Source organism: Stenotrophomonas sp. WED208, from assembly GCF_040984485.1.
Classification (GTDB): Bacteria; Pseudomonadota; Gammaproteobacteria; order Xanthomonadales; family Xanthomonadaceae; genus Stenotrophomonas; species Stenotrophomonas riyadhensis.
In genome coordinates this window covers 115,344-171,662 of record NZ_JAZARB010000001.1, presented here as the reverse complement: position 1 = coordinate 171,662, position 56,319 = coordinate 115,344, and the positions used below count along the sequence as shown (strand labels likewise).

At 68.2% G+C, this 56,319-nt stretch carries 51 protein-coding genes and 1 tRNA gene (2 of these 52 running past the window's edge); 16 read left to right on the top strand and 36 right to left on the bottom strand.

The features are described 5' to 3' along the window. On the bottom strand, window positions 1-178 hold the 5' portion of the coding sequence (locus tag VPH47_RS00695; protein WP_368849897.1) for a ferredoxin--NADP reductase. Its footprint begins 572 nt before the window's first position; the window shows 178 of its 750 coding nt (coding positions 1-178); the start codon lies at window positions 176-178; its stop codon lies beyond the left edge, outside the window. A gap of 84 nt (window positions 179-262) precedes the next feature. Here VPH47_RS00695 and VPH47_RS00690 point away from each other — a divergent pair, with 84 nt between their 5' ends. The 5 genes from VPH47_RS00690 to VPH47_RS00670 all read left to right on the top strand — a co-directional run bounded on the left by VPH47_RS00690 (window position 263) and on the right by VPH47_RS00670 (window position 5,247). Next, window positions 263-1,231, top strand: a complete 969-nt coding sequence (locus VPH47_RS00690; RefSeq protein WP_049400895.1) for an ABC transporter ATP-binding protein — start codon at window positions 263-265, stop codon at window positions 1,229-1,231. After that, a complete protein-coding gene (locus VPH47_RS00685) occupies window positions 1,228-2,019 on the top strand; it encodes an ABC transporter permease (RefSeq protein WP_088027914.1) in 792 nt (263 codons plus the stop codon). Before VPH47_RS00690 ends, VPH47_RS00685 begins: the two co-directional genes overlap by 4 nt. Window positions 2,020-2,359: 340 nt before the next feature. Further along, window positions 2,360-3,127: a hypothetical protein gene (locus VPH47_RS00680; RefSeq protein ID WP_368849896.1), complete on the top strand. Its 768-nt coding sequence runs from the start codon at window positions 2,360-2,362 to the stop codon at window positions 3,125-3,127. A 300-nt stretch (window positions 3,128-3,427) separates the two neighbouring features. Next, window positions 3,428-4,366, top strand: coding sequence for a 2-dehydropantoate 2-reductase (gene panE / locus VPH47_RS00675; protein WP_368849895.1), 939 nt, complete (start codon window positions 3,428-3,430; stop codon window positions 4,364-4,366). Next, window positions 4,363-5,247 carry an epimerase gene (locus tag VPH47_RS00670; RefSeq protein ID WP_368849894.1) on the top strand — a complete coding sequence of 295 codons (885 nt, stop codon included), beginning with the start codon at window positions 4,363-4,365 and terminating at the stop codon, window positions 5,245-5,247. Before panE ends, VPH47_RS00670 begins: the two co-directional genes overlap by 4 nt. Window positions 5,248-5,323: 76 nt before the next feature. Here VPH47_RS00670 and VPH47_RS00665 read toward each other — a convergent pair whose 3' ends face one another. Continuing rightward, entirely contained in the window at window positions 5,324-6,121 is a 798-nt protein-coding gene (locus VPH47_RS00665; RefSeq protein WP_368849893.1) for a TatD family hydrolase, read from the bottom strand. Between the two features lie 67 nt (window positions 6,122-6,188). Between VPH47_RS00665 and hrpB the strand changes: the two genes are divergently transcribed. Both hrpB and VPH47_RS00655 read left to right on the top strand, forming a co-directional pair. After that, window positions 6,189-8,693 (top strand): ATP-dependent helicase HrpB, encoded by a 2,505-nt coding sequence (gene hrpB / locus VPH47_RS00660; RefSeq protein ID WP_368849892.1) that lies wholly within the window; start codon window positions 6,189-6,191, stop codon window positions 8,691-8,693. Window positions 8,694-8,906: 213 nt separating this feature from the next. Further along, window positions 8,907-9,281 carry a hypothetical protein gene (locus VPH47_RS00655; protein ID WP_110714091.1) on the top strand — a complete coding sequence of 125 codons (375 nt, stop codon included), beginning with the start codon at window positions 8,907-8,909 and terminating at the stop codon, window positions 9,279-9,281. Window positions 9,282-9,374: 93 nt separating this feature from the next. Here VPH47_RS00655 and VPH47_RS00650 read toward each other — a convergent pair whose 3' ends face one another. Continuing rightward, window positions 9,375-9,914, bottom strand: a complete 540-nt coding sequence (locus tag VPH47_RS00650; RefSeq protein WP_049447048.1) for a pseudouridine synthase — start codon at window positions 9,912-9,914, stop codon at window positions 9,375-9,377. Between the two features lie 122 nt (window positions 9,915-10,036). Continuing rightward, entirely contained in the window at window positions 10,037-10,894 is an 858-nt protein-coding gene (locus VPH47_RS00645; protein ID WP_153854796.1) for a class I SAM-dependent methyltransferase, read from the bottom strand. A 169-nt stretch (window positions 10,895-11,063) separates the two neighbouring features. Between VPH47_RS00645 and VPH47_RS00640 the strand changes: the two genes are divergently transcribed. The 4 genes from VPH47_RS00640 (at window position 11,064) to VPH47_RS00625 (ending at window position 15,495) form a co-directional block, all read left to right on the top strand. Beyond that, window positions 11,064-12,020, top strand: a complete 957-nt coding sequence (locus VPH47_RS00640) for an aldo/keto reductase (RefSeq protein ID WP_032129150.1) — start codon at window positions 11,064-11,066, stop codon at window positions 12,018-12,020. A 645-nt stretch (window positions 12,021-12,665) separates the two neighbouring features. Next, window positions 12,666-12,736, top strand: a tRNA-Gln gene (locus VPH47_RS00635). A 357-nt stretch (window positions 12,737-13,093) separates the two neighbouring features. Continuing rightward, complete coding sequence (locus tag VPH47_RS00630; RefSeq protein ID WP_368849891.1) at window positions 13,094-14,218, top strand: slipin family protein; 1,125 nt, start codon at window positions 13,094-13,096, stop codon at window positions 14,216-14,218. Window positions 14,219-14,274: 56 nt separating this feature from the next. After that, window positions 14,275-15,495, top strand: coding sequence for an RtcB family protein (locus tag VPH47_RS00625; protein WP_126928136.1), 1,221 nt, complete (start codon window positions 14,275-14,277; stop codon window positions 15,493-15,495). A gap of 37 nt (window positions 15,496-15,532) precedes the next feature. On the opposite strand, the gene VPH47_RS00620 is transcribed toward VPH47_RS00625, so the two are convergent. The 4 genes from VPH47_RS00620 to VPH47_RS00605 form a co-directional block, all read right to left on the bottom strand. After that, the gene (locus VPH47_RS00620) at window positions 15,533-16,153 is read right to left on the bottom strand and encodes a ParB-like protein (RefSeq protein ID WP_368849890.1); all 621 of its coding nucleotides are present in this window, start codon (window positions 16,151-16,153) and stop codon (window positions 15,533-15,535) included. After that, window positions 16,150-17,820, bottom strand: a complete 1,671-nt coding sequence (locus tag VPH47_RS00615) for a SulP family inorganic anion transporter (RefSeq protein WP_368849889.1) — start codon at window positions 17,818-17,820, stop codon at window positions 16,150-16,152. The genes VPH47_RS00620 and VPH47_RS00615 overlap by 4 nt, the downstream gene beginning before the upstream one ends. A 144-nt stretch (window positions 17,821-17,964) precedes the next feature. Next, complete coding sequence (locus VPH47_RS00610) at window positions 17,965-18,870, bottom strand: NAD(P)/FAD-dependent oxidoreductase (RefSeq protein WP_368849888.1); 906 nt, start codon at window positions 18,868-18,870, stop codon at window positions 17,965-17,967. After that, the gene (locus VPH47_RS00605) at window positions 18,860-19,315 is read right to left on the bottom strand and encodes an Rrf2 family transcriptional regulator (protein WP_153854798.1); all 456 of its coding nucleotides are present in this window, start codon (window positions 19,313-19,315) and stop codon (window positions 18,860-18,862) included. The genes VPH47_RS00610 and VPH47_RS00605 overlap by 11 nt, the downstream gene beginning before the upstream one ends. A 183-nt stretch (window positions 19,316-19,498) precedes the next feature. Between VPH47_RS00605 and VPH47_RS00600 the strand changes: the two genes are divergently transcribed. Next, window positions 19,499-21,619, top strand: coding sequence for a methyl-accepting chemotaxis protein (locus VPH47_RS00600; protein ID WP_368849887.1), 2,121 nt, complete (start codon window positions 19,499-19,501; stop codon window positions 21,617-21,619). A 73-nt stretch (window positions 21,620-21,692) separates the two neighbouring features. Here the strand turns inward: VPH47_RS00600 and VPH47_RS00595 are convergent, their stop codons facing one another. Continuing rightward, window positions 21,693-22,595 (bottom strand): LysR substrate-binding domain-containing protein, encoded by a 903-nt coding sequence (locus VPH47_RS00595; protein WP_368849886.1) that lies wholly within the window; start codon window positions 22,593-22,595, stop codon window positions 21,693-21,695. 107 nt (window positions 22,596-22,702) lie between these two features. Here VPH47_RS00595 and VPH47_RS00590 point away from each other — a divergent pair, with 107 nt between their 5' ends. Together VPH47_RS00590 and dkgB are read left to right on the top strand one after the other, a co-directional pair. Beyond that, the gene (locus VPH47_RS00590; protein ID WP_164162706.1) at window positions 22,703-23,917 is read left to right on the top strand and encodes an MFS transporter; all 1,215 of its coding nucleotides are present in this window, start codon (window positions 22,703-22,705) and stop codon (window positions 23,915-23,917) included. An 87-nt stretch (window positions 23,918-24,004) separates the two neighbouring features. Continuing rightward, complete coding sequence (dkgB, locus tag VPH47_RS00585; protein WP_368849885.1) at window positions 24,005-24,814, top strand: 2,5-didehydrogluconate reductase DkgB; 810 nt, start codon at window positions 24,005-24,007, stop codon at window positions 24,812-24,814. Window positions 24,815-24,971: 157 nt separating this feature from the next. Here dkgB and VPH47_RS00580 read toward each other — a convergent pair whose 3' ends face one another. Further along, window positions 24,972-25,679, bottom strand: a complete 708-nt coding sequence (locus VPH47_RS00580) for an alpha/beta fold hydrolase (RefSeq protein WP_368849884.1) — start codon at window positions 25,677-25,679, stop codon at window positions 24,972-24,974. Between the two features lie 139 nt (window positions 25,680-25,818). On the opposite strand from VPH47_RS00580, the gene VPH47_RS00575 reads away from it, so the two are divergent. Next, on the top strand, window positions 25,819-26,199 hold the full coding sequence (locus VPH47_RS00575) for a YbjQ family protein (protein ID WP_110714103.1): 381 nt from the start codon (window positions 25,819-25,821) through the stop codon (window positions 26,197-26,199). Between the two features lie 38 nt (window positions 26,200-26,237). Here the strand turns inward: VPH47_RS00575 and VPH47_RS00570 are convergent, their stop codons facing one another. Beyond that, a complete protein-coding gene (locus VPH47_RS00570) occupies window positions 26,238-28,964 on the bottom strand; it encodes a bifunctional acetate--CoA ligase family protein/GNAT family N-acetyltransferase (RefSeq protein ID WP_368849883.1) in 2,727 nt (908 codons plus the stop codon). A 147-nt stretch (window positions 28,965-29,111) separates the two neighbouring features. After that, window positions 29,112-30,482: a magnesium transporter gene (gene mgtE / locus VPH47_RS00565; protein ID WP_014038917.1), complete on the bottom strand. Its 1,371-nt coding sequence runs from the start codon at window positions 30,480-30,482 to the stop codon at window positions 29,112-29,114. 341 nt (window positions 30,483-30,823) lie between these two features. Here mgtE and VPH47_RS00560 point away from each other — a divergent pair, with 341 nt between their 5' ends. Then, window positions 30,824-32,611: a monovalent cation:proton antiporter-2 (CPA2) family protein gene (locus tag VPH47_RS00560; protein ID WP_197611826.1), complete on the top strand. Its 1,788-nt coding sequence runs from the start codon at window positions 30,824-30,826 to the stop codon at window positions 32,609-32,611. Between the two features lie 177 nt (window positions 32,612-32,788). Here the strand turns inward: VPH47_RS00560 and VPH47_RS00555 are convergent, their stop codons facing one another. The 24 genes from VPH47_RS00555 to VPH47_RS00440 all read right to left on the bottom strand — a co-directional run. After that, a complete protein-coding gene (locus VPH47_RS00555) occupies window positions 32,789-36,127 on the bottom strand; it encodes an ankyrin repeat domain-containing protein (RefSeq protein WP_153854807.1) in 3,339 nt (1,112 codons plus the stop codon). Then, a complete protein-coding gene (locus tag VPH47_RS00550) occupies window positions 36,120-36,380 on the bottom strand; it encodes a YcgL domain-containing protein (protein WP_049431711.1) in 261 nt (86 codons plus the stop codon). The genes VPH47_RS00555 and VPH47_RS00550 overlap by 8 nt, the downstream gene beginning before the upstream one ends. Window positions 36,381-36,540: 160 nt before the next feature. Then, entirely contained in the window at window positions 36,541-36,981 is a 441-nt protein-coding gene (locus VPH47_RS00545) for a hypothetical protein (RefSeq protein WP_014038922.1), read from the bottom strand. A 61-nt stretch (window positions 36,982-37,042) separates the two neighbouring features. After that, window positions 37,043-38,281, bottom strand: coding sequence for a beta-ketoacyl-ACP synthase (locus VPH47_RS00540; RefSeq protein ID WP_368849882.1), 1,239 nt, complete (start codon window positions 38,279-38,281; stop codon window positions 37,043-37,045). Next, complete coding sequence (locus VPH47_RS00535; protein WP_110714108.1) at window positions 38,281-39,012, bottom strand: 3-ketoacyl-ACP reductase FabG2; 732 nt, start codon at window positions 39,010-39,012, stop codon at window positions 38,281-38,283. The genes VPH47_RS00540 and VPH47_RS00535 overlap by 1 nt, the downstream gene beginning before the upstream one ends. Then, window positions 39,009-39,464: a hotdog family protein gene (locus tag VPH47_RS00530; RefSeq protein WP_164162173.1), complete on the bottom strand. Its 456-nt coding sequence runs from the start codon at window positions 39,462-39,464 to the stop codon at window positions 39,009-39,011. The genes VPH47_RS00535 and VPH47_RS00530 overlap by 4 nt, the downstream gene beginning before the upstream one ends. Further along, complete coding sequence (locus VPH47_RS00525) at window positions 39,461-40,645, bottom strand: beta-ketoacyl-ACP synthase (protein ID WP_368849881.1); 1,185 nt, start codon at window positions 40,643-40,645, stop codon at window positions 39,461-39,463. The genes VPH47_RS00530 and VPH47_RS00525 overlap by 4 nt, the downstream gene beginning before the upstream one ends. Continuing rightward, a complete protein-coding gene (locus VPH47_RS00520; protein ID WP_110714111.1) occupies window positions 40,642-41,199 on the bottom strand; it encodes a DUF3261 domain-containing protein in 558 nt (185 codons plus the stop codon). The genes VPH47_RS00525 and VPH47_RS00520 overlap by 4 nt, the downstream gene beginning before the upstream one ends. Next, a complete protein-coding gene (locus VPH47_RS00515; RefSeq protein ID WP_368849880.1) occupies window positions 41,187-42,437 on the bottom strand; it encodes an NAD(P)/FAD-dependent oxidoreductase in 1,251 nt (416 codons plus the stop codon). The genes VPH47_RS00520 and VPH47_RS00515 overlap by 13 nt, the downstream gene beginning before the upstream one ends. Window positions 42,438-42,490: 53 nt before the next feature. After that, window positions 42,491-44,866 (bottom strand): MMPL family transporter, encoded by a 2,376-nt coding sequence (locus VPH47_RS00510; RefSeq protein ID WP_368849879.1) that lies wholly within the window; start codon window positions 44,864-44,866, stop codon window positions 42,491-42,493. Then, complete coding sequence (locus VPH47_RS00505) at window positions 44,838-45,467, bottom strand: outer membrane lipoprotein carrier protein LolA (RefSeq protein WP_197611829.1); 630 nt, start codon at window positions 45,465-45,467, stop codon at window positions 44,838-44,840. Before VPH47_RS00505 ends, VPH47_RS00510 begins: the two co-directional genes overlap by 29 nt. After that, entirely contained in the window at window positions 45,464-45,895 is a 432-nt protein-coding gene (locus VPH47_RS00500) for a thioesterase family protein (RefSeq protein ID WP_110714115.1), read from the bottom strand. The genes VPH47_RS00505 and VPH47_RS00500 overlap by 4 nt, the downstream gene beginning before the upstream one ends. Further along, window positions 45,882-47,432 (bottom strand): histidine ammonia-lyase, encoded by a 1,551-nt coding sequence (gene hutH, locus VPH47_RS00495; protein WP_368849878.1) that lies wholly within the window; start codon window positions 47,430-47,432, stop codon window positions 45,882-45,884. Before hutH ends, VPH47_RS00500 begins: the two co-directional genes overlap by 14 nt. Continuing rightward, window positions 47,422-48,363: an acyltransferase gene (locus VPH47_RS00490; protein ID WP_368849877.1), complete on the bottom strand. Its 942-nt coding sequence runs from the start codon at window positions 48,361-48,363 to the stop codon at window positions 47,422-47,424. Before VPH47_RS00490 ends, hutH begins: the two co-directional genes overlap by 11 nt. A 1-nt stretch (window position 48,364) precedes the next feature. Then, window positions 48,365-49,135, bottom strand: coding sequence for a glycosyltransferase family 2 protein (locus VPH47_RS00485; RefSeq protein ID WP_368849876.1), 771 nt, complete (start codon window positions 49,133-49,135; stop codon window positions 48,365-48,367). After that, window positions 49,125-50,810: an AMP-binding protein gene (locus VPH47_RS00480; protein WP_368849875.1), complete on the bottom strand. Its 1,686-nt coding sequence runs from the start codon at window positions 50,808-50,810 to the stop codon at window positions 49,125-49,127. The genes VPH47_RS00485 and VPH47_RS00480 overlap by 11 nt, the downstream gene beginning before the upstream one ends. After that, entirely contained in the window at window positions 50,803-51,354 is a 552-nt protein-coding gene (locus VPH47_RS00475; protein ID WP_132811025.1) for a hypothetical protein, read from the bottom strand. Before VPH47_RS00475 ends, VPH47_RS00480 begins: the two co-directional genes overlap by 8 nt. A 22-nt stretch (window positions 51,355-51,376) precedes the next feature. Beyond that, on the bottom strand, window positions 51,377-51,634 hold the full coding sequence (locus tag VPH47_RS00470; RefSeq protein WP_005411609.1) for an acyl carrier protein: 258 nt from the start codon (window positions 51,632-51,634) through the stop codon (window positions 51,377-51,379). Window positions 51,635-51,651: 17 nt separating this feature from the next. Next, window positions 51,652-51,909 (bottom strand): phosphopantetheine-binding protein, encoded by a 258-nt coding sequence (locus VPH47_RS00465; RefSeq protein WP_005411610.1) that lies wholly within the window; start codon window positions 51,907-51,909, stop codon window positions 51,652-51,654. Continuing rightward, the gene (locus VPH47_RS00460; protein ID WP_132811026.1) at window positions 51,896-52,693 is read right to left on the bottom strand and encodes a 1-acyl-sn-glycerol-3-phosphate acyltransferase; all 798 of its coding nucleotides are present in this window, start codon (window positions 52,691-52,693) and stop codon (window positions 51,896-51,898) included. Before VPH47_RS00460 ends, VPH47_RS00465 begins: the two co-directional genes overlap by 14 nt. After that, the gene (locus tag VPH47_RS00455) at window positions 52,686-53,429 is read right to left on the bottom strand and encodes a beta-ketoacyl synthase chain length factor (RefSeq protein WP_110714121.1); all 744 of its coding nucleotides are present in this window, start codon (window positions 53,427-53,429) and stop codon (window positions 52,686-52,688) included. The genes VPH47_RS00460 and VPH47_RS00455 overlap by 8 nt, the downstream gene beginning before the upstream one ends. A 217-nt stretch (window positions 53,430-53,646) precedes the next feature. Further along, window positions 53,647-54,660: a cytochrome d ubiquinol oxidase subunit II gene (gene cydB / locus VPH47_RS00450; protein WP_005414876.1), complete on the bottom strand. Its 1,014-nt coding sequence runs from the start codon at window positions 54,658-54,660 to the stop codon at window positions 53,647-53,649. A gap of 1 nt (window position 54,661) precedes the next feature. Further along, window positions 54,662-56,059, bottom strand: a complete 1,398-nt coding sequence (locus VPH47_RS00445) for a cytochrome ubiquinol oxidase subunit I (protein ID WP_368849874.1) — start codon at window positions 56,057-56,059, stop codon at window positions 54,662-54,664. Between the two features lie 247 nt (window positions 56,060-56,306). After that, window positions 56,307-56,319, bottom strand: partial view of a hypothetical protein gene (locus tag VPH47_RS00440; RefSeq protein WP_368849873.1) — the 3' end only. It continues 203 nt past the right edge of the window; the window shows 13 of its 216 coding nt (coding positions 204-216); its start codon lies beyond the right edge, outside the window; it ends in the stop codon at window positions 56,307-56,309.

The following is a 56,319-nucleotide window of genomic DNA, read 5'->3' as shown; positions in this document are numbered from 1 at the left end:
TCGCCAGCGAGTAGCTGCGCTTGGTTTCGGTGCCGTCGGCGTAGCTGAAATGGACCTGGATGAACTGACCGGGCTGGAAATCCAGCGGCTGCCCATCGTCACGCACGAACTGGTAGTGGCCGACGGTCGGGGCCAGCATGCGGCAGCCGACCAGCTTGAGGGGGAATTGAACAGGCACGACTTTTCGGGACAGTGTGTAGCCGGGGCAAGCCCTCGGGGTCTTCTATAATAGCCCCTCCCCGCCCCTCTCCAGCGCCAGCCCATGGGCGCGAAGGCTTCGAGCTTGGCATCCCAGAACGATACGGCGCCCGCCCTGCGCGTGCGCGACCTACGCAAGACCTATGACAACGGCACCCAGGCCCTCAAGGGGGTTTCCCTGGAAGTGGCCCCGGGCGACTTCTTCGCCCTGCTCGGCCCCAACGGTGCCGGCAAGTCCACCCTGATCGGCATCATCAGCTCCCTGGTCAACCTCAGCGAGGGCCAGGTGGAAGTGTTCGGCAGCGACCTGGTGCGCAACCGCAGCGCCACCATGCGCCTGATCGGGCTGGTGCCGCAGGAGATCAACTTCAACCTGTTCGAAAAGCCCTTCGACATCCTGGTGAACTACGCCGGTTTCTATGGCGTGCCGCGCGAGGAAGCCGAGCAGCGTGCCGAAGAGGAACTGAAGCGGGCGCACCTGTGGGAAAAGGCACAGGTGATGAGCCGTACGCTGTCCGGCGGCATGAAGCGCCGGCTGATGATCGCCCGCGCGATGATGACCCGCCCGCGCCTGCTGATCCTGGACGAGCCGACCGCCGGCGTGGACATCGAGATCCGCCGCGACATGTGGCGCGTGCTGAAGGAGATCAACGCCGCCGGCACCACGATCATCCTCACCACGCACTACCTGGAAGAAGCCGAGTACCTGTGCCGCCACCTGGCGATCATCAACCATGGCCAGATCGTCGAGCAGGGGCCGATGCGCACCCTGCTGGCCAAGCTGGACGTGGAAGGCTTCCTGCTGGACATCGACGGTGACCTGCCGGCGCAGCTGCCGGTGATCGAGGGCGCGACGCTGACCGCACCGGACCCGCACACGCTGGACATCGACATGCCGCGCGCAATGGACCTCAACCGCGTGTTTGCCACGCTCAACGAGTCCGGTATCCGCGTGCGATCGATGCGTACCAAGAGCAACCGCCTGGAGGAGCTGTTCGTGCGCCTCACCGGCAACCTGGAGAAGCCTGCATGAGCACCACCGAGCTGACCGACGGCCAGCGCAACCGCATCGCACTGATGACCATCGTGCGCCGCGAAGTCGCCCGCATCATGCGCATCTGGGGCCAGACCCTGGTGCCGCCGGCGATCACCATGACCCTGTACTTCCTGATCTTCGGCAACCTGATCGGGTCGCGCGTGGGGGACATGGGCGGCTACACCTACATGCAGTTCATCGTGCCGGGCCTGGTGATGATGAGCGTGATCCAGAACAGCTACGGCAACATCAGTTCCTCATTCTTCGGAGCCAAGTTCGGCCGTCACGTGGAAGAGCTGCTGGTCAGCCCGATGCCGAACTGGGTGATCCTGTGGGGCTACGTGGCCGGTGCGGTGCTGCGCGGCCTGATGGTGGGCGTGATCGTGCTGATCATCGCGATGTTCTTCACCCCGGTGCGCATTCCGCACCCGCTGGTGATGCTGACCACGGTGATCCTGGGTGCGACGATCTTCTCGCTGGCCGGTTTCATCAACGCGGTGTATGCGAAGAAGTTCGATGACGTGGCGATCGTGCCGACCTTCATCCTGACCCCGCTGACCTACCTGGGTGGCGTGTTCTATTCGGTGAAGCTGCTGCCGGGCTGGGCGGAAGCGGCCACGCACGCGAACCCGATCTTCTACATGGTCAATGCATTCCGCTATGGCCTGCTGGGCAGCAGTGACGTGCCGCTGCCGGTGGCCTACGGGTTGATGCTCGGCTTCGTGGTGGCGCTGACGGCGCTGGCGCTGTGGCTGCTGCGTCGCGGCGTGGGCATGCGCAGCTGAGGGGTGCCTGCAGGGCCTGCGGCCCTGCACCTGCAGTGGTAGTGCCGGCCGCTGGCCGGCAACAGCAACAGCCAAGGCGGAAGCATCACGAGTTGGGCGGGGCGGTGTGAGGGTGCAGGACACGCCGTAAACCCGTCCGTGGGGGCTCGATGGCGCCATCCATGGCGCCAACGGTCCTGCACCCCCACACCGCCCCACCCCTGACAGTTTCCGGTCGCTGTTGGTAGGTGTCGACCTTGGTCGACACGATGGATACATGCCATGCGTGGATGAAGCGTTCCCTGTAGAGCCAAGCCGATGCTTGGCTATTTTCGTTTCGGAATACGGCTAGGCTGTGGCGATGAAGATCACTTCCATTCCGTTGGACAAGGCCGTGTCGGATGGTCCGATCGATGCGTTCAGCCACGTCCTGCTGAGCGATTCGCCTACGCTGGATGAGGTGCTGGGTTGCCTGGCCTCGCTGCAGACGGCTGATCCCCGCCTTCGTTATCTCTGCACGCTCGACGATGTCGGCCAGTGCCGCTACACCAGCATGCACGCGTCCGACGACGAGCGCATCGCGCTGTACGAGGACGAAGACCCGGCGACGCCGGAAGATGCGTTGGCGGCACGCGAGCGGTTGCTGGCGCACGTCGTCGCGCAGCTCGAGCATTCCACGCATCGGCTGCAGTGGACAGCGCTGGCGGGTACGTTGATGTGCAGCGACGAGGACATCGAGGCGCTGGTCGCTGCCAATGCGAAGCCGGATCTCATCATCGATGACGTGGTCTGCGTGCAGCAGGTACCCGTAGCCAGTGACGACCTGCTGATTGCCGCCCTGCCCAACGGTTACTTCAGCGCGGACTGGGACCTCTTCCAGAACCACGCCCTGATCCGGCATCTGCAGGAGCGCTACGACTACCGCCTGTTCGGACTCGGCGCATCGTGGCTCGGTTTCCAGCGCGACCGCGCACCGTCGTCTGCAGAGGCGGGCGCGTTGGTCGCGGACCTGCAGCGCGTCTACGCGGCCGGAACGCACGACACGTGGTCACAACTGGCTGAAACGCTGGCCAACCGCACCACACTGCTATTGGGCTACACCGAAGACTTCAGCGAACAACTACCCTGAGCACCGCTCTACACGAGCGAGCGCAGCGAGCGACCCGCTTCCGCTCTTGATCTGTCTTCCGTGGTAGCCGCACCCGGAACATGTCCGTGGCCGGGCGGGTAGGTTGCGCAGGGGCGTGAGCCGCATGGATGCGGCGACCGAGCTTACATGGATGTACTTGCAGCGTCCCCTGCGCGGCCTACCCGCCCGGCCAACCCCAGTGAACAGTGCATTCCGCGAACCACCACGAGGGGCTCCGCCGTTGGCCGCAATCTCCGGCACAATCGCAGGTCTGATTCCCCAGAAAACGGTGAACGTGCAATGCGCATCCTGATCCTCGGCGCCGGCGGTACCGGCGGTTACTTCGGTGGTCGCCTGGCCCAGGCCGGCGTAGACGTGACCTTCCTCGTGCGCCCCGCACGCGCCGCCCAGCTGGACCGCGATGGTCTGGTCATCCGCAGCCCGCTCGGCGATGCCAGCTTCCCGGTGCAGCACGTCACCGCCGATGCGCTACCCGCATTGGCCGCGCAGAAGCCGTTCGACCTGGTCATCCTCAGCTGCAAGGCCTACGACCTCGACAGCTCGATCGACGCCATCGCTCCGGCCGTGGGCGCGAACACCACCGTGCTGCCGGTCCTCAACGGCCTGCATCACTACAACGCGCTGGACCTGCGCTTCGGCCGCGACGCTGTGCTCGGTGGTCTGTGCTTCATCAGTGCCACCAAGGCCCCCGACGGCGCCGTGCTGCACCTGGGCAAGCCGGCCAAGCTCACCTTCGGCGAGCGCGACGGCGGTGCCATCTCAGAACGCATGCGTGCCTTCGCCGCCGCCTGCGCGCAGGCCAACCTCGATCACCTGGCCAGCGAGCACATCGGCCAGGAACAGTGGATCAAGTACACCTTCCTGACCGCGCTGGCCGCCTCGACCTGCCTGCTGCGCGCGGATATCGGCACCATCGTCGCCACCGATGATGGCGAGGCGCTCGTGCGTGGCCTGTACGACGAGTGCCTGGCCGTGGCCGAGGCTGCCGGTGAACCGATTCCTGATGCCGCGCAGGACACCGCACGCGGCACCCTGACCCAGGCCGGCTCGGCACTGAAGGCTTCGATGCTGCGCGATCTGGAAGCCGGCCAGCAGGTGGAGGCAGAACAGATCGTCGGCGACATGCTGGCGCGCGCGCGCAAGGCCGACCAGGAAGGCCTACTGCTGCAGGTCGCCTACAGCAGCCTGCAGGCCTACCAGGCACTGCGCGGCGCGTGAGCCAGACGTTGCAGGCCAGCGAGCTGCCCTCGCGGGTGCTGATCCTCGGCATGGGCTGGAGCGGGTGCGTGCTGGCTACGCATCTGCGGGCGTTGGGCGTGCACGTGGCCGGCACGGTGCGCGACCCGGCGTCGTCACCGCACGATGGCCTGCCGTGCCATCAGCTGCGAGCTGACACGCCACCGTCTCCCGCCCTGCTCGATGAGATCGCGCAGGCCGAGGCCGTGCTGTGCAGCGTGCCGCCCGATGCCGAGGGTGACCCGGCACTGCGTCTGCTGCTACCGGCGCTGCAGGAGAGTCCGGCACTTCGCTGGGTGGGCTATCTGTCATCCACGTCGGTGTATGACGACCGCGCTGGCGGCTGGGTCGACGAGCGCAGCGCAGCCGATGCCACAGAAGCAGCCGGCGCGCAGCGCCTGCGGGCCGAAGCGCAGTGGCGTGCGCTTGCGGAAGAACGTGGCGTCGCCTCGGCGGTATTCCGTCTGCCCGGCCTGTACGGGCCGGGACGCAATTCGCTGCTGCAGTTGTCACAGGGCCGCGCACGCCACGTAGTGCGTCCTGGGCTGGTATTCAACCGACTGCACGTGGATGACCTGGCAACGGTCGTTATCGCGTCGATGCAGCGGCCGTGTGTGGATGGGCTGTATCTGCCGGCCGACGACGAGCCGGCACCGCCGCAGCAGGTACTGGCCTTCGCCGCGCAGCTGGGCGGGTTTGCGATGCCACCTGCCGTGGCATGGGACGACCCGGTGCTGAGCCCAACGCTGCGGCGCTTCTACGAGAGCAACAAGCGCATCGACAGTCGTGGCACGCGTGAAGCGCTTGGGTGGCAGCCGCGCTTCCCAAGCTACCGTGAGGGCCTGCGCGACCTGCTCCGGTAGTGCCGGCCGCTGGCCGGCAATCGCGCGATGTTAGCGGCGTTCATGCTGCTGCCGGCCAGCGGCCGGCACTACCTGATCAACCCGCGTCGGGCAGGCGGAAGAACGTACGCGTCGCGGCAGTCGCATTGGCCGCAGTCACTGCCACGTCCTCACCACGGTCACGCGCCAGTTCTTCCACGATGTGCGAGAGGAACATCGGTTCGTTGCGGCGGTCCTTCGGCATCGGCTTCAGCGTGCGCGGCAGCAGGTACGGCGCGTCGGTCTCGATCATCAGGCGGTTGGCCGGAATGTTCTTCACCAGCTCGCGCAGGTGCGCGCCACGGCGTTCGTCGCATAGCCAGCCGGTGATGCCGATGTACCAGTCCTGGTCCAGGTAATCAAACAGCTCGTCACGCTCGCCGGTGAAGCAATGCACCACCGCCGGGCCGATACGGCCTTCGAAGTTATTCATCTGTGCCATGAAATCGGCATGCGCGTCGCGCTGGTGCAGGAACAGTGGCTTGCCGTTGTCTGCGGCCAGCTGCAGCTGGCGCTCGAACGCGCGGTGCTGGGCCGGGCGCGGCGAGAAGTCACGGAAGTAGTCCAGTCCGCACTCGCCCACTGCCACCACTTCCGGGTGGGCATGCAGCACGCGCATCTCGGCGTCGCATTCCTCGGTGTATTCCACCGCGTGGTGCGGGTGCACGCCGGCGGTCGCATACAGGAAGCCCGGGTGCTGCTGCGCCAGCTGCACGGCCAGCGGCGAGTGCTCGCGGCTGGCGCCGGTAATGACCATCTGCACCACGCCGGCCTGCCGTGCGCGGTCCAGCACGGCGTCGCGGTCACGGTCGAAGGAGTCGTGGGTCAGGTTGGCGCCGATATCGATCAGGTGCATGGTCATCGCGGGGGAAAAGTGCCCGCGCATTGTACCTGCGCCCGCCGTGGCCCCTTATCCTTTGCACATGAACGCCCCGCTCTTCCCTATCTCCCCGCTGCTGCCACAGATCCAGCAGCACCTGGCCGCGCAGCCGCGACTGGTGCTGGAGGCACCGCCCGGCGCCGGCAAGACCACCCAGGTGCCGCTGACGCTGCTCGATGCACCGTGGCTGCAGGGGCGGAAGATCATCCTGCTGGAACCGCGCCGGGTCGCCGCGCGCAGCGCCGCGCTGTTCATGGCGCGGCAGCTGGGCGAAGAGGTCGGTGGCACGGTCGGCTACCGCATCCGCTTCGAGAACAAGGTATCCGCGCGCACCCGCATCGAGGTGGTCACCGAGGGCATCCTGACCCGGATGCTGCAGGACGACCCGATGCTGGAAACCGTCGGCGCGATCCTGTTCGACGAATTCCACGAACGCCACCTCAGTGGCGATCTGGGCCTGGCGCTGGCGTTGGACGTGCAGGCACAGCTGCGCGATGACCTGCGCCTGGTGGTGATGTCGGCGACGCTGGATGGTGAGCGCCTGGCCCGCTTCCTCGATGCACCGCGCCTGAGCAGCGAAGGCCGCAGCTACCCGGTGGCGATCAGCCATTTCCCGGCGCGCCGCGATGAGGCGCTGGAACTGCAGGTGCGCCGCGCGGTGCAGCAGGCATTGGCCGAGCACCCGGGTGACCTGCTGGTGTTCCTGCCCGGCCAACGCGAGATCGCGCGGGTGCAGGCCGGGCTGCAGGAATCGCTGGATGCCGGCGTCGAAGTGCTGGCCCTGCACGGTGAACTTCCGGTGGAGCAGCAGGCGCGGGTCCTGCAGGCGGCCAGTGATGGTCGTCGGCGTGTGGTGCTGGCCACCAACGTGGCCGAGTCCTCGGTGACGCTGCCGGGCGTGCGCGTGGTGATCGACAGCGGCCAGGCACGCGAGCCGCGCTACGACCCCAACAGCGGCTTCACCCGGCTGGACGTGGTGGCCATCGCGCAGGCATCGGCCGACCAGCGCGCGGGCCGCGCCGGCCGTGTCGCCGAGGGCGTGGCGTGGCGGCTGTGGCCGCAGTCGCAGCGGCTGGAGCCGCAGCGCCGCGCCGAAATCGATCAGGTCGAGCTGGCCGGACTGGCGCTGGAACTGGCCGCCTGGGGCAGCAGCGACCTGCGCTTCCTCGATCCGCCACCGGCCGGCCCGATGGGTGCAGCGCGCGAACTGCTGCAGCGGCTCGGCGCGCTGTCCAGCAGCGGTGCGATCACCGCACTTGGCCGCCGTGTGCTGGCGCTGGGCACGCATCCGCGGATGGCGGCGATGCTGCTGGCCGCGCCCGATGCCCGCGCACAGGCGCTGGCCGCCGATCTGGCCGCCCTGCTGGAGGCGCGCGATCCGTTGCGCCAGGGCGGTGATGCGCTGGCCGCGCGTTGGCGTGCGCTGGCGGCATTCCGCAATGGCCGCGCACCGGGCGACGCCAACCGCAGCGGCCTGGCCGCGATCGATGCCGCCGCCAAGCAGTGGCGTCGCCGCCTGCGCTGCGAGGCCGCACCACCGGCCAGCATCGAAGCGCACGAGCTGGGTGACCTGCTCGCACATGCCTTCCCCGACCGCATCGGTGTCCAGCATCCCAGCGATCCGCTGCGCTACCTGCTGGCCAACGGTCGCAGCGCACGCCTGCACGAGCTGAGCGACCTGCGTGGCGAGCCGTGGCTGTTAGCCAGTGAACTGCGCTTCGAGGCACGCGACGCGCTGCTGCTGCGTGCCGCACCGGTGGACGAGGGCCAGCTGCGCAAGGCGTGGCCGGAGCGCTTCGTGACCGAGGACGTAGTGCGCTGGGACAGCGAGCGTCGCGCCCTGGTGGCACTGCGCGAGACCCGTTTCGACCGCATCGTGCTGGACAGCCGCTCGGCCGGCCGGGTCGATCCGCAGCACGCCGCACAGGCGCTGACCGACGCGGTGGCCGAACTCGGCCTGCAGGCGCTGCCGTGGACCGAAGGCCTGCGCCAATGGCAGGCACGCGTGGAGTCGCTGCGGCGCTGGATGCCCGAACTCGGCCTGCCCGACTGCAGCGACGACGCCCTGCTGGCCACGCGTGCGCAATGGCTGCAGCCCGCGTTCGCCGGCAAGAGCCGCCTGGATGCGCTGGACGAGTCCAGCTTCGGCGAAGCGCTGAAGTCGCCTCTGGAGTGGTCACAGCGTCAGCTGGTCGGGCGTCATGCACCGACCCGCATCTCCGTGCCCTCCGGGCTGGAGCGGCCGATCACCTACGCGCTGGACAGCGAGAGCGGCGAACCGCTGCCGCCGGTGCTGGCGGTGAAGCTGCAGGAACTGTTCGGCCTGGCTGACACCCCGCGCATCGCCGACGGCCGCGTGCCGCTGACCCTGCACCTGCTCTCGCCCGGTGGCCGCCCGCTGCAGGTCACCCAGGACCTGCGCAACTTCTGGGAAAACACCTACGCGGAAGTGAAAAAGGAAATGAAGGGCCGCTACCCGCGGCATCCATGGCCGGATGACCCGTGGACGGCGACGGCCACCCATCGGGCCAAGCCGCGTGGCACCTGAGGGCGGGGGTCGGATCCCTTTGCAACGCAAAGGGCCCTGACCCCGGGCGTGGCGGTTGGGGTCAGAGCCCTTTCCCAAGGGAAAGGGATCCGACCCCACCCTGCCTGATCCTGAATGGCTGCGGTAAAGTCACACCACGTGCCACCCCGGCTGACATACCGTTTACGGGCAACACGCGACACTGGACTTCGACCCGAGGCAAAGGACCCCCGCATGAGCAAGCTGACCGTAATCACCGACCGCGCTCTGGAGCGCGCCCTGGAGCTGGCCCACACCGCCGGCGATGGCCTGAAGAGCGCCGGTGGCAGCCTGCGCAATGCGGACTGGATCAAGACCGGCGCCGCCATCGGCGCAGTGAAGACCGGCGGCAAGGCCGCGACCAAGTTCGTGCGCCGCAATCCGGCAGTGGCCGTCGCCGCTGCCGCGGTGGGTGTCGGCCTGCTCGGCTATGCGCTGTACCGCAAGCAGCAGAAGAAGAAGGCCACCAATGGCCACGTGGTGAATGGGCAGGCACAGCGCATCAACGCACGTGACCGCCGCAACGACACCGTGGTGGACGAGCACAGCGATATCGGCAGCGACGCCTGAGCCCGCCGGGGTCGGATCCCTTCCGCAGGAATGGCTCTGACCCCGTCCGCCACATGAGGGCCGGACACCGGAAGGTATCCGGCCCTTTCTGTTTCAGCCGATCTGCCGCCACTGCCCCGGCTGCAGGTCGTCCAGCCGGTACGGCCCCATCGACACCCGCACCAGCCGCAGCGTCGGCAGGTTCACTGCCGCGGTCATCCGCCGCACCTGGCGGTTGCGGCCTTCCCGGATCGTGATCGCCAACCAGCTGTCGGGCACGGTCTTGCGGAAGCGCACCGGCGGATCGCGTGTCCACAGCGACGGCGCCGGATCGAGGCGCTCGATCTTCGCCGGCAGGGTCGGCCCGTCATTGAGCACCACGCCGTCGCGCAGCTGCTGCAGCTGTTCGTCGCTGGGCATGCCTTCCACCTGCACCCAGTAGGTCTTGTCGGCCTTGTGCTTCGGGTCGGTCAGCTTGTGCGCCAGCGTGCCGTTATCCGTCAGCAGCAGCAGGCCCTCGCTGTCATGGTCCAGGCGACCGGCGGCATACACGCGCGGCGGCAGGCCGAACCCGGCCAGGGTCGGCCGCGGCGGCACGCTGCGGTCGGTGAACTGGCAGAGCACGTTGAAGGGCTTGTTGAAGGCGATCAGCATTGCGGGCACGGCAGGCGGCGGGTGGGATAGTGTCCCACGCCGCGCGACGCGCCACTCGGCTGTAGAGCCGAGCATGGGCTCGGCTCTACAGAGTCAACATGCACCAGCCCGGCGCTATCGCCTTACGGCTTGATGAAGCGCAGGGTCATGCGGTCGCTTTCGCCGATCCCCTGGTACTTCGCATCATCGGCCTTGTCGTGCTGGTTGGTCGGCGGCAGCGTCCACACGCCGTTCGGGTGGTCCTTGGTGTCGCGCGGGTTGGCGTTGACCTCGCTGCGCGCGTCCAGCTTGAAGCCGGCGGCCTCGGCCATCGCAATCACCTGCTGCTGGCCGACGTAGCCGGTGTCATCGTCGTCGGCCACGTCGGCCTTGGCGCGGTGCTCGACCACGCCCAGCACGCCGCCCGGCTTGAGCACGTTGAAGAAGCCCTGGAACATGCCCTGTGCCTGGCCGGCCTTGCGCCAGTTGTGCACGTTGCGGAAGGTCAGCACCACGTCGGCTGAACTGGCCGGGCCGAACACCGGCTTGGCCGGATCGTAGGCCACCACGGCGGTCTTGCCGAACTGTGCCGGCGCACCGGCGTACTTCTTTTCCAGGCTGTCGCGGCTGCGCTGCTGGTAGTCACGGCCGCGCCCTTCGGCAACCGCCATTGGATCGACCACGGCAGCAATGTAATGGCCCTTGTCATGCAGCAGCGGCGCCAGGATTTCCGAGTACCAGCCGTTGCCGGGGGTGATCTCGATGACGGTCTTTTCCGGCGTCACCTTGAAGAACGACAGCGTCTGCGCCGGATGACGGAAGCCATCGCGCTTGACGTTGTTGGCATCACGGGTCGACGCCTTCACCGCCGCATCGATGGCCGGTGAGACCTGGATCTTCGCCGGTGCCACCGTGGCCGGTGCGGCGAACGCGGGAACAGCGGCAAGCAGGGCCGAAGCAAGCAGCAGGCGGCAACCACGCAGGGACGAAGCAGGCATCATCGAAGCGACTCCAGCGGAAGATGCGGCGAGACTAGCAGCCGCGGCGTCCCAGGTGTTCACAAAACGTTAGCTGCGTGCGTATCGCGGAACACTGTTTTGTGGTCACCGCCGCAGCACGGTCACACAACGCGTTTTATTCTGGAGCACTTCCCCCAAGGAGTCCGTGCCCATGACGGCAACCCGCGAACTGGGCCGTTCCGGCCTGCATGTACGTCCGCTCGCCTTCGGTGGCAACGTGTTCGGCTGGAGCGCCGATGAGAAGGCCAGCTTCGCCCTGCTCGATGCCTTCGTCGACGCCGGCTTCAACCTGGTCGACACCGCCGATGTGTATTCGGCCTGGGTGCCGGGCAATGCCGGTGGCGAATCGGAAACGCTGATCGGCAAGTGGTTCGCCCGCAGCGGCAAGCGCGACAAGGTGGTGCTGGCAACCAAGGTGGCCAAGTGGGCCGAGCGCCCCGGCCTGACCCCGGACAACATCAATGCCGCGGTGGAAGATTCGCTGCGCCGCCTGCAGACCGATGTCATCGATCTGTACCAGGCCCATGAAGACGATGAATCCACGCCGCTGGAAGCGACGCTGGCCGCGTTCGGGCGCCTGATCGAAGCCGGCAAGGTGCGTGCGATCGGTGCGTCCAACTACAGCGCCACGCGCCTGGCCGATGCGCTGAAGGTATCCACCGACTACAAGCTGCCGCGTTACGAAACCCTGCAGCCCGAGTACAACCTGTACGACCGCGCCGGCTACGAGAAGGAGCTGGAACCGCTGGTGCAGCGCGAACAGATCGGCGTGATCGGCTACTACGCCCTGGCCAGCGGCTTCCTCAGCGGCAAGTACCGCACGCCGGCCGATGCGGCCAAGAGCCCGGCACGTGGCGAGAACGTGGTGAAGCGCTATCTGAATCCGCGTGGCCTGCGCATCCTGCAGGCGCTGGATGACGTGGCCAGCAAGCACAGCGCCAGTGCCGCGCAGATCGCACTGGCGTGGCAGATCGCACGGCCGTCGATCACCGCGCCGATCGTCAGCGCCACCAGCGTCGAGCAGCTGCACGATCTGCTCGCGGCGGCGAACGTGTCGCTGAGCGTGCAGGATGTCGCGCAACTCGACGCCGCCAGTACGGAAGCCTGAGTTGTAGTGCCGGCCGCTGGCCGGCATTGCGCGGTAAAGAAGAAAATAATTGAACAAAATGGTTGCGCACGAGTAAATCGTGGTTTATCGTGCGCACCTCGTTTCAACAACCACTGGAAACTTCCCTTGAACGCGCATTCCGTCGCCATCGCCAAACTGCTGCCATGCCTGCGCATGGACGTGCTGGCGCGCGCGTTCGGCAAGGAAGTCCAGCTGACAACGGCCTGATACCCGCCCTGCGGAGATCGGCCACCCCGATCTCCGAGGCTTGACGACGCCCTCGGAACGCAAGTCCCGGGGGCGTTTTCGTTTGCGTCGGCACAAGGACCCGCGATGCCAGAACTGCACACCGCGCGGCAACCCGCCGCTCACTGACCCAGGTTTTTCCCGCCCCGCCGAAGGATTTACTTCGAGCGAGTGTTGACACCTGGACATTATCTGCATCGCACCCAAACATTATCGCTCGCGATAATGTCGGCGGCCTGCACCCTCGATTCTCCAACGGTCCCGTTTCCACCACGGGCTGGTGCGCGCGGCGTTGCCGTGGCGTATGCCGGAGGTCGCGGACATGCCATCGCCTGGATCGCCTGCTGGAGGCAGGCACCGGTTCGCCGGTACGCGGTTCGATTCCGCGCGGTTCACCACTGGATAGCTCAGTCGGGTAGAGCAACGGATCCTGATTCCGTCTGTCGTGGGTTCGACTCCCACTCCAACCACATGACCTCTCACGTCATGACTTGAAGCAACACCCGGGGCGCAAGCCCCAGCGGCCATCGTCGCCGTCCACGGACATCGCCTTCGGGCAGGAACGTGGAAGGCAACGGACCGCACGCCGGGCCCCGGCCCGCCGCCACTGCCAGCCACGTTCCGCACCGGTGCTGCCTGCCGGGAACGACGACGGCAGCAGAGCCGGTGCACCGAAGGCTCCGCGCGCGGACCGTCCGCCGATGGCCGCCCTCTTCCGCCGCCTGCACGTGGTGTGCAGCTGGCTGTGCCACGACCTGATCGACCCGGGTCATGGCGATTCATTCCCATCGGGTCGAACCACCAGAGCCATACAAGGAGAGACTCCCATGTTCTGGACCATCAAGGTCGTGATCGGCGACGGCGAGCGCGGCCTGGTGTATCGCAACCGTCGCTTCCAGCAGATCCTGCTGCCGGGCGTGCACCGCCTGTCGCCGTTCGGCGGCCGACCGCACGTGGACATCCACACCGCATCCAAGGGCGCGGCCTACACCGGAAGCGACCAGGACAGCCTGATCGAGGCACTGGGCGCGACGCTGGACACGCACTTCGTGCTGGCCAACGTCGGTGCCACCGAGGTCGGCCTGTTGCTGCGCAACGGCCGCATCGATGAAGTCCTGCCGCCGAGCAGCCGCCGTCTGTACTGGCGGGGTTCGGTCGACACCCAGGTGCGCGTGATGGCGCTGGGTGACGAGCCGCGCATTCCGGCGGACGTGCAGCAGCGCCTGGGCCAGTTGGGCGTGCTGCCGCGTGTGGCGGTGATCAGCACCGTGCCGAGCGAGTCGGTCGGCCTGCTGTTCATCGATGGCACGCTGCGGCAGACGCTGGACGCCGGCCTGCACGCGTTCTGGAACTTCAACGGCAACGTATCGGTGGAGCGTGTGGAGCTGCGCGCGCGTTCGCTGGACGTGTCCGGCCAGGAACTGCTCAGCCGCGACAAGGTGACCCTGCGGGTGAACCTGGCCGCGACCGTGCAGGTGGTCGATCCGGTGCGTGCACACCGCACGCTCAGCAATGCCGATGAGTTCGTCTACCGGCAGCTGCAGTTCGGCCTGCGCCAGGCGATCGCCGCGCGCAGCCTGGACGAGCTGCTGGGCGACAAGGCCGCACTGGACGGCGAGATCGCCGCCCATGTGCAGGCGGTGATCGAGGGCCACGGCGTGCGGCTGCTCGGCGTGGGCATCAAGGACGTGATCCTGCCGGGTGAGATGAAGGAGATCCTCAACGGTGTGGTGCTGGCCGAGAAGCAGGCCCAGGCCAGCGTGATCCGCCGTCGCGAGGAGGCCAACGCCACGCGTTCGCAGCTCAACACCGCAAAGCTGATCGAGGACAACCCGGTGCTGATGCGCTTGAAGGAGCTGGAGGCGCTGGAGAAGGTCACCGAGAAGATCGACAAGCTCACCGTGTTCGGCGGCCTGGAGGGCGTGCTGAAGCAGTTGGTGACGATCAGGTAGCGGGTAGCGGCGGCGCAGGGACGCGCCGCCGGCCCATCAAGGACAAACACAAAGACATGGACACTCAACAGAACTATCAATGGCTGCACGCCGAGGGCACCACGCCGATCAAGGGCTGGGTCAACGGTGTGCCGCTGGAAGCGCAGGCGCATGAGCAGCTGCGCAACATCGCCGCGATCCCGTTCGTCGGGCCGTGGGTGGCCGTGATGCCGGACGTGCACCTGGGCAAGGGTGCGACCGTGGGCTCGGTGATTCCGACCCGCGGTGCGATCATCCCGGCCGCGGTCGGTGTCGATATCGGCTGCGGCATGGCCGCCGTGCGCACCACGCTGCGTGCCAACGACCTGCCCGATGACCTGCGGCAGCTGCGCAACAGCATCGAGCGCAGCATCCCGGTCGGCAACGGACGCGGCGGCGAGCACCACCGCATGCCCGACAGCATCCACACGCGGCTGGTGCAGTCCGGGCTGGCCGCCGGTCTGGAGAAAATCAAGGACAAGCACCGCAGGATCCGCACCGACAAGCTCGACCGCCAGTTGGGTACGCTGGGCGGCGGCAACCACTTCATCGAACTGTGCCTGGACGAGACGGACACGGTGTGGGTGATGCTGCACAGCGGATCACGCGGCACCGGCAACCTGATCGGCACCTACTTCATCGAGAAGGCGCGCGAGGAACTGGCCCGGCGCGTGCTCGGCTTCCATCTGCCGGACAAGGACCTGGCGTTCTTCATGGAGGGCGAGCCGCTGTTCGATGACTACGTCGAGGCGGTGTCGTGGGCGCAGGACTATGCCCGGCAGAACCGCGAGGCAATGATGTCGCGGGTGCTGGCCGAGATGCGCCACCGGCTGCCGAAGTTCCAGCTGGCAGCGATGGCGGTGAACTGCCACCACAACTACGTGCAGAAGGAGACGCACCACGGCCAGGAACTGCTGGTGACGCGCAAGGGCGCGGTCAGCGCGCGCGAGGGCGAGCTGGGCATCATTCCCGGCAGCATGGGCACGCGCAGCTACATCGTGCGTGGCAAGGGCAACGCGGACAGCTTCCACAGCTGCAGCCACGGTGCCGGCCGGGTGATGAGCCGTGGCACCGCGCGCCAGCAGATCACGCTGGCCCAGCATCGCGAAGCAACCGCGCACGTGGAATGCCGCAAGGACAGCGGCGTGCTGGACGAGTCACCGGCCGCGTACAAGTCGATCGACGACGTGATGGCGGCGCAGCTCGACCTGGTGGACGTGGTGCACACCCTGCGCCAGGTGCTGTGCGTGAAGGGATGATGGAACGGTGCCGGCCACGGCCGGCACCCACCGCGCCTCAATCGTGCTCGACCCCACACCAACCCGGCAGATAGCGCGCGTCGCTGTGCCGTGCATGTTCGGTGGCGGTGGTTACCGCCTGTTGGAAATCGCGGCGGATCAGCTTGCGGGTCATGTGCTGGCGGAAATGATCGGCCCACAGGAACTCGGCGAACGGCTGCACTGATTTGGCGTAGCCACCACGGCGGCGGACCTCGCCGGCCAGCGAACGATGCGGGTCATCGGCCAGGTCCAGCAGCGACTTCGGCATCGCCGACGCTGGCTGGCGTACGCCCTCGGCATCGAACGGATGCGCCCAGCAATAGCGCTCCATCACGGTCCAGAACAGCTTTCGCGGCAGGTGCGAGAGATCGGCCTGGACCACGGTCAGCACGTGTTCGATGCCCTCCTCGTGCAGGGCCAGCGCCAGATGGTGGTGGTCGATCAGGTACAGCCGGTTCGACGGCCCCACCACCACCGGCACCATGTGTCGCCCGAGGTAGCGCTCCTCCCCCTCCTTCGGCAGGTGCTTCCATTGCGCGCGCTTGCGCTGCACTTCCAGCAGGCCCACGCTCATCTGCGTCGGACGCAGTTCGAGGATGGCGACCGGCGAAAGCCGCGGTTCGGGAATGCGGGTCATGGCGTACCTCGTGTGCGGTAGTGGTCAACGGCCTGTTGCACGCTGTGGGTGGTTCCGTCCGGCCCCAGCAAGGCGGCGATGCCGAAGCGCTCCAGCGCCTGCATCGCACGTACCGAGCCCAGCCGGGCGATGACGAACGCGATGTCTTTCTGCTGGCAGAGACCGATCACCTCACGCAGGGTCTGCGCCGCGCTGTAGTCGATCTCGACGATGGCACTGCCCTCCAGCACGATCAGGCCCGGCGCCGGCATCGTCTCCATGCTGGCCAACAGCTGCCGCTTGAAACTGTCGGCGTTGGCGAACAACAGCGGCGCCTGGAACGCCAGCACGGTCACACCGGGCTCGGTCTCGCCACGGCTGCCCGGCCACCAGACGGTGCTGCCCGGCAGGCGTGTCAGCGTCAGCATTGGACTGTGCGCGATCATCCACACACCATGCAGCAGGGCCAGGCCCACGCCGATCGCGATGCCCGACTGGATCGGCAGGCAAACCACCGCCAGGAAGGTCAGCACCGCCAGCAGCGCTTCACCGCGCGCACGGCGAGCGATGTCGATCAGCACGCGCAGGCGGAACAGGCGGACCGCGACGAACAGCAGCACGCCCGCGAGCGCCGCGTCCGGAATGGCGCCAAGCACGTCACCGCCACAGAACGCCAATAGCATCACCAGCGCCGCCGCGATCAACGCCGCCAGCTGCGACGTTGCCCCGGCCTCCACCGCCACCGCGGTGCGCGGCGGGCTGGCATTGACCGGGAACGCACCAAACGCGGCCGAGAGCAGATTGCCTGCACCGACACCGAGGAAATCCTTGTTGACGTCAGGCTCTTCCTCGCCAGGGAACGCACGATCGACGGCGGCCACCTGCATGATGATGACCAGGGTCAACAGCAACGCCAGTGGCACCAGGGTGGTGAAGGTCGCCAGCGCCGGCAGCTGCCAGGCCGGTGGATACGGTGACACCGCGCCGAGCGTCGCCACACCCAGCCGTTCGGCACCGAACCAGGCAACCAGCAGCGTGGCGATGGCCACGGCGATCAGCGCGCCGGGAATGCGCGGATTGATCCGATCGCACAACGCCATCGCCAACAGCACGCCGAAGCTGATCAGGGTCGGCAGCAGTTGTGCCTGCGGCAGCGCCCCCAGCAGTTCATACAGCCGCTCAGGCAGCTCGCTCGACGACAGGCTGACGCCCAACGCCACCGGCAACTGCGAGGCGGCGATATGCACGGCGATGCCACCGAGGAAGCCCGTCACCACCGGCACCGACAGCAGGGCGGCAACCACGCCGATCCGCAGCAGTGCCGCGAGTGCCAGGAACACGCCGACCAGCAGCGCCAGCACCACGGCACTTCCGGCCAGCGCACCAGCCTGCTGCGCGGCCAGGCCGGCCAGGGTGAGTGCGAAGATCGGCGTGATCGTCGAATCGGCGCCAACCGTCAGCCGGCGGTTGCGGCCCAGCAGCACGAAGCCCAGCGTGGCGCCGACGAAGGCGTAGAAGCCCATCTGCGGCTCGAAGCCACCCAGCCGTGCCGTCGCCATCTGTTCGGGCAGGGTGATTGCCGCCAGGGTCACGCCGGCGATGGCATCGCGCGTGGCCTGCGCCGGCCGCCAGCCACGCAGGCCCTGCAAAGGGGCCAGCAGCGATCTGAGGCGGTTTGTTTCATCCATGCCAGGTCCGGGCTGCGTGGCTGCGTTGCGTCCACTATCGGCGTGGGGAAGTGGAAATGGCGTCAGGGGTCAGATCCCTTTCGCAGAAAGGGATCTGACCCCAAAGGCGCCGACCAAGGTCGGCATCTACCGGAACATGCCCGTTCAGCGCGCCACGCTGTCCTCGGCCACCAGCGCATGATGCACGCCGATCCCCGCGCGCACCCCTTCGGCGGTGGCCAGGGTGATATTGCCGACCGTGGTTGCATCGCCTGCGGCGTACACGTTCGGCACCGAGGTCTGCTTCATCGCATCGACCTCGATCAGCACGCCCAGCGGGCTCTCGGCCAGAACGCAGCCCAGCTGCTGCACCAGCGGCGTGGCCATCGCCTGGGTGGCCGGTACGAACAGCGCACGCTGGGCGATGCGGCGGCCATCGGCCAGCTCCACTTCCAGCCAGGTCGGCTGGTCGCCCTGCACACCCAGCACGGGTGACGTCTCGATGTGCACGCCACGCTGCTGCATGGCGGCGCGTTCCTCATCGGTGATCTCCAGACCCATGCTGAAGAACGTGACATTGCCCCAGTCGGCGAACAGCGGCGCCTTGCTGGCGGACATCGGATGGCCACCGAGCAGGCCGATGGCGCCGCCACCGACTTCATAGCCGTGGCAGTAGGGGCAGTGCAGCACGGTGCTGCCCCAACGCTCGGCCAGTCCGGGCAGCGCCGGCAGCTGGTCGACGATACCGCTGGCCAGCAGCAGCTTGCGCGCGGCCAGCACCTGGCCATCGGCGGTATGCACTTCCACGCCTTCGGCGGTGGTACGGGCGTGCTCTGCTTCGGCGTTCACCCAGCGTACCGTGGGATAGCCCAGCAACTGCTGGCGTGCAGTCTTCAGCAGCTCGGCACCACTGATGCCGTCCAGTCCCAGCACACCGTGCGAATGGCTGGCGAAACGGTTGCGCGGCAAACCTGCGTCGATGACGGTGACCGGGCGGCGGGCACGGGCCAGGATCAGGCCGGCGGCGATGCCGGCATAGCTGCCGCCGACGATGAGCACATCAGGATTCATGGTGACCTTCCAGGGAACGGTGATGGGCGAGATGGCGGGCGAAGTCGGCGCCGAGCTGGTCCAGCGTGGTTGCCTGCAGCCGCGCCTCGAGCAGCCGCTGTGCTTCACGTGCGCCTTCGAGCAGGGCGCTGTTGACCAGTTGCTGGATCGGGCAGCCACCGCCGGAATCGCGGGCACCGACCTGGACCAGCGGCGGTGCGCCCACCGCCAGGTAGATGTCATGCAGGGTGATCGCTGCGGCATCGCGGGCCAGCAGGCTGCCGCCGCCATGACCGCGCGTGCTGCGCACCAGGCCGGCCTTGTGCAGTTGCGCCAGCAGGCGGCGGATCACCACCGGATGGGTCGGCAGGCATGACGCCAGCTGTTCGGAGGTGCGCGGCTGGGCATGCCCGACCAGATGCGCCATCACGTGCAGGGCGTCGGAAAGCGGGTTCGCGGATTTCATGTAACAACAATAGTTACATTTAATTCTCCTGTCGAGGGTCTGCTTTCGTTCCATATGGACACATCTGTCCTATGAAATAGTTTCTTCACATCGCTAAACGAAACGCGAATGTGATGCGCGTCGCACTTCAGCGCGTGCGCAGCGGGTCGATACCGCAGTGCCCCTTCCCGAGAGTTCTTCCCCATGAATGCGTCTGTCCGTGCTCCGCGCCTGCAGTCCAAGCTGCTCGGCGCGGTTTCTGTTGGTCTGGCCGTGGTCCTGCTGTGCGCTCTGGCCGGCCTGGCCTCCGCCTGGTTGAAGTTGTCCACCGAGGTTCCACCCGAAGTCGCGCACAGCCGCGATGCCGAACGCCTGCAGCGCGAGTTCCGCGGCCAGGTGCAGGAATGGAAGAACGTGCTGCTGCGCGGCCACGACGACGCGTTGCGCCAACGCCACCTGGACGCCTTCGACAGCGAGGGCCGTCTGGTCGAACAGCTGGCCAAGGGCCTGGTGACGAGCCCGGACGCGCACACGCGTGAACTGGCGCAGGCGTTCATCGGCCTGCACGCGCAGTTGCAGCAGGACTACCACGCGGCGCTGCAGGCCTTCGCCGAGGCCGGCTACGATCCCGCCGCCGGCGACAATCTCGTGCGCGGCAAGGATCGCCCGGTGGCGGCGGCACTGGATGCACTGAGCACGCATGCCACGCAGGTGGCCGAGGCGGCGCTGGCGGCCCGTTCGCACCAGGCGCGGCAGACACTGCTGCTGTGCGCGGCGTTGACCGTGCTGGCTGCCGTGCTGCTGTTGATCGGGCTGGGCTGGTGGCTGCGGCGTGCCGTGGTGCAGCCGGTGCTGGCGGTGGAAGCCGCTGCGCGTGCAGTGGCTGCCGGTGATCTGCAGCACGTTGTGCAGGTGCGCAGCCGCGACGAGATCGGTCGCCTCGCGCAGGCCATGCAGGCGGTGCAGTCGACGCTGCGTGGCGTGCTGGAGGCGCAGGCGGCGATGGCACAGGCGCATGACGCCGGCACCATCAGCCACCGCATGGACGCCCGTGCCTTCCCCGGCGCATTCGGCACGATGGTGGCCGACAGCAACGCGCTGGTCGATGCGCATATCCAGGTCAAGATGCGCGCGATCGCGATCATGGGGCGCTACGCCATCGGCGACCTCAGCCAGGACATGGAGCGGCTGCCGGGCGAGAAGGCCGTGATCACCGAAGCACTGGATACCGCCAAGGCCAATCTGGGCACCATCAATGGCGAGATCCGCCGCCTGGCCGAAGCGGCCGCCGCCGGTGACTTCAGCCAGCGTGGCGACAGCGCACGTTTCGAGCATGATTTCCGCGCGATGGTCGATGGCCTGAACCGCCTGATGCAGGCCACTGAACTGAACCTGGGCGAGGTCTCCAGCATGCTGCGTGCGATCGCCGATGGCCGCCTTGGCGCACGCATGCACGGTGATTTCCAGGGTGTGTTCGCACGCATCGCCGGCGATGCCAACACCACTGCCGCGCAGTTGGCCACCATCGTCACCGACATCAAGCACGCCTCCGGCAACATCCACACGGCTGCGGCGGAGATCGCCGCCGGCAACAATGATCTGTCGCGCCGCACCGAACAGCAGGCCGCCAACCTGGAAGAAACCGCTGCATCGATGGAGGAACTGACCTCCACCGTGCGCCAGAATGCCGAGCACGCCCGCCAGGCCAACCAGCTGGCGATCGGCGCGCACAACGTCGCCTCGCACGGCGGCAACGTGGTCGGCCAGGTGGTGGCAACGATGGGCGCGATCGAAACCTCGTCGCGGCAGATCGCCGAGATCATCAGCGTGATCGATGGCATCGCGTTCCAGACCAACATCCTGGCGCTGAATGCCGCGGTGGAAGCGGCGCGCGCCGGTGAACAGGGCCGCGGCTTCGCGGTGGTCGCCAGCGAAGTGCGCACACTGGCACAGCGTTCGGCCGCTGCGGCGAAGGAGATCAAGTCGCTGATCGAGACCTCGGTGGAACAGGTCGGCCACGGCGCACAGCGGGTGCGCGAGGCCGGTGACACCATGGCCGAGATCGTGGCGTCGGTGCAGCGGGTGACCGACATCATGGCCGAGATTTCGGCGGCCTCGCAGGAGCAGAGCGCAGGTATCGAGCAGGTCAGCCAGACGGTGATCCAGATGGATGGCACCACCCAGCAGAACGCCGCGCTGGTGGAGGAAGCCAGTGCCGCCGCACGCAGCCTGGAACAACAGGCGAACCGGTTGATCGACGCGGTGGATGTGTTCGATCTGTCGACCACGGCGGCAGCGAAGGGCGGGCTGGCGCGCGCGGCCTGAGTGATCCGGTTGCCGGCCAGCGGCCGGCACTACCCGTGTGATGAGCTGTAGTGCCGGCCGCTGGCCGGCAACCTCAGCGCACGTAATCGCTCTGTGCCATCGCGTCGGCCAGGTAGTCGACGAACGAGCTGATCCGCGCCGACACCGCAGTGTTGCGGTAATACACCGCGTGGATCGGCTGGTGTACATCCAGCGTCTGCGCCGCCAGCACTGGCACCAACGTGCCGGCAGTGCGGTCGCGATCGGTGACGAAGTCGGACAGGCAGGTGATGCCGACGCCTTCCACCGCCAGGCGGCGCAGCGTCTCGCCACTGGACACGGCGATGTCCGGGCGCACCAGCAGCAACCCCTCCGACTCACCGGGCAGCGGCCAGCGGTTCAGCGATTCCGGCTCGTTGAAGCTGAGCAGCGTGTGCTGGCCCAGCGCGGCGACGCTGGCCGGTTCACCGTGCCTGGCCAGGTAGGCCGGGCTCGCCACCAACCGCAGTTGGCAACGCCCCAGCGGCCGCGCGTGCAGGGTGGAGTCGGCCAGCGGCCCGATCCGGATCGCCAGATCGGTGCGTCGCTCCAGCAGGTCGATGTAGCGGTCGGAACTGTTCAACTCCAGCTGCACGTCCGGGTAGCGCGCGCGATAACCGGCCACCAGCGGCGCGATCACGTGCAGCACGAACGGCATCGCCGCATCCACCCGCAGGCGCCCGGCCGGGCGCCCGCGGCGCGCCGCCATCTGTTCCTCGGCCGATTCCACCGCATCGACGATCGCGCGCGCATGGCGCAGGAACGCCTCGCCCTCGGCAGTCAGGTGCAGGCGGCGGGTGGTGCGGGTCAGCAGGGTGATCCCCAGCTTGTCCTCCAGCCGCCCCAGCGCGCGGCTCACACCCGAGGGCGTCTGCCCCAGCTGCTCGGCGGCAGCACTGATCGAACCGCTGTCGATCACCGCCAGGAAGGCCTGCATTTCATCAAGCGTCGTCTTCATGCCCCTATTATTGACTGCACAGCAAGAGTGATTGGCGTGAAGACCGGTTTTTCGGCAAAGGTCGGCAGCGCAGACTGCGCAGCCTCTTCCTCCTGCTGGACCCTGTCATGATCCGTGGCATTCCCCTCGCCCTGCTGGCGTTGACCCTCGGTGCCTTCGCCATCGGCACCACCGAATTCGTCATCGTCGGCCTGATCCCGACCATTGCCGGCGACCTGCAGGTCAGCCTGCCTTCGGCCGGCCTGCTGGTCTCGCTGTACGCACTGGGCGTGGCCATCGGCGCACCGGTGCTGACCGCGCTCACCGGCCGCGTGCCGCGCAAGTCGCTGCTGGTTGCGCTGATGGTGCTGTTCACGCTCGGCAACGTCATCGCCTTCCTGGCACCGGGCTACACCTCGCTGATCCTTGCCCGCATCCTCACCGGCCTGGCCCACGGCGTGTTCTTCTCGATCGGCGCGATCATCGCCACCGCCGTAGTGCCGAAGGAGAAGGCCGCCAGCGCGATTGCCATCATGTTCACCGGCCTGACCGTGGCACTGGTGACCGGCGTGCCGCTGGGCACTTTCATCGGCCAGCACCTGGGCTGGCGCGCGACCTTCCTGGCGGTGGCCGGCCTCGGCGTGATCGCCCTGCTCGGCGCGCTGCTGTTCGTACCGCGCAACCTGCCGCAGAGCGCACCGGCCAGCCTCCGCCAGCAGCTGGCCGTGCTGGGCCAGCCACGCCTGCTGCTGGTCTATGCGATGACCGCGCTGGGCTACGGCGGTACCTTCCTGGCCTTCACCTACCTGGCGCCGATCCTGCAGGACGTCACTGGCTTCTCCGCCAATGCGGTCAGCCTGGTGCTGCTGGTGTACGGCGTGTCGGTGGCGATCGGCAATCTGTGGGGCGGGCGCATGGCCGACCGCATGGGTCCGGTGCCCGCGCTGAAGCGCATCTTCGCATTGCTGGCCCTGGTGCTGTTCGTACTCACGTTCACGGCCTACAACACCTGGTTGATGCTGCTGACGGTGCTGGCGCTGGGCGCGGTGGCGTTCGGCAACGTGCCCGGCCTGCAGGTCTACGTGGTCAAGCAGGCGCAGCGCTATGCACCGCAGGCCAGCGACGTGGCCTCGGGCCTGAACATCGCCGCGTTCAACGTCGGCATCGCCATGGGCGCCTCGCTGGGTGGCCTGGTGGTGGAGCACATCGGCCTGATGCATACGCCCTGGCTGGGCGCGCTGGTGGTCGCACTGGCCTACGTGCTGACCGCGCTCAGCGGCCGCCTCGACCGCCGTGATGGCATCGACCACCGCGCCGACGGCATTGCCGCCACCGCGCATTGATTCATGCAATGCACCGTTGCCGGCATGCATGCGGTGCCTGTCCTACCCTCTTCCCTCTGCTACTCCCTTCCCCCGTTGGAGCTTCCCATGACTGTCCCCGCTTTCGGTCTCGGCACCTTCCGCCTCAAAGACCAGACCGTGATCGACTCGGTGCGCAACGCACTGGAGGTCGGCTACCGCGCCATCGATACCGCGCAGATCTACGGCAATGAAGCCGAAGTCGGCCAGGCCATCGCCGAGTCGGGCGTGCCGCGCGATGATCTCTACCTGACCACCAAGGTGTGGATCACCGCGTTCAAGCGCGATGCGCTGCTGGCCAGCCTGCGTACCAGTCTGGAGAAGCTGCGCACCGATCGCGTCGACCTGGCGCTGATCCACTGGCCGTCACCGAATGACAAGGTCGATGTGCCGATGGAGGAATACCTGCCAGCACTGGCCGAGGCCAAGGCGCAGGGGCTGACCCGCGAGATCGGCATCTCCAATTTCACCATCGCGCAGACCCGCAAGGCGATCGAGATCCTCGGTGCCGAAGCCATCGCCACCAACCAGATCGAGATCCACCCGTACCTGCAGAACCGCCTGCTGGTGAAGTTCCTGCAGGACAACGGCATCCACATCACCGCCTACATGAGCCTGGCCTATGGCGAAGTGCTGAAGGACCCGGTGATCCAGGCCATTGCCGGCCGCCACCAGGCCACCCCGGCGCAGGTTGCGCTGGCCTGGGCGCTGCAGCAGGGCTTCTCGGTCATTCCGTCGTCGACCAAGCGCGAAAACCTGGCAGCCAACCTGGAAGCAGCGGCCGTACGCCTGACCGACGAAGACATGGCGCAGATCGCCAAGCTGGATCGCGGCCATCGTTTGGCGAATCCGGAAGGTATTGCCCCGGCCTGGGATTGAGGCATTGTTGTAGAGCCGAGCCCACGCTCGGCTCCTGGCCGCCTGCAGCCGAGCATGGCTCGGCTCTACAGGTAGATGCCGACCTTGGTCGGCGCTGGCCTCTGGTCAGTCGATGACACATCGTGCCGACCAAGGTCGGCACCTACCAAAGGCAGCGCTATCCCTCGCCTTGCAGCAACCACCCACGCATGGCCGCACTGACCTCGTCCGGCTTTTCCATCGGTGCCAGGTGCCCGCAATCAGGCACCACCACCAGCTGCGAATGCGGCGCCAGGGCGTGCATCTCCTCGCTCACCGCCAGCGGCGTGATGCGGTCGTTCGCACCGCAGACGATCAGCAGCGGATCGCGGTAGCCGGCCAGCACGTCATGGCCGTCGCGGCGCTCCAGCGTGCTCTGGCGCAGGAACACTTCGGCGCCCAACCGCGCGGTCATGTCGCGCACACGCTGCACCAGCACGTAGTCGTCCAGCCGAGAAGCATCGATGTAGCTGCGCATCAGCACGTCACCGAAGCCGTGGAATTTTCCCGGCAGGCGCACGCTGGCACGTTGGCTGCGGCGCTGCTCGGCACGTTCCGGCGAATCGGCATGGATCGAGGTATCGATCAGCGCCAGCTGCAGCACACGTTCCGGCGCGATGCGCAGGATCTGCTGGGCGACGAAACCGCCCAGCGAGAAACCGGCCAGCGCAAAGCGTTCCGGCGCCTGCGCCAGCACGTCCTCGGCCACGCCCTGCAGGGTTTCGCCGCGGGTCTGGTCGCCCACCGTGCAATCAGCGATGTCGACCAGGTCAGCCAGCTGTGCGCGCCAGAGCTCGGCATCGTTGAGCAGGCCGGGCAGCAGCAACAGGGGGATACGGTCGGTCATGCGGGTATTGTCGCGCCGGTGCGGTGGCGGCGCCATGCCGCAACGGGCGGTTGCGTTGTAGAGTCGAGCCCTGCTCGACTGCTCCACAGCCAGTCGAGCAGGGCTCGACTCTACAGAAGGCAACGACACGGACGCGACCATGGCAGACCCCTACAACAGCGGTATCCCCTCCCCGCCCGCGCTGCGCTTCGACGATGCGCTGGTCACCACCGCCTTCGAGCTGCCCGGCCATCGCGTCGTGCGCAACCTGGGGGTAGTGCGCGGCATCACCGTGCGCTCGCGTTCGATCGTCGGCAACTTCCTGGGCGGCATCCAGACGCTCTTCGGTGGCAACATCACCATCTACACCGAACTGTGCGAGCAGGCCCGCGAGGAAACCTACCGCGACATGGTCAAGCACGCGCGGCAGCTGGGCGCCAACGCGATCATCGGCATGCGCTACGACGCCACCGACGTGATGACCGGGCTGACCGAGGTGCTGTGCTATGGCACGGCGGTGGTGGTGGAACCATTGCGTTGAAGCTGTAGAGCCGAGCCCATGCTCGGCTCAGGCGGCAATCAAGCCACCGGCGGAACGTCAGGCACCTCGACCTGCTGCACCGGCAGGGTCACCATCATCACCGTCGGGTCATCCGGATCCAGCTTCGTCTTGAAGCCCAGGCTCTGGCACATCGCCAGCATGGTGCTGTTCTCGCGCAGCACCTGGCCTTCGACCACGTCCAGGCCCAGCCACTTGGCGTACTCGATCATGATCGCCATCAACCGCCAGCCGATGCCGTGGCCCTTCAGGTCCGAACGGATCAGGATGCCGTACTCGCCACGGTGGTAATCGGCATCGGCGTGCAGGCGTACCGCGCCCAGCATTTCGCCGCTGCGCGGTTCGATCGCCACCAGCGCGATCGAGCGTGCGTAGTCGAGCTGGGTCAGGCGCGCGATGAACTCGTGGCTGAAGTGCTTCACCGACTGGAAGAAGCGCAGGCGCAGGTCCTCGTCGCTGACGCGGGCGAAGAACGCACGGAACAGCGCATCGTCCTCCGGCCGCACCGGGCGCACGAAGGCACGGCCGCCATCGGACAGCTCGATGGTGCGCTCCCACTCCTTCGGGTATGGGAACACCGAGAAACGCGGGTGGCCGCGGCCCTTGTGCAGGATGCGCGACGGCGCCACCGCCACGCGGGCGTCAAGGGCGAGGATGCCCTTGCCGTCGACCAGCAGCGGGTTGATGTCCAGCGTGCGCACTTCGGGAATGTCGGCGGCCAGTTGTGCCAGCTTCACCAGCGCCAGCGCCAGTGCGCGCTCGTCAGCCGCCGGCACGTCACCGTAAGCCTTGAGGATGCGCGAGGCGCGGGTCTGGCCGATCAGCTCGTGGGCCAGGCGCAGGTCCAGCGGCGGCAGCGCCAGCGCCTTGTCGTTGATCACTTCGACGGCAGTGCCGCCGCGACCGACCACGATCACCGGACCGAACGTCGCGTCATCGGCGATGCCGACAATCAACTCGCGCGCCTTCGGGCGGACGATGGTCGGCTGTACCAGCAGGCCATCGATGCGTGCATCCGGCCGCAGCTGGCGTGCGCGCGACAGGATCGCGTTGGCCGCGCTCTGCACCGCCGGCAGCGTGGACAGGTTCAGGCGCACGCCATCCACTTCCGACTTGTGCGGAATATCCGGCGAGAGAATCTTCAGTGCGACCGTGGCACCGCGCTCCAGCAGCGGCTGCGCCAGATCCATCGCCTCGTGCGCATCGCGCGCATGCATCACCGGCGCGGACGGAATGCCATAGGCCTTTAGCAGTTCATGGGTGGCCAGCGGGTCCAGCCACTGCTGGCCGTTGGCCAGTGCGGCATCAACCAGCGTGCGCGCGGCGACCGTGTCGACGCTGAAGTCCTGCGGCAGGCTGGGCGGCGTTTCCATCAACGCGTTCTGCGCTTCGCGGTAGCGCACCAGGTGCTGGAAGCCACGTACGGCTTCGGCCTCGGTCGGATAGGTCGGCACCCGTGCCGCGTTGAGCGTGGCGGTAGCCTGGTCGTCGTTGCCCAGCCACACCGCGAACACCGGCTTGTCGCGATGATGGCGGGGGCGCAGGCCGAGCGTGCGGGTGAGCGCTTGCGCGGCGTCCGCCGATGAGGTGAACGCGGTCGGCACGTTCACCACCATCACCGCGTCATTCTCGTTGTCGGCCAGCAGCGCTTCGATGGCCGCGGCATAGCGATCACCATCGGCGTCGACCACGATGTCGACCGGATTGCTGCGCGACCAGCCCTGCGGCAGCACCGCGTCGAGTTTCTCGACGGTGCTGTCGGACAGGTTGGCCAGCGTGCCGCGCAGCGCGATCAACTGGTCCACCGCAAGGCGACCCACGCCACCACCGTTGCTGAGGATGGCCAAGCGGCGACCGGGGAACGTCCCCAACCGACCCAGCGACTCGGCGGCGGTAAACAGTTCGTCCAGCGCCCCCACGCGCAGCAGGCCGGCGCGGTTGAAGGCCGCGCCGTACACATCATCGGCGCGGGCCAGGGCCTGCACATGGGTATCGCGGCTGCCCGGCTGCACACGCTCGGCGCGGCCGGACTTCACCACCACCACCGGCTTGGCGCGGGCCGCGGCACGCGCGGCCGACATGAACTTGCGCGCGTCCTTGATCTGCTCGACGTAGAGCAGGATGGCGCGGGTGCGGTAGTCGGTGGCGAAGTAGTCGAGCAGGTCGCCGAAGTCGACGTCCATCGTGTCGCCCAGCGAGACCACGGCGGAGAAGCCGACCGAGCGCGCCACGCCCCATTCCACCAGCGCGGCGGCAATGGCCGAGGATTCGGAGATCAGCGCGAGGTCACCGGCCTGCGGGAAGTGCGCGGCGATGCTCGCGTTGAGCCGTGCATGTGGTGCGATCACGCCCAGGCAGTGCGGGCCGAGGATGCGCAGGCCATGCTTGCGCGCCACCGTCTCGACCTGTTCCGACAACGAGCCCGGGCCTTCGCCCAGGTGCGCGGTGAGGATGATCGCCGCCTGCACGCCACGTTCGGCGGCGGTGCGCACCACCTGCGGCACGATCGCCGCCGGTGCGGTGATCACCACCAGGTCGGGCACCCAGTCCAGGTCCTTCAAGCGCTTGACCGTGCGGATGCCATCGATCTCGGCATGCCGCGGATTGATCCACGCCACCTTGCCGGGGAAGCCGGTGCCGCGCAGGTTGCGCATCACCGCGCGCCCGGCCGAGCGCTCGCGCGGGCTGCCGCCGATCACCGCGACCGACTGCGGACGGAACACGGACTGCAGGTGGTAGGTACTCATGCGCCTACGGTACACGGACCGGCGCATCGGGCGCATGATCCAGCGCAAGGCCCCGGTCTCCGGGGTCGGATCCCTTCGCACAGCGATGGGCTCTGACCCCTGCGTGCCGACCAAGGTCGGCACCTACCGGAGCACGGTGGTTCCGGCTTACAGCAACGTGCCGTGCAGGATCATCGCCGCGATGCTGAAGTAGATCACCAGGCCGGTCACGTCCACCAGGGTGGCCACGAACGGCGCCGAAGCGCTGGCCGGGTCGAAGCCGAGCCGCTTCAGGATGAAGGGCAACATCGAGCCGGACAGCGAACCGAAGGTGACGATGCCGACCAGCGCGGCGCCGATGGTGATCGCCAGCAGGATCCAGTGCTCGCCGTAGTCATGCAGGCCGCCCAGCTGCCAGATCACGATGCGCACGATGGCCAGGCAGCCGAGGATGGCGCCCAGCACCATGCCGGTCGGGATTTCGCGCAGGGCCACCTTCCACCAGTCGCGCAGGCGCAGTTCGCGCAGCGCCAGGCTGCGGATCAGCAGCGAGGTGGCCTGCGAGCCGGAGTTGCCACCCGAGCTCATGATCAGCGGGATGAACAGGGTCAGCACCACCGCGCGTGCCAGTTCGTCTTCGTAGTGCTGCATCGCGCTGGCGGTCAGCATCTCGCCCAGGAACAGCACGCTCAGCCAGCCGGCGCGCTTGCGCAGCATCTCGAAGAAGCCGATCTGCATGTACGGCTTGTCCAGCGCCTCCATGCCGCCGAACTTGTGCGCGTCCTCGGTGGATTCCTCGATCAGCGCATCGAGCACGTCGTCCACGGTGACGATGCCGAGCATCTGCTGCTGCGCGTCGACCACCGGAATCGCCAGCAGGTCGTGGCGGCGGATCAGCCGTGCCACTTCTTCCTGGTCCATCAGCGCATCCACGGTCACCGGCGGATTGACCTGGGCCACGTCCAGGATAGATTCCTCGGGCAGGCCGGTGATCAGCCGGCGCATGGTCACCACCTGCTGCAGCTGCTGGCTGGCCGGCTCCAGCACGTAGATCGCGTACACCGTCTCGCGGGTGCGCTCGACCTGGCGGATGTGCTGCAGGGTCTGCGCCACGGTCCAGCTGGCAGGCACCGCCACGTACTCGGTGGTCATCAGCGCGCCAGCGGTGTTCGGCGGGTAGCTGAGCAGCTTCTGGATGGCCTGGCGGGCGTCGGTGCCCAGCAGTGGAATCAGCCGCGCGCGCTCTTCTTCGTCCAGCTCGTGGACGATGTCGGTGGCCCGGTCGTCGGCCATCAGGCCCAGCAGCGCCGCAGCCCGCGCCGGTGGCAGCGCGGCCACCAGCTCACCGCTGCGATGCAGCTCCGGCGCTTCGAGCATCTTCACTGCACGCGGCAACGGCAGCGCAGCCAGCGTTTCCGCGGCGCGGGTCAGTTCCAGCGTGTTGAGGAATTCCACCGCGTCGGCGGTGTTGTAGTTCGCCAGCGGTGCGGCCAGTGCGGCGGCATCGGCCACCGGGCGCAGCAATTGCTTCTGGTTCATCGGTTTTGCCTTGTGGGGGTGCGACCTCGCGCAACGCCAACGCAGGCAAACCGTCCCGATGTCAGGCGGTGGCCATCGCTGGCGTCGAACGAGGTCGACTTCTACTGTCGCTGGACATGGGTTGGGGACTCCGGGATGCGTATGCCGACGGACGCGCCGCCAGCGGCGGGCAGTCTGGACCCGTGGGCCATGCAGGTCAACCCGGCAGCCCTGCACCGACGCCCGGCCGGTTGTTCTCGTGCGTACACAGACCGGCGCGCATAATGTCGCGGTGGTGCTCACCACGCCCTCCCCCACCCGAACGGACGCACAGCGGGCTCCCCCGATGACCAGGTATTCCCATGCATAGCGGTGGTCTGGAACTGGCCCTGGTGCTGCTGCTGGCGGCGGTCATCGCCGTGCCGGTGTTCAAGAAATTCGGCTTCGGCGCGGTGCTGGGCTACCTGGCGGCCGGCGTGGTGCTGGGCCCGGACGGGCTGGGCTTCGTGCAGGACGCCGACCGCATCCTCGGCGCCGCTGAGATCGGCGTGGTGATGCTGCTGTTCGTGATCGGTCTGGAACTGTCGCCGGCACGCCTGAAGGTGATGCGGCGCTCGGTGTTCGGCGCCGGTGCGGCACAGGTGGCGCTGTCCGGGCTGGTGCTGGGGGGATTGCTGCTGCTCGATCACTTCCAGTGGAAGAGCGCGCTGGTGGTGGGCGTGGCGCTGGCGCTGTCATCCACCGCGGTGGGCCTGCAGCTGCTGTCAGAACACAAGGCGATCAACAGCGACCATGGCCGGCTGGGTTTTGCCATCCTGCTGTTCCAGGACCTGATCGCGATCCCGCTGCTGGCGGCCATCCCGCTGCTGGGCGGGGTGAAGAACGAGACCCTGCGCATCGAGGATGCGATGGTGGCGCTGGGTGCGCTGGCAGTGGTGATCCTGTGCGGGCGACCGGTGCTGCGCAAGGTGTTCAGCATCATCGCGCGCACCCGCAGCCCGGAAGTGTTCACCGCCACCGCCCTGCTGGTGGTGCTGGGTACCGCCTGGTTCATGCAGGAAGCCGGCCTCAGCCCCAGCCTGGGCGCCTTCCTGGCCGGGGTGCTGCTGTCCGATTCGGAGTTCCGGCACGAGCTGGAAGCACAGATCGAGCCGTTCAAGGGCCTGCTGCTGGGCCTGTTCTTCATCGCGGTGGGCATGGGCATCGACCTCGACCGCATCGCCGCCGAGCCCTGGCTGATCGCGGCGGGCGTGGCGATCCTGCTGGTGGTCAAGTTCGGCCTGCTGTACGTGATCGGGCGCATCGCCAGGCTCAGTTCACGGCAGTCGTTGCTGCTGGGCAGCGTGCTGTGGCTGGGCGGCGAATTCGCCTTCGTGGTGTTCAACGAAGCGCAGCGCGCGCACCTGCTGGGCAACGCCAACCATGACCGGCTGGTGGCGATCGTCGGCCTGTCGATGGCGATCACGCCGCTGCTGATGATCGCGCTGCTCAAGCTGCTCGGCCAGGAAAAGGCCGCACCGCGCCAGGCGGCCGAGGCTGACAAGGTAGCGCCGGACAACCGGCCCAAGGTGCTGATCGCCGGCATGGGCCGCTTCGGCCAGGTGATCGCGCGCCTGTTGACCGCGCAGAAGGTGCCGTTCGTGGCGCTGGAGGCGAACCCGGACACCGTGGCCGACCTGCGCCGCTTCGGCAACCAGCTGTACTACGGCGACCCGACCCGGCCGGAGATGCTGCGCGCGGCCGGCGGCGAGCACATCGATGTGTTCGTGATCACCGTGGACGACCCGGAAACCAACCTGCGCGCGGTGCGCATGGTGCGCCGGCTGTACCCGGACGCGACGGTGCTGGCGCGTGCACGCAACCGCCAGCATGCGTGGCGCCTGATGGACATGTCGGCCGAGCCGTTCCGCGAAGTATTCGGCACCAGCCTGGAAATGAGCGGGCGCGTGCTGACCGCGCTCGGCGTTGCACCGAACGTGGCCGAACGGCATGTGCAGCGTTTCCGCGAACACGACGAACAGCTGCTGCGCGATCAGTACCTGGTCTACGACGACGAGGCCGCGGTGATCCAGACCTCGCGCGATGCACGCAACGACCTGATGCACCTGTTCGAGGCCGACGCGGAAAGCGACGGCGACAAGGAGCGCTGACGGCACCCACCCGATCAATGGTGGACCCGGTAGCGCCGGCCGCTGGCCGGCAGCCTCGGGATCCCGGAGGTTTCATGAGGTTGCCGGCCAGCGGCCGGCACTACCCGCAGCAGATTCCGGCAGCGCGGTGTCGGGGTCAGAGCCCTTTCCCTTGGAAAGGGATCCGACCCCGGCCTGTCAGCCGTTGTCGCGCAGGAACCGCGCCATCGACGAAACGCCCGGCACGCGCGGTTCGAACTCGCCAGCAACGTCGATGAAGCCGCGCATCACCGCGATCTCGCGCGGGCTGCGGTTGAGGCTGTCGCGCACTTCCGGATCGGCACCGGCGCGCAGCAGGCGCTGCACCAGCAGTGGCAGGCCGTGCAGCGCGGCCAGATGCAGCGGGCCGAAGCCGCGCGGATCACGCACGTCCAGGCTGACGTCCTCGTCCAGCAGGCGCTCCACCGCCGCCATCACCACCTGCTCGTCGCACGCGGTACCCGGCTCGGCGCGTGCGCCCAGCAGCAGCAGCAGCGGCGTGACCGAACCGGCAGCGGCCTGGTCCGGTTCGGCACCGGCCAGCAGCAGGGTGTCGAGCAGGGCCAGCAGGCGCGAGCGATCGCGCGCACTGAAACCGTACAGGGCAGCGCAATGCAGCGGCCCCAGCTGCTGCGCGTCACCGGCATGCACGTCGGCACCGGCGGTGAGCAGGCGCGCGACGATGTCCGGCAGGCCCAGCGCCGAGGCCAGCATCAGCACGGTCACCCCACCCGGCAGGCGGTGTTCCAGCTTGGCGCCGGCATCGAGCAGGGCCGACACGATATCCACCTGGCGCATGCTGACCGCCGCCGACAGCGGCGTCGCACCACTGGCCGCGGCGTGCTGCGGATCGGCGCCACGCGCCAGCAGCAGGTCGGTCACCGCCAGATGGCCACCACCGGCCGCACGCAGCAGCGCGGTGCAGCCCTGTGCATCAACCGCATCAACGGCGAAGCCCAGATCGATCAGGCGACGCACCGCATCCACGTCACCGGCCATCGCGGCGGCCGGCAGATCGGCCTCGCGCAGGGTACGGCGCGGCAACGGCCACACCCGCCAGTCCAGCCAGTCGGCCAGGTCACGGCGACCGATCGACAGCGCCACACCCAGCGGCGTCTGGCCGTCGGCGGCACGTGCTTCCGGCGAGGCGCCGTGCTGCACCAGCAGCTTCAGCGCGCCTTCGCGGGCCAATGCGGTGGCCAGGTGCAGTGCGGTCATGCCATGGCTGTCGCGTGCTTCGCGATCGACACCGGCCTTGAGCAGGGCCTGCTGCAGGCGCAGCCAGCCCAGACGCACCGCCAGCGACAGCGGCGGATCACCCGCCGGCGAGGCCGCGAACGGATCGGCGCCACGTTCCAGCAGCTCCAGTGCCAGCTGTTCCAGGCCACGGGCGGCCTGGTCGTGCTGCGCACAGGCGGCCAGGAAGCGCGCCAGGCCACCGCGTCCGGCCGGGGACAGGCCCCGCTGCAGCATCACCTGCAGCGCAGGCACCGCGTCGATGCCGCGCGACAGCAGCGCGAACATCGGCGTGTCGGCGCAGGCGTCACGCACATAGGGATCAGCGCCGTGGCCGAGCAGCCAGTCGACCGCACGCGGCTCCAGTGCCAGTTCCGGATCGAGCAGCAGGCCACCCAGTTCTTCCGGCTGGCACAGCTTGGCCAGCGCCGCCATGCCATCGGTGTTGCCGAAGCCCAGTGCCTCGCGCAGCAGGGTCAACGGCGGGCGGTCCGGCAGCAGGCCGCTGGCGCTGGCCGCTTCGCCACGCTCGGCCAGGCCATCGCTGACCGCAGCCGGCAACGGATAGGACGGGTCCAGCAGGGCCACGATCGCCCAACGACCGGCTTCGGCGGCGTAGTCCACCGCACGGCGGCCGACCGGATCGGTGGCATCGGCGGCGATGCCCAGTTCAACCAGGCGCTTGATCAGCAGCGGCGAGACATCTTCGGCCATCGCTGCCAGCTGCACCGCGTTGCGGCCTTCGCCATCCACCGCGACCAGGTCCGGCTTGTGCGGCAGCAGATGCTCGATCACGGCAGCGCGACCGGCACGGGCCGCTTCCAGCCACGGCGTACGGCCCAGCGCATCGCGCGCTTCCAGATTGGCGCCGGCACCCAGCAGCACGCCGATGATCTCGACGTGGCCAGCCAGTGCGGCCTCATGCAGCGCGCTGCGGCGCTGGCGATCACGCGCGTCGGCCCGCGCCTTGTGCTTGAGCAGCAGCTGCACGCCGGCCGGATCGTCGTCTTCGGTGGCGGCCGCAGCCAGCAGCACCGGGGTGCCTTCGGCAGGCTCGCTGCGTGCACCGCGTTCGAGCAGGAACCGCGCCAGGCGCCAGTTGCCAACCTGGCAGGCCACCGCCAACGGCGACCAGCCATCGTGGTTCAGTGCGTCGACTTCGGCTGCGGCATCACGCAGCAGCGCGGCCACACCCGGGTCGGAGCTGCGCGCAGCATGGTGCAGCGGGGTGTTGCCATCGCTGTCGGTGGCACGCGAATCGGCGCCGTTGGCGAGCAGGGTCATCACCGCTTCGGGGCGGCCATGCCAGCTGTCACGGGTGGCGGCCAGCAGCGGGGTCATGCCCCGGTGCGGCGCATTCACGTCGACGCCGCGGGCAATCAGCTCGCGCAGCAGGCGCAGGTCCGGCAGTACTGCGGCCAGTACGGCCAGGCTGCGCTGGTCGCGCCAGTTGGGGTCGGGCAGCGCATAGGGATCGGCACCGGCCTGCAGCAGCTGCAGGCCACGGTCGATGCGGCCCTGGCGGGCGGCTTCATACAGGGCCGGGGTCAGCTCCTGCGGCGCCATCGCCTCCAGCGGCGCGGTTTCGGTGGCGGCAGCGAACATCGGTTCGCGCTCGCTGCTGGCCGCGGTCAACGGGCTCGATCGCAGCGACACCAGCGGCGCCGGCGCCACCCGCTGCAGCAGCAGGTGCAGCAGTGGCGACAGCACCACCACCGCCAGCGCGGCGGGCCAGCGCGCGCTCTCCGGCAGCAGGCCCGGCCAGGCCGGCAGCACCACCAGTGCGGACAGCGCGATCACCAGCGCGGCCACGCCCAGGCCACGCCACGCGGTCAGGTCGCGCCCGGCCAGCGCCTGCCAATGCTGGGCCAGGCTGCCGTCCAGGCGTTCAACGTCGTTCCACAACGGCCAGGTACGCCATGCCGCCAGCAGGCCGGCACTGACCAGCACGCTCAGGCCCAGCACCGCGGCCAGGCTGCCGCTGTCGCGCAGCGCCGCCAGCGGCCAGGCCAGCAGCAGCGCCAGCAGCAGCGGTGCGGCCGCCCACAACGCCAGCAGCGCCGGCAGGTCCTGGCGCGCGACGACCTTCAGCGGCAGCAGCGCACGGCTGCGACGCCACCACGACACACCCAGCGCGAACGCGGGCTGCGCCAGGGCGGCGAGGATCGCACCTGGAACGCCACCCACGGCAGCGCCCAGCGCCAGTACGGCGCCAACGGCGAAGGCGATCGACAGGACGCGCGGACGGGAGGCGTCAGTCATAGTGCCGCGGCATCAGACTGGCCACCGACGGCGGCACCTGCAGGTAGAACCCGCGTTCGCTCATTTCGCTGCGGACCTTGTCCGGATCGGCCTGGGCCAGGCGGCGCTGGGCATCCAGGGCCACGTCCAGGACGAAGGTGAGCGCACCCAGCGAGGTGAGCAGCGGCGCGGGCAGCGCGCTGAAATCATCGCGTCGGGGAACGTAGACGTAGGTGTCGGGCTTGAGTTGGCTTTTATAGACGTAGGCGTGCATGTCCGCGGGACAATAACCCGGGAAGAGCCATGATTGTGTCGGAAAGCCGACACCGGGGAAAGCCGTCAGCCGACGATGGCGGCGTGATCGACGGCGTTTCCCCAGCGGGGTTCAGCAATGTGGCGGCGGCGTTCAGGCAGCGCCGCCGCCACACGGGCGCTTACTTGACCTTGGCGTAGGTGCCCTTCAGCGCCACACCGGCGACGAAGGTGCCGGCCCAGCACTCGTAGTTGGTCGTGCTCTTGAACTCGTTCTTCTTGTAATAGCTGACGATGTCGACCACCGCGTTGGCGCCGCGCGACCTGGCGCCGTCCTGCAGCGCGCGCAGCGCCGACAGCGCAACCCAGCGGCAGGCCTCCGCGTCGCTCTTGTTGGCGGCGTTGGTCTTCTTGTTGGTCACGTCTTCGCCCAGGCGCTGCTGCACGCTCACCGGCTGTCCCGCCAGGTAGAAGCGCACGCTGCCGTCGATGCCGGCGTCCTTGGCAGCCTGCGAGCTGACCAGCTCCTGCAGGGACTGCTCGACGCGGGTATCGCGGGCGGAGGCGGTGGAGGTCAGGGCCAGCAGCGCGGTGGCCGTAGCGATCATCAGGGTGCGGCGCATCGGAACATCTCCTTGTCGAGGGTGCGGGTGGGTAGCGGAAACAGTGCAGTGGGGCGGTGGATCACTCGCGCCAGCGGCGGAACACCAGCGAGGTGTTGATGCCGCCGAAGGCGAAGTTGTTGCTCATCACGTATTCGGCCTGCAGTTCGCGGCCTTGGCCGGTGATGAAGTCGAGCTGGCCACAGCGCGGATCGACCTCGGCCAGGTTCAGGGTGGGCGCGAACCAGCCGGCGCGCATCATCTCGATGCTCAGCCAGGCCTCGAACGCGCCACAGGCACCCAGCATGTGGCCGACGTAGCTCTTCAGCGAGCTGATCGGGATGCGGCTGCCAAACACCTGCGCGGTCGCCTGGGTCTCGGCGATGTCACCGTGGTCGGTGGCGGTGCCGTGGGCGTTGACGTAGTCGATCTGCGCCGCGTCCAGCCCGGCATCCTCCAGCGCCAGGCGCATGGCATGGGCCATGGTGTCGGCACTGGGCTGGGTGACGTGCTGGCCATCGCTGTTGGTGCCGTAGCCGACCACCTCGGCAAGGATGGTGGCGCCACGCGCCTGCGCGTGCTCCAGGTCTTCCAGGATCAGCGTGCAGGCGCCCTCGCCCAGCACCAGGCCATCACGGCCGGCATCGAACGGGCGCGGGGTGGTCTGTGGTGCATCGTTGCGCACGCTGGTGGCGAACAGGGTGTCGAACACCGCCGCGGCGGTGGCATCGAGCTGCTCGGCACCGCCGGCCACCATCACCGTCTGCTTGCCGCTGCGGATGGCCTCATAGGCCGCGCCCACGCCCTGGCTGCCCGAGGTGCAGGCACTGGAGGTGGTGTAGACGCGTCCGGACAAACCAAAGAACACACCGATGTTGACCGGCGCGGTGTGGCTCATCATCTTCAGGTAGGTGGTGGCACTGATGCCTTCGGTGGTGAATTCGTTGAGCATGCGCCCGAATTCGCCGGTGGCCTCGTGGCTGCCCGAGGACGAGCCGTAGGCCACGCCGGTACGGCCACTGCGCAGCACCGGGTGCTCGTGCAGGCCAGCCTCGCGCAGTGCCACCTCGGTGGCGCGCACCGACATGATCGCGACCTTGCCCATCGAGCGGGTGGTCTTGCGGTTGTAGTTCGGCGGCAGCTCGAAGTCCTGCGCCGGGGCGGCCAGCTTGGTGTTCAGGCCAGCGTAGACATCCCATTCGGGCATCGTGCGCACGGCATTGCGGCAACTGCGCAGGTGCGCTTCGATGGTCGGCCAGTCATGCCCGAGTGGGCTGATGGCGGCAGCACCGGTGACCACCACGCGACGATCGGCGGCCATCAGAGCATGCCTCCGTTCACCGAGATCACCTGGCGGGTGATGTAGCCGGCCGGCTCGGACAGCAGGAATGCAACCGTGGCCGCCACTTCGTCCGGACGACCGACACGGCCTGCGGGAATCAGTTTGAGCGCGTGTTCAACCACTTCGTCGTTGAGCATTTCGGTCTCGATCAGGCCCGGGGCCACGCAGTTGACGGTGATCTGGCGGCTGGCCAGTTCCAGCGCCAGCGCCTTGGTGGCACCGATGATGCCGGCCTTGGCGGCGCTGTAGTTGACCTGCCCGCGGTTGCCTGCCAGGCCGGACACCGACGACAGGGTGACGATGCGACCGGGCTTGCGCCGCCGCACCATCGGCATGATCAACGGATGCAGTACGTTGTAGAAGCCATCCAGATTGGTGTGGATCACCTGGTCCCAATCGTCCGCCGACAGCGCCGGGAAGGCGCCATCACGGGCGATGCCGGCGTTGCAGACCACGCCGTAGTACGCGCCGTGCGCTTCGACATCGGCCTCCAGCGCGGCGCGTGCGGCCTCGCGGTCGGCTACGTCGAACGCCAGCACGCGGGCCTGCTGGCCCAAGGCCTGGATCTCGGCCACCACGGCCTGTGCTTCTTCCAGGCGGCTGCGGCAATGCACCACCACGTCGAAGCCATCGCGCGCGATGCGCAGCGCAATGGCCCGGCCGATGCCCCGGCTGGCGCCGGTCACCAGCACACTTCGATTCCCTGTCATGCCTGTCCACTCTCCAGATAGGCCATCGCGTCGGCCGGCTCGAACACCGACACGTTGGCTGTCGCCCATTCGTCCTCGCCCGCCAGGATGCGGCAGGCGAACATCCCCAATCCATTGTCGCCCAACAGCTCGCAGCGCGCCTGTACGCGCAGCCGGGTGCCACTGGGAAAGCCGCTGCAGCGGCTGCTGTAGCGCCGGCTGCCAAGCAGGAAGCCGAGCTGCGGCGGATTGCCGGCCGCACGTGCACGGCAACCGGCCCAGGCCGCGATGGCCTGCGCCATGTATTCGATGCCGACCCACGCCGGCACTTCGCCGTTCTCCACGAACAGCCCGGTTTCGGGCACCACCAGTTCGGCCTCGATGGCCTCCTGGTCCCACTGCGTGATGCGCTCCAGCAGGCACATGTCCTGGCGGTGCGGCACCACGTCCTCGATCGCGTACAGGGTGTTCATCGGCGCTCCAGCGCCAGCACGGCATTGCTGCCGCCGAAGGCGAACGAATTGCTCAGCACCCGCCGCGGCGCCTGCGCCAGGCAGGAGCCCGGCGCGACCAGCGGCAGCACCGGCAGTGCGGGGTCGGCCACGCCGTCCCACCAGTGCGGTGGCAGCTGCTGCTGCGGGTTCTCGGCCAGCAGGATCCAGCACAGCGCTGCCTCGATCGCACCCGAAGCGCCCAGCGTATGGCCGGTCAACGGCTTGGTGGAGCTGGCCGGTACGCCATTGCCCAGCACCTGCGAGACCGCCAGGCTTTCCATCGCATCGTTGTGCCCGGTGGCCGTGCCATGCAGGTTCACGTAGTCCACTTCGTCGGCGCCCCAGCCCGCACGCAGCAGTGCCTGCTGCAGCGCGTCGATGGCGCCCAGCCCCTGCGGATCCGGCGCCGACATGTGATGGGCATCAGCCGATTCGCCCCACCCGGCCAGGCACACCGGACCCGGCTCGCGGGTAAGCAGGAACAGCGCGGCGCCCTCGCCGATGTTGATGCCGGCGCGGTGCTGCGAGAACGGATTGCAGCGCAGGGCCGACACCGATTCCAACGCGCTGAAGCCGGCCACGGTGAAGCGGCACAGCGAATCGGCACCGCCGGCAATCACCGCATCGACGATGCCGGCGCGCAGCATGCGCGCGGCCGACATCAGCGCCTTGGCGCTGGACGAACAGGCGGTGGACAGGGTCCATGCCGGCCCCTGCGCGCCGCTGCGCTGGCGCACGAACTGCGCGGCGGTGCCCATTTCCTGCTGGGCATAGTCGAACCCGGTCGGCCACTGGCCCTGCTCGGCGTGGCTGCGCAGGGCCTGCTCGGATTCACCGATGCCCGAGGTGCTGGTGCCCAGCACCACCGCCACGCGCTCGGCGCCATGGCGGGCGATCGCGGCGGCCACTGCCGGTGCGATCTGCGCCAGTGCCACGTCCAGTAGCGCGTTGTTGCGCCCGCGCAGCGGCACCGGCAGGTCCTCCAGCGCCGGCAGCGGCGTGCGCACTTCGCCCAGTGCCAGGGTGCGCCCCGGCAGCAGGCTGTCGTTGTCGCTGAGGCCGCCCGGCACATCGGCGAACATGGCCGAGGTCACCGCGGCGCGGCCATCGCCGAGCGCACAGACCACGCCCAGGTCGTTCAGGTAGATCGGTGCACTCATCGGTCCGGCCCGGCCATGTCGATCGATTCGATGCGCAGCGCGTAGCCTTCGGCGCGGTTGTCCAACTGCACGCTGCCATCGTCCAGGCGCTGCAGCTGCAGCCACACCGTGCCGTCGCGCGACAGGCTGCGCTGATGGCCGTCATCGCTGACCTGCCAACCTGCCGGCAACGCGGCGGCGATGGCCGCGGTCGGCCACAGCGCGAACTGCAGGTCATCCAGTACGCGCTCGGCACGCACCTGCGGCGGCAGCCACGGCGCGCGCTGCTGGGTCAGCTGCTGGCCGTCCCACTGCAGGCGCACGCCAGTCTGGCCCATCGCCTGCACCGCCAGCTGCACCTGCTGCGCATCGGCTTCCAGCAGAGCATCCAGGTCGCGCTCATGCGTGCCGAAGCGGAAATGCAGCTGCTGCTGCAGCGCCAGCGGCGCCGGCAGGCTGGCCGGTGACAGGCGCAGCGGCGGCAGCTCCACCAATGGCTTGGGCATGCGGCCGGCACACGCGGCCAGCAGCAGGCACAGCAGCAGCGCTGCAGTACGGGCGATCAGGCGCTGCACAGCTGCTCCAGCACGCGCATACGGCGGCCGCTTTCGTCGGCCACGTACGGGTTGTTGGTGTCCCAGGCGTAGCCGGCCAGGATGGAGCTGATCATGTCGCGCACTTCAGGCTGCTGCTGCGGGTGGTAGATGATCTTCTGGAAACCGCCTTCGTACCAGCTTTCGACGAAGCGGCGGAAGGTCTTCACACCGGCGCGCAGCGGGATCGAGAAGTCGGCTTCCCAGTCGACGGTTTCGCCGGCATAGCGGCGCGCCAGGCACTCGCTGGCCAGCTGCGCGGACTTGAAGGCGATGGTGACGCCGGAGGAGAACACCGGGTCGAGGAACTCGCCGGCATTGCCCAGCAGGGCGTAGCCCGGGCCCCACAGCGAACTGACATTGGCCGAGTAACCGGTGATCCGCCGCACCGGCAGCACCGCCCATTCGGCGTTGGCCAGCAGCCGGGTCAGGTTGGGGTCCTCGCCGACGATGGCCTGCAGCTTCTGCAGGTCGTCGCCTTCGTAGCGCTCGAAGAACGACGGCTCGGCGACCACGCCCAGCGAGCAGCAGCCGTTGGAGAACGGGATCGTCCAGTACCAGACGTCGATGTGCTCGGGATGGGTGGTGATCAGGATCTTGTTGCGATCGAAGTCCGCTTCGGCCGGAATGTTGTCGCGCACGTGGCAGAAGATCGCCCCGCGCACCGGGAAGTTGGACGGCGATTCCAGCTGCAGCAGGCGCGGCAGCAGGCGCGCGAAGCCGGAGGCGTCGAGGATGAAATCGGCCTCGATGCGGTACTCGCTGCCATCCGGACGACGCACGGTGACCGCCGGATGCTCGCCCGGCTCGACCGCAAGCACTTCATCGCCGAAGCGCAGCGTAGTGCCCATGCGCTCGGCACCGCGCGCCAGCACGTTGTCGAAGTCGGCGCGCTGCACCTGGTAGGTGGTACCCCAACCGGGCGAGAACTTCTTCCTGAAGTCGAACGCGGTACGCGCCTCGCCATGCACGAAGGCGGCGCCGTTCTTGTGCTGGAACCCGGCCTCGACTACGTCCTGCAGCAGGCCTGCCGCTTCGATGTACTCCATGCTCTGCGGCAGCAGGCTTTCACCGATCGAGAAGCGCGGGAACTGCTGACGCTCCAGCATCAGCACCTGGCGACCCTGCTGGCGCAGCATCGCGGCGGCCACCGAGCCGGCCGGGCCCGCACCGATGATCAGGATTTCAGTACGTTCGACAGCATCCACAGCAGTATTCATCGGTGCGTCCTTGTTGCTCGATCAAGTGGAAGGAAGGAAGTCGGGAAACAGGCTCAGGCCGACGGCAGGTCGTGCGGCGGCGGCCTGAACAGCGGCGAGATCAGCCAGACCAGGCCGATGCCGAACAGCAGGGTCAGGCCGAACGCGCGCAGCGCCGGGGTCTGCGACAGGCCCAGCAGGCCGAACGACAGCCAGGTGCTGGCCGCGCCCACGCACACTGCCAGCCAGGCGCTGGCATCGCCACGGTGCTCGATCAGGAAGATGCCGTAGTCGATGCCCATGCCCAGCAGCAGCATCAGTGCCAGCACGTTGAACAGCTGCAGCGGCTGGCCGAACAGACCCAGCAGGCCCAGGGTCAAGGCACCGGCAATCAGGGTCGGCGCGAACACGCGCCAGGCCTGGCGGCGGTAGCGCAGCCACAGCGCGCCGAACACCAGCACGATGCCGACCAGCAGCAGCCCGCCCATCAGCTTGCGGTAGTGGCCCAGCAGCATGGAGAAGTCGGCGGTGCGATCCACCCAGCGCACGCCCGGCAGGCCTTCGGCCGCGCCCTGCAGGGTGGCCAGCGCATCGGCGCGCGACAGGTCATCGACCATCACCACGCTGATCATCTGCCCACCGACCTCACCCACCCACAGATGACGGAACGGCTGCGACGCCGGCGAGGCCAGGAACGCCTCTGCGGTCAGCGCCGTTGCGGCGAAGTCCGGGCGCGGCAGCGGTTCGCCGACCGCCTCGGACACCGCATCCAGCACGCCCGGTTCCACCTTCGCGGTCAGCGCGGCATCGGCCTGCTGGCGTGCCGGCGACGGCAGCCAGTCGCTGATCGCGCGGTAGCCACCAATGCGCTTGTCGTTGGCCAGCACACGCAGGCGTTCGGTCAGCGCTTCTTCGCGCTGCAGCAGCTGCGCGGCGTCCGCACCCTGCACCAGGTAGAACTGCGCCGGGCTGGGCATGCCCAGCAGCTGGCTCAGGCGGATCTGCTGCGCCATCAGCGCCGGCGGCGAAGACTGCAGGCTGCGCAGGTCGTCGTTGCTGTGCAGGCGGGCGATGCCGATGGCAGACAGCGCCAGCGTGATCACCACGAACACCGTCACCGGGCGACGGCCATGCAACCGCGGGAAGCGCTCCAGCGTGTTGCCCAGCCACTGCGAGAAACGGGTCTGGCGGATCTCACCGCCATCCAGCCACGGAAACCAGAAGATCACCGTAAGGAAGGCGGCAGCCAGGCCGACCACCGAGAACAGCGCCATCTGGCGCAGGCCCGGGAACGGGGCCAGGCCCAATGCCAGGTAGGCCAGCGCGCTGGTCAGCAGCGCCAGCCAGAGGCCCGGCAGCAGGTGCCGCAGCAGCTTCCAGCGACGATCGGCCGGCTCGGCCTGGCGCGAAGCGAACCAGTGGATGCCGTAATCCTCGGCCACGCCCACCAGCGATGCACCGAACACCAGGGTCAGCACGTGCACCTTGCCGAACACCAGCACGGTCACCGCCAGCGCCACGCCACAGCCGATCAGCAATGACGCGGCGACCAGCAGGATCGGCCGCAGCGAACGGAACGCCAGCCACACCAGCAGCAGTACCGCCGCCAGTGAGCCCCAACCGATGGTGTTGATCTCCTGGTTGGCCTGCACCGCGGCCGCTTCGGCATGCAGCGGCACGCCGGCATGCAGGATCTCCAGATCCGGAGCGGCCGCTTTTGCTGCCTGCCCGGCACGTTCCAGCAGGCCGTCAAGATGGCGTTCGCCGTCGAGCTGGAACGCCGAACCCGGCGTGTCGAACTGCAGCGCGGCCCAATGCCTGTCCTCGGCTTCGAGCAGGCCGTCATCTCCCAGCCGCAGTCCCGAACCCTGCGCCTGCTGCTGCCACCACTGCGGCCACAGCGACAACGGGTCCTGCCGCCAGTCGGTCAGGCGCGGCGCGCCCATCGGGCCGTACAGCGCGGCCAACGCCTGTTCGGCCAGCGCGCCCGGCTCGCTGCCCTGCAGCTGCTCGCGCTGGGCCGGGGTCAGCAGGCGGTCACGGTACGGCGCGTAGAACGCGCGCGCCTCATCGAACCAGCCTTCGATCGAGCCACTGGGCACCAGCAGGGCGTGATCGGCGTCCTTGGCCATGGCCGCGGCAAAAGCCGCCTGCGCACGCTTGGCGGCGGTGCCGTCCTTGCTGCCCAGCAGCACCACCACCTGCCGCGAACTGCCATCGGCGATGCGCCGGGTGACGTCGCTCAACAGGCGGTCGTGCGCATCCTGTGGCAGCAGCGCCAGGATGTCGGTGTCGATCCGCGATTGCTGGCTCCACAGGCGCCACTGCTGCGCGCCCATCACCAGCAGCACCAGCAGCCAGGCAATGCCCAGCCAGTGCCACCAGCGCCGCAACCGCTCCGGTGCGTTCGATGCGGCACCCTCACTCAAAGCGGCGCGCCTCGTCGGCATTGAGCGTGGCCGGCGTCTCGCTCAATGCGCTGAACTGGATCTGCGTGCGGTCCTTGTTGGCCTCCACGATTTCGACCTGGCGCACGTAGCGGTCACCCTGCAGGGTCAGCGATTCGAAAGCCTTGGCCAGCATCGCCGACTTCGGCGTCAGGCGCAGCCGCCAGCCCTGTCCTTCACGGCTGGCCGCCACGTTGAACTGGCTGGACAGCGCCTGTACGTCGCCACTCATCAGCGCGAACATGATCGCGTTCACCGAACGCATCGCCGGCTGCTGCCGTGCATCGAGCTCGACACGGGTGCTGCCATCGCGCTGGCGGCTGAGGATGCGGTCGGCGGTGACCACCACTTCGGAAGGGAACGGCTTGAGCGTGGTCCAGATCACGCCGTGCTGGCGCGCGACCACGAACTGGCCCTGCGAGCGCAGCGGGTTCTTGAAGCCGCTGACCTGCTTTTCCTGGCTGAACTGGCCGCGCAGCACGTCCGGCCGCGCCACCGCCTGGGTAATCGCATCGATGGCGGGGTCGGCGGCCTGCACCAGCGGTGCGGCCAGCAGCAGCAACGCGCACAGCAGTGCGCGCGCAAAACGGTTGGCTCGGTTCATGGCGCAGGCACTCCCAGGCGTTCCCACAGTACCGGCGGGCACTGGTACAGCATTTCCTTGCTGGTCGCGTCCACCGCAACCTGGATGGTCATCGCACGGGTCAGCACCTGGCCGCTCTGCGCATCGAGAATTTCGTACTCGATCTTCAGCCGGTTCTCCCATTCCACGATGCGCGCGATCACGCGCAGGGCCTGGTTGAACAGCAACGGACGCACGTACTTCACCCGCGCATCGACCACCGGCCACAGGTAGCCCGATTCAAGCATCTGCGGGTAGTCGTAGTCGTAGCGGCCGAGCAGCGCGCAGCGCGCGATCTCGAAGTACTTGAAGTAGTTGCCATGCCAGACCACGTTCATCGGATCGCAATCATGGAAGGCGGGGGTCAACGCAATCTCGCCAACCCGTTCAATGGCCTCATTCACCGGCATACAGCTCCCAACGTTGCGCGCGGATCTCCACCAGCAGTTCCCGCAGTTCGCGATCCAGCGCGCGGTCTTCTTCAACCAGGGCGATGCGCTGCCCCAGGTCGGCGTACATGTCGGCCAGACTGCCAGGCAGCTGCGCGTTCAGGCCAACCCGTTCGCGCAGCGCCAGGCCCTGGCGGGCAGCGATCAGCATCGCGGCCACCACCTGTTCAGTCAGCTCGATCACCCGCAGGCAGTCGCGCGCGGCGATGGTGCCCATGCTGACCTTGTCCTGGTTGTGGCACTCGGTGGAACGCGAGAACACGCTGGCCGGCATGGTCTGCTTCAGCGCTTCGGCAGTCCAGGCCGACACGCTGATCTGCAGCGCCTTCAGGCCATGGTTGATGGCCGCGCGCGGGCCAGTGGCCGCCGACAGGTTGGCCGGCAGGCCATGGTTGTAACGGGCATCGACCACCAGCGCCAGCTGCCGGTCGAGCAGATCGGCAACGTTGGCCACGGTGTTCTTCAGGGTGTCCATCGCCAGCGCGATGTGGCCGCCGTAGAAATGGCCGCCGTGCAGGATGCGCTCGCCGTCGGCATCGATCAGCGGGTTGTCGTTGGCGCTGTTCAGTTCGGTTTCGATCAGCTGGCGCAGGAACGGCAGGCTGTCCTCCAGCACGCCGATCACATGCGGTGCGCAACGCAGCGAGTAGCGGTCCTGCAGCCGCTGTTCATTGCGCGGCGGACGCTCACTGTGCAGGTCGCTGCGCAGGCGCGCGGCGATGCGGCCCTGGCCCGGGTGCGGCTTGGCCGCGAACAGGGTTTCGTCGAAGTGGTGCGCATTGCCGTCGCTGGACAGCACGTTGAACGCGGTCAGGCGCGTGGCCATGCGCGCCAGGTAGTCGGCGCGCTGCCAGGCCAGGCAGGCCAGGCCGGTCATCACCGCGGTACCGTTCATGATCGCCAGGCCTTCCTTCGGCCGCAGCTTCAGCGGGGTCATGCCGATCTTCGCCAGCACCTCGGCCGCAGGCTGCACGCGGCCGTCGTGCAGCACCTCGCGCTCGCCGCACAGCACCGCCGCCACGTACGACAGCGGCGTCAGGTCACCGCTGGCACCCACCGAGCCTTCGGCCGGAATCAGCGGCAGTACATCGTGCTGCAGCAGCGTGGCCAGGCCTTCCAGCAGCGGCACGCTGACACCGGACATGCCGCGCACCAGCGAGGCCAGGCGCGCGGCCAGCACCGCACGGGTCTCTACCGGGTCCAGGTAACGGCCCAGGCCACAGCCATGGTAGGTGTACAGGTGGTGTGGCAGCTCAGCCACCAGCGCCGGCGGGATGTTCACCGTGCACGAATCGCCATAGCCGGTGGTCACACCATAGATCACACCGTCCTCGCGCAGCAGGCGATCAAGGAAGTCGGCACCGCGCTGGATGTGCGCGCGGAACGCCGGCGCGTCGCTCAGCGCGGCCTCGCACTGGCGCTGGGCCAGGGCAACCACATCTTCGATGGTCAACGGTGCATCGCCAAAGCGGCACACGGGTACGGCGTCAGTCGTCATGCGGAGCCTGATCCCAGAAGGGGAAGAAATTGAACCAGTCCAACGGGGACTGGATGACCTGGAGTTCCAGCCAGCGCGCGAAGCGCTGCGCCTGTTCGGCCAGTGCGGCGTCGCGCGAGCCACGCGGCAGCACGATGCGTTCGGCGAACTGTTCAAACGCCACGCGATAGCCCTCGCCCTGGTGCAGGCAGGCCATGGTGTAGACCGGGCAGCCCAGCGCGGCGGCGAGCACATAGGCGCCGATCGGGAACGGCGCGCGGTGGCCAAGGAAATCGGCGGTAACGCTGCGGCCGCCCTGCACCGGCGTGCGGTCGCCGACGATGGCGACGAAGCCACCCGCCGCCACGCGCTCGGCCAGCATCACCGCCGTGGCCGGGCCCATTTCGGTTACCTGCACCAGCTCCACCGCCGCCAGCGGGTCCAACCGCTGCAGCAGGCGGTTGAAGCGCTGCGCATGCGCGGTGTGCACCAGCACAGTGATGCGGAACCCAGGCACCTGTTCGGCCAGCACCTGGCACAGTTCCAGGCAGCCGATGTGCGCTGTCAGGATCAGCCCGCCTTCGCGGCGCGCGATCTTTTCCAGCACCAGGTCGCGATGCAGGTGGATGCGTTCGGCCGGATAGCGCCCGCCCAGGCCGAGGATCTTGTCCAGCATCGTGTCGGCAAACGCGAAGAAGTGGCGCAGGCTGTCACCCCGGGTCGGTGCGTGGCCGAGCACGCCGCTGTATGCCTGCAGGCGCTGCAGGTACTGCATCGAGGCCTGGCGGCCGACGCGGTTGCCCAGCCAATGGCAGGCCACCACCGGCCACACGCACAGGCGGAACGGCCAGCGCCCGAACCAGCGGTGCACCCAGCACAGGAACAGCACGCCGGCCACCGACGTCGATTCGCCGATGTCGGCCCAGTGCGGGGCACCCTGCGCGGCCGCCATCTCAGCGCTGCCCCCGCAGGCGGCGCCACAGCAGGCGCGGTGCGCGCCAGAGCATGCCGAAGAACAAGCGGGTGTGCATGCGGCTGATGCGCACGTTGTCGCGCCACACATCGAAGTGGGACACACCGTCGGCCGGATAGGTCACGCGGGTGGCCAGGTGCTCGACCGGCACCTGCCGCCAGTACAGGCGCACCATCACTTCGGTATCGAAATCCATGCGCCGGCCGATGGTTTCTTCACCGATCAGGCGCAGTACCGGCGGCAGCGGATACACGCGGAAGCCGCACATGGTGTCGCGCAGGTGCAGCGACAGCGTGTTGATCCAGACCCAGATGTGGGTGGCGTAGCGGCCGTACAGGCGCGCCTTCGGCACGCTGGCGTCGTAGGCCGGAATGCCACAGATCACTGCATCGGGATGCGAGCGCGCAGCCTCGATGAAGCGTGGCAGATCACTGGTATCGTGCTGGCCGTCGGCATCGATCTGCAGCACGTGGCTGTAGCCACGCGCGCCCGCCTCGGCGAAACCGGCCAGCATCGCCCCGCCCTTGCCCTGGTTGATGTCCAGGCGCAGCAGGTCGACGCCCTGGCGCTGTGCCAGCGAACGCATTGATGCCGCGCACGCCTCATGCGAGCCATCGTCGACCAGCAGGCACGGCAGGCCGGCGGCCTGCACGCCGTCGACCACCGCCGCGATGGCGTGCTCGTGGTCGTAGACGGGAATCACCACCAGTGGCGCGAACGCGGCACCGGCAACGGCCGGGTCAGTCCGCATCAGCGAAAACCACCTTGCCGCTGGCATGCACACCATGGCTGGAGGTGTAGCGGAAGGCCAGCACGCTGCGTGCGGCATCCCAGTCCAGCTGCAGGGTCAGCTCATCGCCCGGGCGGGCCACGTGCTGGAACTTCACCGCATCCATGCGCAGGAAACCGCTCGGCATCGTGAACGCCTGGCGGCCGAAACGCACCGCCCAGTCCAGCTGGGCCACGCCGGGCAGGATCGCCGCCTGCGGGAAGTGGCCCTGGAACGGTCGCAACGCGGAATCGAGGGTCATGCGCAATGTGGCGCTGGCCGTATCACGCTGCTCCCAGACCGGCACCGGCATCAGCGGCTGGAACAGCGCCGCCAGTGCTGCCTGGGTGACCTTGCCCTGTGCGTTGATCGGCAGCGCCTGCACCAGTCGCCAGCGGCGCGGCCGGGTGACGGCGTCATGGCCCTGTGCCAGGCGTGCCCCCAGACGTTGCGCGAGCGCGCGACGCGCGGCATCGCCACCGGCCAGCAATGCCAGGTCAGCCGGCACCACCACGGCGGCCAGCTGCTCGCGCTGCCCGGGCAGCACCAGCACGCGCACGTCATCGACTTCGGTGTCTTCGCGCAACGCACGTTCCAGTGCATCCAGCGAAACGCGGCGCTCTTCGATCTTGACGATGCGGTCGGCGCGGCCCAGCAGGCGGAAGCGGCCATCAGCCAACGCTTCAACGCGGTCCTGGGTACGCCACCAATCCGGGGTTTCCAGATGTGCGGAGGCCACCGCCAGGCAGCCCTCCTCGATGCGCCACTGCACACCCGGCAGCGGCTGCCACGGCGGCAGATCCGTATCCCAGCGGCGCCAGGCGATGCCGCCGGTTTCGCTGCTGCCGTAGACCTCGGTCGGGGCAACGCCCAGCCACTGCCGCACCTGCCGCGCAGCGTCTTCCGGCAGCGGGCCACCGGAGGAGAACACCGCACGCAGGCGCCCCTGCAGGCTGGCCCAGTCAAGCTGCTCAGGCAGCCGTTTGAGATGGGCCGGGGTCGCCACCAGCACCGTGTCGGTACCGGACAGCGCCGCCACCAGGTCTTCGTGGAAGAACCGGCGCGGGTGGATCAGGCGGCCGGCAGCCAGCGGCCACAGCACGCGGAACAACAGGCCATAGATGTGCTGGTGCGACACCGTGCCATGCACCTGCACGCCATCCAGCTGCGCGCCGAAGGCCGCCTGCAGCGCCTCCACCTCGCGCGCCAGCTGGTCCAGGCGCTTGCCGATCGCGCTCGGCTGGCCAGTGCTGCCGGAGGTGAACACGCAGAGTTCGCAGGCACGCTCGTCCAGCGCCTGCAGTTCGTCATCCAGAGCGGCGTCCCGCGCCATCAGCGGACGGTAATCGGCGGACACGTCGCCTGCGAAGCCGCTCACCTGCGGCTGCAGCGCCTGCAGCGTGGCCGGCAGGTTGTCGGCGGCCAGGAACACCCGCTTGCCGGCATGCCAGGCACCAAACAGCGCCGCGGCGAAGGCCACCGCGTCGTCGAAATACAGGGCCCAGTCACGGCCTTCGGCCGCCGCAAACGCGGCGCGCCAGGCCAGTACGCGCTGGCGGAAGCGGGCGTGGTCGATCACCTCGCCATCGCAGACGCCAACGCTTCGATGCGGCCGCGCCTCCAGCAGCAGCCGGTCCAGGGCAATCCACTCAGCCATGCGCGTGCGCCGCCTTCACCCGCCGCCGCACCAGCCACTCACCTGCGAACAACACGCCCATCATCACGTACGCCAACAATCCGTTGTAGAGCATCCAGACCCGGTCCGACGCGTACAGCGCGGTCAGCAGGGCCAGGCTGCCGTTGAAAACGAAGAAGCCGCACCACACCTGGGTGACGCGGCGGGTATAGGCCACCGCGAACGGGGGCAGGTCCGGCTCCTGCAGCCGCGCCAGGCGCTCCACCAGCGGCGGCCCGAAACGCAGGCTGGTGCCGAACACCGCCAGCATCACCGCATTGACCAGCGCCGGGTACAGCTTCAACGGCAGGGCCTGGTTGAGCACGGTGGCCAGCACCGCCAGCAGGCCGGTGCCGGCGGCGGCCGCCCACCACAGTGGCTGTCGCGTGCTCAGCGCACGCAGCAGGGCCAGGGTGAACAGCAGCAGCGACAGCCAGCGCGGCTCGAAACGGCCCATCGCCAGGTACACCAGCAGTGGATAGGCGAGCGATATCGCTGCCACCACGACGGTACGTGCGCGAGCCATGGCGAAGCCGCCGGCGCTGCGGTCAGGCGGCTGCCTGGTCCGGCAGCAGTCCATGCACGACATCGACGATGTCCTGCACGGTGCGCACGGCCTTGAACGCTTCCGGCTGCAGGTTGCGGCCGAGCAGCGGCTTCAGCTGAACGATCAGGTCGACCGCATCGATGCTGTCGATGTCCAGGTCGTCGTACAGGCGGGCCTCGGGGGTGATCCGGGCGGTTTCGATCTCGAAGCTGTCGGTCAGGATGCTGACGATGCGTTCGAACAGTTCATTCTTGGTCATGGCAATTCCTGGCGCCGTTACGACTGGCGGGCGGCGACGAACTCGCCGAGCGCGCGCACGCTGGAGAAATGGCGACGGGTTTCTTCCGAATCGGCCGAGAGGCTGACACCGTACTTCTTCTGCAGCGCCAGGCCCAGCTCCAGCGCGTCGATCGAATCCAGGCCGAGGCCCTCCACGAACAGCGGCGCGGTCGGATCGATGTCCTCCGGCGTGATGTCCTCCAGCGAAAGCGAGGAAATGATCAATTCCTTGATCTCGTGCTCAAGTGCTTGCACGGTTCGGATCTCCAGACAGGTCGAAGTAACGAGAAAGGTGCTCGGTGACGCGGCGTGCTGCCAAGGCATCCCCCCTTGGCGAGTCGTCATCGGCCAGGAAGGGCGCGATCGGGATATCTTCGCCGATCTGCAGCCGAACGTGAAAGCGACGTGAGGGGACACGATACCACTTCTGTCCCTTGGTCAACGTGGGCGGGGTACAGGTGATCCGCACCGGGGTGATGTCCAGCCGGCCCCGTACGGCGATGTTGGCGGCCCCGCGCTGCAGCCGCGGTGGCTGTCCGGGCACGCTGCGGGTGCCCTCCGGGAAGATCACCAGGGTGCCGCCGGCATGCACCGCCGCCACGCAGTCATCAACCAGGCCGGCGCCGTCATCGTTGGCGATGTAGCCGGCCGCCCGCACTGGGCCGCGCATGAACGGGTTGCAGGCCACGGCCCGCTTCACCACGCAGTCGGCGTTGGGCAGCAGCGAGATCAGGCAGACCACGTCGATCAGGGTCGGGTGATTGGCCAGCACCAGCAGACCGTCGCGCTGCAGGCGTTCACCGCCCTCGATCTGGTAGGTCATCACCCCCAGCGCGCGCATCAGGCGCAGGTGGCTGGCAAAGGCGACCTGGACCACGCGGCGGGCCCGGCGGCGGCGGACCACCGGGTCGCGCATCAGCAGCAGCACCGGCATCACCAGCACGCCCAGCAGCAGGCCGCCCACGCCGAATGCGGCAAAGCTCAGGCCGGTGCCAAACACCCGCCAGGCATGATCGAGGCGGCGCAGCGCCTCAGCCACGGCGCCCCCAGCACCAGCGCTGGCCGTGAGCGACATGCTCCAGCGCCGGCGCACCGGACAGCAGGAAGCGGTGCAGGTCCAGCGCATGCGGCAACAGGCCTGGCGCAGTGGTGGCCTGGCCTTCCGCCGGATGCCACTGCAGCGACAGCGTCGGCCGGCCCTCTGCCGGGGCAGTCAGGCGCCAGCACCATGCAAAGAACGGGTCGGGTTCGTCGGCGAACGTCGCGTAAATCTGTGGAAGCGGCGATTCATAGACCACCACCCGCACCTCGCGGGCACCCTCGGCCAGCAGGCCAGCGGCTTCCAGGCAGGCCGCCTCCACCGTCGCCTGCCCGGCGGCCAGCGCCAGGTAATTGCCGCGGTGGCCGCGGGCGATGGAGTACAGCGCGGCGATCGCGTTGTGCACGGACAGGCCGAATCCGGTCGGCGACAGCGGCTGCTCGCCAACCAGCGCGCCCAGCAGGTCCATCGAACGGGCCACGTCGCCGTGGCGGCTGGCGAACACCAGCGGCACGTCACTGTCCGCGCCCTGTCCATCCTCGCACCAGCACGCGGCCTGGATCGCCATCCGGCCCAGCCGCTCGATGCGGCGGCGCTGCATCGCTGGCACTTCGGCCAGCGCCGGCGTGTCCCCGCCGTGCGGCAGGTACGGCGCATCGGCCCAGCCCAGCCACTGGCTACGCTCACTCAGGCCGGGCGCCCAGGCGGCCCAGTCGACGATGGAGAATTCGATCATTTAGCGATGGTGCTTCAACGGGAGAACGATAGGCACGAGCCACTACGGCGACGCGCGGCGGCCCCCCGTTCCTGCAGCCGTGCGTCCGTCCAGGACGTCGCCGGCTGCCCCCCTGGCCGCCGGAAAGGAGCGCACGCTAGCACGTCCCGCCCAGGGTGTGCAGGTTTCACATTCCCCAACACGGGGCCCGGCAACGGCAGGCCCCGTGTTCAATCGATCAGTGGTAACCGGTGTCGGCGTGCACCTTGCCGCGGAATACCCGGTAGGACCACGCCGTATAGCCGAGGATGACCGGCAGCAATATGACCAGCCCGACCAGCGTGAAGCCCAGCGACGACGCCGGCGCGGCGGCCTGCCACAGGGTCATCGACGGTGGCAGCAGATAAGGCCACATGCCCAGCACCAGGCCGAGGAAGCCGAGCACGAACAGGGCCAGGCTGAGCAGGAACGGCGGCAGGTCACGGCGCGGGTGGGTGGCACTGCGCCACAGCGCGGCGGCCACCGCCAGGGTCAGCAACGGCACCGGCGAGAGCCACCAGAAGTTGCCGTCGCTGAACCAGCGCGCCATCAGGCGCGAATCGAGGAACGGCAGCCAGCTGCTGACCAGGCCCATCGCCGCGATCACCGCCACCACCAGCGGCCGGGTCATCTGCCGCGCCAGCGCCTGCACGCGCCCTTCGGTCTTCAGGATCAGCCAGGTGCTGCCCAGCAGCGCATAGCCGGCCACCAGCGCGGCGCCGGTCAGCATCGCAAACGGGCTGAACCAGGCGAACGGCCCGCCCTGATAGACGCCGTCCACCAGCGGGATGCCCTGCACCAGGGTGCCGAGGATCACGCCCTGGGCGAACGTGGCCAGCAGCGAACCGAGGCCGAACGCCACGCTCCACAGCCGGCGCGATCGATGCGCCTTGAAGCGGAACTCGAAGGCCACGCCGCGGAACACCAGCGCCACCACCAGCAGCAACACCGGCAGGTACAGCGCCGACAGCAGCACCGCATACGCCTTTGGGAACGCCGCCAGCAGGCCGGCGCCACCCAGTACCAGCCAGGTCTCGTTGCCGTCCCAGATCGGCGCGGCGGTGTTCATCATCAGGTCCAGCTGTTCCTCGTCCTCGGCGAACGGGGCGAGGATGCCGATGCCCAGCACGAAGCCGTCCAGCACCACGTACATCAGCACGCCGAAGCCGATAACCGCGAACCACGCCACCGGCAGCCAGGTCATCAGGTCCATGTCAGCGCTCCTCCAGCGGTTCATCGGCGGCCGACAACGGACGTGCCGGGGTATGGCTGCCATGGTCCAGCGACGGCCCCTCGGCATACGGCTGCGGCCCATGCCGCAGGATCTTCACCAGGTACCAGATGCCCCAACCGAACACGAAGGCGTAGCCAACCACATAGACGCCCAGCGACAGCGCGGTCATCCACGCGCTCTGCGGCCCCACCGCATCGGCGGTGCGCAGCACGCCATACACCACCCACGGCTGGCGCCCCATCTCGGTGACGAACCAGCCGGACAGCAGTGCGATGAAACCGCTGGGCAGCATCCAGTTCCAGCCGCGCAGCAGCCACGGCGAATCCAGCAGCTTCCTGCGCCACAGCTGGAAAGCCGACACCCAGGCCAGCAGCAGCATCAGCGTGCCCAGCCCGACCATGATGCGGAAGGCGAAGAACACCGGCGTCACCGGCGGACGTTCGCTGGCCGGCACCGAGGTGAGAGGGTCGAAGGTGCCGTCCAGGCTGTGGGTGAGGATGACGCTGCCCAGCTTCGGGATGGCCACTTCGAAGTCGTTGCGCTCTTCCTTCTCGTTCGGCAGCGCGAACACCACCAGCGGCACGCCCTCGCCTTCCTTGGTTTCATGCCAGTGCGCTTCCATCGCCGCGATCTTCATCGGCTGATGCTTGAGCGTGTTCAGGCCATGCATGTCGCCGACGAAGATCTGTACCGGCACGGTCAGTGCGGCGAACGCCACCGCCGCGATCAGCATGCGCCGCCCCGCTTCCACGTGCGTGCCCTTGCGCAGGTACCACGCGCCCACGCCACCAATCACGAAACAGGTGGTGATGAACGAACCCAGCGCCATGTGCGCAAGGCGATAGGGGAACGAGGGATTGAACACCACCCGCCACCAGTCCACCGGATGCACGATGCCGTTGACCATCTCGTAGCCGGCCGGCGTATGCAGCCAGCTGTTGGACGACAGGATCCAGAACGTGGAGAACAGCGTGCCCAGCGCCACCATGCAGGTGGACAGGAAATGCAGGCGTGGCGAGACCCGGCCCCAGCCGAACATCATCACGCCGAGGAAGCTGGCTTCCAGGAAGAACGCGGTCAGCACCTCGTAGGTCAGCAGCGGGCCGATGACCGTGCCGGCCACTTCGCTCAATCGTGGCCAGTTGGTTCCGAACTGGAAGGCCATGACGATGCCGCTGACCACGCCCATGCCAAACGACACGGCGAAGATCTTCTGCCAGAAGAAATACAGCTCGCGCCACACGGGCAACTTCGTGCGCAGCCACCGCCATTCGATGAAGGCCAGCCAGCTGGCCGTACCGATGGTGAAGGCGGGGAACAGCACGTGGAAACTGATGACGAATCCGAACTGGATCCGGGACAACAACAACGCGTCCAAGGGACGCCTCCTGCCTGTGACCGGTGGGATACCGGACCACTTTAGGAGGATTTCGTTAAGCCGGGATGCGACCGGGTGACGCGCTGCTTCACTTTGTCGCAGGCGGGAAGGCCTGCCAGGCATGGCCCAGCACTACGAATTAACCACTTTGGTAGCTGCCAACCTTGGTTGGCACACACGCCCAAACGCCGACCAAGGTCGGCATCTACCAACAGCGACTAGAGCAGCCCACCGCCCGGAGGGCGCCTCAGTTCCAGAAG

What these genes read in the sequence shown, in the direction of transcription:
- VPH47_RS00560 (WP_197611826.1), top strand. Translation starts at nt 30,824, where the DNA reads ATGCATAGCGGTGGTCTGGAACTGGCCCTGGTGCTGCTGCTGGCGGCG.
- VPH47_RS00605 (WP_153854798.1), bottom strand. Translation starts at nt 19,315, where the DNA reads ATGAAATCCGCGAACCCGCTTTCCGACGCCCTGCACGTGATGGCGCAT.
- VPH47_RS00650 (WP_049447048.1), bottom strand. Translation starts at nt 9,914, where the DNA reads ATGCTGATCGCCTTCAACAAGCCCTTCAACGTGCTCTGCCAGTTCACC.
- panE (WP_368849895.1), top strand. Translation starts at nt 3,428, where the DNA reads ATGCGCATCCTGATCCTCGGCGCCGGCGGTACCGGCGGTTACTTCGGT.
- VPH47_RS00505 (WP_197611829.1), bottom strand. Translation starts at nt 45,467, where the DNA reads ATGAACCGAGCCAACCGTTTTGCGCGCGCACTGCTGTGCGCGTTGCTG.
- VPH47_RS00640 (WP_032129150.1), top strand. Translation starts at nt 11,064, where the DNA reads ATGACGGCAACCCGCGAACTGGGCCGTTCCGGCCTGCATGTACGTCCG.
- VPH47_RS00685 (WP_088027914.1), top strand. Translation starts at nt 1,228, where the DNA reads ATGAGCACCACCGAGCTGACCGACGGCCAGCGCAACCGCATCGCACTG.
- VPH47_RS00470 (WP_005411609.1), bottom strand. Translation starts at nt 51,634, where the DNA reads ATGACCAAGAATGAACTGTTCGAACGCATCGTCAGCATCCTGACCGAC.
- VPH47_RS00490 (WP_368849877.1), bottom strand. Translation starts at nt 48,363, where the DNA reads ATGGCGGCCGCGCAGGGTGCCCCGCACTGGGCCGACATCGGCGAATCG.
- VPH47_RS00480 (WP_368849875.1), bottom strand. Translation starts at nt 50,810, where the DNA reads ATGGCTGAGTGGATTGCCCTGGACCGGCTGCTGCTGGAGGCGCGGCCG.
- VPH47_RS00590 (WP_164162706.1), top strand. Translation starts at nt 22,703, where the DNA reads ATGATCCGTGGCATTCCCCTCGCCCTGCTGGCGTTGACCCTCGGTGCC.
- VPH47_RS00580 (WP_368849884.1), bottom strand. Translation starts at nt 25,679, where the DNA reads ATGACCGACCGTATCCCCCTGTTGCTGCTGCCCGGCCTGCTCAACGAT.
- VPH47_RS00485 (WP_368849876.1), bottom strand. Translation starts at nt 49,135, where the DNA reads ATGCGGACTGACCCGGCCGTTGCCGGTGCCGCGTTCGCGCCACTGGTG.
- VPH47_RS00475 (WP_132811025.1), bottom strand. Translation starts at nt 51,354, where the DNA reads ATGGCTCGCGCACGTACCGTCGTGGTGGCAGCGATATCGCTCGCCTAT.
- VPH47_RS00550 (WP_049431711.1), bottom strand. Translation starts at nt 36,380, where the DNA reads ATGCACGCCTACGTCTATAAAAGCCAACTCAAGCCCGACACCTACGTC.
- VPH47_RS00655 (WP_110714091.1), top strand. Translation starts at nt 8,907, where the DNA reads ATGAGCAAGCTGACCGTAATCACCGACCGCGCTCTGGAGCGCGCCCTG.
- VPH47_RS00610 (WP_368849888.1), bottom strand. Translation starts at nt 18,870, where the DNA reads ATGAATCCTGATGTGCTCATCGTCGGCGGCAGCTATGCCGGCATCGCC.
- VPH47_RS00530 (WP_164162173.1), bottom strand. Translation starts at nt 39,464, where the DNA reads ATGAACACCCTGTACGCGATCGAGGACGTGGTGCCGCACCGCCAGGAC.
- VPH47_RS00680 (WP_368849896.1), top strand. Translation starts at nt 2,360, where the DNA reads ATGAAGATCACTTCCATTCCGTTGGACAAGGCCGTGTCGGATGGTCCG.
- VPH47_RS00540 (WP_368849882.1), bottom strand. Translation starts at nt 38,281, where the DNA reads ATGGCCGCCGATCGTCGCGTGGTGGTCACCGGTGCTGCCGCCATCAGC.
- VPH47_RS00545 (WP_014038922.1), bottom strand. Translation starts at nt 36,981, where the DNA reads ATGCGCCGCACCCTGATGATCGCTACGGCCACCGCGCTGCTGGCCCTG.
- VPH47_RS00600 (WP_368849887.1), top strand. Translation starts at nt 19,499, where the DNA reads ATGAATGCGTCTGTCCGTGCTCCGCGCCTGCAGTCCAAGCTGCTCGGC.
- VPH47_RS00555 (WP_153854807.1), bottom strand. Translation starts at nt 36,127, where the DNA reads ATGACTGACGCCTCCCGTCCGCGCGTCCTGTCGATCGCCTTCGCCGTT.
- VPH47_RS00620 (WP_368849890.1), bottom strand. Translation starts at nt 16,153, where the DNA reads ATGACCCGCATTCCCGAACCGCGGCTTTCGCCGGTCGCCATCCTCGAA.
- VPH47_RS00575 (WP_110714103.1), top strand. Translation starts at nt 25,819, where the DNA reads ATGGCAGACCCCTACAACAGCGGTATCCCCTCCCCGCCCGCGCTGCGC.
- VPH47_RS00510 (WP_368849879.1), bottom strand. Translation starts at nt 44,866, where the DNA reads ATGCCGACGAGGCGCGCCGCTTTGAGTGAGGGTGCCGCATCGAACGCA.
- VPH47_RS00595 (WP_368849886.1), bottom strand. Translation starts at nt 22,595, where the DNA reads ATGAAGACGACGCTTGATGAAATGCAGGCCTTCCTGGCGGTGATCGAC.
- hrpB (WP_368849892.1), top strand. Translation starts at nt 6,189, where the DNA reads ATGAACGCCCCGCTCTTCCCTATCTCCCCGCTGCTGCCACAGATCCAG.
- VPH47_RS00525 (WP_368849881.1), bottom strand. Translation starts at nt 40,645, where the DNA reads ATGAGTGCACCGATCTACCTGAACGACCTGGGCGTGGTCTGTGCGCTC.
- VPH47_RS00665 (WP_368849893.1), bottom strand. Translation starts at nt 6,121, where the DNA reads ATGCACCTGATCGATATCGGCGCCAACCTGACCCACGACTCCTTCGAC.
- VPH47_RS00615 (WP_368849889.1), bottom strand. Translation starts at nt 17,820, where the DNA reads ATGGATGAAACAAACCGCCTCAGATCGCTGCTGGCCCCTTTGCAGGGC.
- VPH47_RS00535 (WP_110714108.1), bottom strand. Translation starts at nt 39,012, where the DNA reads ATGACAGGGAATCGAAGTGTGCTGGTGACCGGCGCCAGCCGGGGCATC.
- VPH47_RS00570 (WP_368849883.1), bottom strand. Translation starts at nt 28,964, where the DNA reads ATGAGTACCTACCACCTGCAGTCCGTGTTCCGTCCGCAGTCGGTCGCG.
- dkgB (WP_368849885.1), top strand. Translation starts at nt 24,005, where the DNA reads ATGACTGTCCCCGCTTTCGGTCTCGGCACCTTCCGCCTCAAAGACCAG.
- mgtE (WP_014038917.1), bottom strand. Translation starts at nt 30,482, where the DNA reads ATGAACCAGAAGCAATTGCTGCGCCCGGTGGCCGATGCCGCCGCACTG.
- VPH47_RS00625 (WP_126928136.1), top strand. Translation starts at nt 14,275, where the DNA reads ATGGACACTCAACAGAACTATCAATGGCTGCACGCCGAGGGCACCACG.
- VPH47_RS00630 (WP_368849891.1), top strand. Translation starts at nt 13,094, where the DNA reads ATGTTCTGGACCATCAAGGTCGTGATCGGCGACGGCGAGCGCGGCCTG.
- VPH47_RS00645 (WP_153854796.1), bottom strand. Translation starts at nt 10,894, where the DNA reads ATGATGCCTGCTTCGTCCCTGCGTGGTTGCCGCCTGCTGCTTGCTTCG.
- VPH47_RS00500 (WP_110714115.1), bottom strand. Translation starts at nt 45,895, where the DNA reads ATGCCGGTGAATGAGGCCATTGAACGGGTTGGCGAGATTGCGTTGACC.
- cydB (WP_005414876.1), bottom strand. Translation starts at nt 54,660, where the DNA reads ATGGACCTGATGACCTGGCTGCCGGTGGCGTGGTTCGCGGTTATCGGC.
- VPH47_RS00455 (WP_110714121.1), bottom strand. Translation starts at nt 53,429, where the DNA reads ATGATCGAATTCTCCATCGTCGACTGGGCCGCCTGGGCGCCCGGCCTG.
- VPH47_RS00690 (WP_049400895.1), top strand. Translation starts at nt 263, where the DNA reads ATGGGCGCGAAGGCTTCGAGCTTGGCATCCCAGAACGATACGGCGCCC.
- VPH47_RS00515 (WP_368849880.1), bottom strand. Translation starts at nt 42,437, where the DNA reads ATGAATACTGCTGTGGATGCTGTCGAACGTACTGAAATCCTGATCATC.
- hutH (WP_368849878.1), bottom strand. Translation starts at nt 47,432, where the DNA reads ATGACGACTGACGCCGTACCCGTGTGCCGCTTTGGCGATGCACCGTTG.